The 57,671-nt window shown below is 71.4% G+C and carries 51 protein-coding genes and 1 pseudogene (2 of these 52 only partly in view); 22 read left to right on the forward strand and 30 right to left on the reverse strand.

Translation table 11 applies throughout. The features are described 5' to 3' along the window. Together OG417_RS32025 and OG417_RS32030 are read left to right on the forward strand one after the other, a co-directional pair. Window positions 1-99, forward strand: the end of a protein-coding gene (locus tag OG417_RS32025) for a four-carbon acid sugar kinase family protein (protein ID WP_329236448.1). It extends 1,140 nt beyond the left edge of the window; 99 of the gene's 1,239 nt are visible here — the last part of the coding sequence; its start codon lies off the left edge, out of view; its stop codon occupies window positions 97-99. Between the two features lie 13 nt (window positions 100-112). Beyond that, on the forward strand, window positions 113-880 hold the full coding sequence (locus OG417_RS32030) for a FadR/GntR family transcriptional regulator (RefSeq protein ID WP_329236450.1): 768 nt from the start codon (window positions 113-115) through the stop codon (window positions 878-880). A gap of 11 nt (window positions 881-891) precedes the next feature. Here OG417_RS32030 and OG417_RS32035 read toward each other — a convergent pair whose 3' ends face one another. The 4 genes from OG417_RS32035 to OG417_RS32050 are packed head-to-tail and all read right to left on the reverse strand — an operon-like array spanning window position 892 to window position 7,873. Continuing rightward, entirely contained in the window at window positions 892-2,574 is a 1,683-nt protein-coding gene (locus OG417_RS32035) for a glycoside hydrolase family 43 protein (RefSeq protein WP_329236452.1), read from the reverse strand. A 36-nt stretch (window positions 2,575-2,610) separates the two neighbouring features. Then, complete coding sequence (locus OG417_RS32040; RefSeq protein ID WP_329236454.1) at window positions 2,611-3,969, reverse strand: DUF1593 domain-containing protein; 1,359 nt, start codon at window positions 3,967-3,969, stop codon at window positions 2,611-2,613. Between the two features lie 13 nt (window positions 3,970-3,982). Beyond that, a complete protein-coding gene (locus tag OG417_RS32045) occupies window positions 3,983-5,458 on the reverse strand; it encodes a glycoside hydrolase family 28 protein (protein ID WP_329236456.1) in 1,476 nt (491 codons plus the stop codon). Between the two features lie 21 nt (window positions 5,459-5,479). Beyond that, entirely contained in the window at window positions 5,480-7,873 is a 2,394-nt protein-coding gene (locus OG417_RS32050; protein WP_329236458.1) for a hypothetical protein, read from the reverse strand. Window positions 7,874-8,198: 325 nt separating this feature from the next. Here OG417_RS32050 and OG417_RS32055 point away from each other — a divergent pair, with 325 nt between their 5' ends. Next, on the forward strand, window positions 8,199-9,701 hold the full coding sequence (locus OG417_RS32055) for an exo-alpha-sialidase (RefSeq protein ID WP_329236460.1): 1,503 nt from the start codon (window positions 8,199-8,201) through the stop codon (window positions 9,699-9,701). Between the two features lie 86 nt (window positions 9,702-9,787). On the opposite strand, the gene OG417_RS32060 is transcribed toward OG417_RS32055, so the two are convergent. After that, a complete protein-coding gene (locus tag OG417_RS32060) occupies window positions 9,788-11,080 on the reverse strand; it encodes a M18 family aminopeptidase (RefSeq protein WP_329236461.1) in 1,293 nt (430 codons plus the stop codon). 88 nt (window positions 11,081-11,168) lie between these two features. Beyond that, a complete protein-coding gene (locus tag OG417_RS32065) occupies window positions 11,169-12,164 on the reverse strand; it encodes an aldo/keto reductase (RefSeq protein WP_329236463.1) in 996 nt (331 codons plus the stop codon). 126 nt (window positions 12,165-12,290) lie between these two features. Between OG417_RS32065 and OG417_RS32070 the strand changes: the two genes are divergently transcribed. The 5 genes from OG417_RS32070 to OG417_RS32090 all read left to right on the forward strand — a co-directional run bounded on the left by OG417_RS32070 (window position 12,291) and on the right by OG417_RS32090 (window position 17,281). Beyond that, window positions 12,291-13,151, forward strand: a complete 861-nt coding sequence (locus OG417_RS32070; RefSeq protein ID WP_329236465.1) for a helix-turn-helix transcriptional regulator — start codon at window positions 12,291-12,293, stop codon at window positions 13,149-13,151. Window positions 13,152-13,198: 47 nt separating this feature from the next. Continuing rightward, window positions 13,199-14,278 carry a mechanosensitive ion channel family protein gene (locus OG417_RS32075; protein WP_329236467.1) on the forward strand — a complete coding sequence of 360 codons (1,080 nt, stop codon included), beginning with the start codon at window positions 13,199-13,201 and terminating at the stop codon, window positions 14,276-14,278. Between the two features lie 192 nt (window positions 14,279-14,470). Then, window positions 14,471-15,547, forward strand: coding sequence for a cobalt transporter CbiM (cbiM, locus tag OG417_RS32080; protein WP_329236469.1), 1,077 nt, complete (start codon window positions 14,471-14,473; stop codon window positions 15,545-15,547). Then, complete coding sequence (cbiQ, locus tag OG417_RS32085; protein ID WP_329236471.1) at window positions 15,544-16,482, forward strand: cobalt ECF transporter T component CbiQ; 939 nt, start codon at window positions 15,544-15,546, stop codon at window positions 16,480-16,482. Before cbiM ends, cbiQ begins: the two co-directional genes overlap by 4 nt. Further along, window positions 16,472-17,281, forward strand: a complete 810-nt coding sequence (locus OG417_RS32090) for an energy-coupling factor ABC transporter ATP-binding protein (protein WP_329236473.1) — start codon at window positions 16,472-16,474, stop codon at window positions 17,279-17,281. The genes cbiQ and OG417_RS32090 overlap by 11 nt, the downstream gene beginning before the upstream one ends. A gap of 78 nt (window positions 17,282-17,359) precedes the next feature. On the opposite strand, the gene OG417_RS32095 is transcribed toward OG417_RS32090, so the two are convergent. The 3 genes from OG417_RS32095 to OG417_RS32105 form a co-directional block, all read right to left on the reverse strand. After that, window positions 17,360-19,834 carry a glycoside hydrolase family 65 protein gene (locus OG417_RS32095; protein WP_329236475.1) on the reverse strand — a complete coding sequence of 825 codons (2,475 nt, stop codon included), beginning with the start codon at window positions 19,832-19,834 and terminating at the stop codon, window positions 17,360-17,362. Window positions 19,835-19,840: 6 nt separating this feature from the next. Then, a complete protein-coding gene (locus tag OG417_RS32100) occupies window positions 19,841-21,226 on the reverse strand; it encodes a WS/DGAT/MGAT family O-acyltransferase (RefSeq protein ID WP_329236478.1) in 1,386 nt (461 codons plus the stop codon). A 365-nt stretch (window positions 21,227-21,591) separates the two neighbouring features. Next, window positions 21,592-22,515: an RNA polymerase sigma-70 factor gene (locus OG417_RS32105; protein WP_329236480.1), complete on the reverse strand. Its 924-nt coding sequence runs from the start codon at window positions 22,513-22,515 to the stop codon at window positions 21,592-21,594. Window positions 22,516-22,696: 181 nt separating this feature from the next. Between OG417_RS32105 and OG417_RS32110 the strand changes: the two genes are divergently transcribed. From OG417_RS32110 to OG417_RS32120, 3 genes are all read left to right on the forward strand, one after another. Next, window positions 22,697-23,464, forward strand: a complete 768-nt coding sequence (locus OG417_RS32110) for an SDR family oxidoreductase (RefSeq protein ID WP_329236482.1) — start codon at window positions 22,697-22,699, stop codon at window positions 23,462-23,464. Window positions 23,465-23,759: 295 nt separating this feature from the next. Continuing rightward, window positions 23,760-27,929, forward strand: a complete 4,170-nt coding sequence (locus OG417_RS32115) for a beta-galactosidase (protein ID WP_329236484.1) — start codon at window positions 23,760-23,762, stop codon at window positions 27,927-27,929. 105 nt (window positions 27,930-28,034) lie between these two features. Next, entirely contained in the window at window positions 28,035-29,192 is a 1,158-nt protein-coding gene (locus tag OG417_RS32120) for an alpha-hydroxy-acid oxidizing protein (RefSeq protein ID WP_329236486.1), read from the forward strand. Between the two features lie 27 nt (window positions 29,193-29,219). Here the strand turns inward: OG417_RS32120 and OG417_RS32125 are convergent, their stop codons facing one another. Then, window positions 29,220-30,224: a pentapeptide repeat-containing protein gene (locus OG417_RS32125; RefSeq protein ID WP_329236488.1), complete on the reverse strand. Its 1,005-nt coding sequence runs from the start codon at window positions 30,222-30,224 to the stop codon at window positions 29,220-29,222. A gap of 237 nt (window positions 30,225-30,461) precedes the next feature. Between OG417_RS32125 and OG417_RS32130 the strand changes: the two genes are divergently transcribed. After that, the gene (locus OG417_RS32130; protein ID WP_329236490.1) at window positions 30,462-32,537 is read left to right on the forward strand and encodes a discoidin domain-containing protein; all 2,076 of its coding nucleotides are present in this window, start codon (window positions 30,462-30,464) and stop codon (window positions 32,535-32,537) included. 98 nt (window positions 32,538-32,635) lie between these two features. On the opposite strand, the gene OG417_RS32135 is transcribed toward OG417_RS32130, so the two are convergent. Continuing rightward, window positions 32,636-33,469, reverse strand: a complete 834-nt coding sequence (locus OG417_RS32135; RefSeq protein ID WP_329236492.1) for a helix-turn-helix transcriptional regulator — start codon at window positions 33,467-33,469, stop codon at window positions 32,636-32,638. Window positions 33,470-33,754: 285 nt separating this feature from the next. Between OG417_RS32135 and OG417_RS32140 the strand changes: the two genes are divergently transcribed. Continuing rightward, a complete protein-coding gene (locus OG417_RS32140; protein ID WP_329236494.1) occupies window positions 33,755-35,182 on the forward strand; it encodes an aldehyde dehydrogenase family protein in 1,428 nt (475 codons plus the stop codon). 82 nt (window positions 35,183-35,264) lie between these two features. On the opposite strand, the gene OG417_RS32145 is transcribed toward OG417_RS32140, so the two are convergent. From OG417_RS32145 to OG417_RS32195, 11 genes and pseudogenes are all read right to left on the reverse strand, one after another. Continuing rightward, window positions 35,265-35,498: a hypothetical protein gene (locus tag OG417_RS32145; RefSeq protein ID WP_329236496.1), complete on the reverse strand. Its 234-nt coding sequence runs from the start codon at window positions 35,496-35,498 to the stop codon at window positions 35,265-35,267. After that, window positions 35,495-35,926 (reverse strand): cupin domain-containing protein, encoded by a 432-nt coding sequence (locus tag OG417_RS32150; protein ID WP_329236498.1) that lies wholly within the window; start codon window positions 35,924-35,926, stop codon window positions 35,495-35,497. Before OG417_RS32150 ends, OG417_RS32145 begins: the two co-directional genes overlap by 4 nt. A gap of 18 nt (window positions 35,927-35,944) precedes the next feature. After that, window positions 35,945-36,700 carry an SDR family oxidoreductase gene (locus tag OG417_RS32155; protein WP_329236500.1) on the reverse strand — a complete coding sequence of 252 codons (756 nt, stop codon included), beginning with the start codon at window positions 36,698-36,700 and terminating at the stop codon, window positions 35,945-35,947. Window positions 36,701-36,794: 94 nt separating this feature from the next. Then, a complete protein-coding gene (locus tag OG417_RS32160) occupies window positions 36,795-37,340 on the reverse strand; it encodes an ABC transporter ATP-binding protein (protein WP_329236502.1) in 546 nt (181 codons plus the stop codon). Next, window positions 37,337-37,519, reverse strand: a complete 183-nt coding sequence (locus OG417_RS32165) for a hypothetical protein (RefSeq protein ID WP_329236504.1) — start codon at window positions 37,517-37,519, stop codon at window positions 37,337-37,339. Before OG417_RS32165 ends, OG417_RS32160 begins: the two co-directional genes overlap by 4 nt. Then, window positions 37,468-38,070, reverse strand: a complete 603-nt coding sequence (locus OG417_RS32170; protein WP_329236506.1) for an ABC transporter ATP-binding protein — start codon at window positions 38,068-38,070, stop codon at window positions 37,468-37,470. The genes OG417_RS32165 and OG417_RS32170 overlap by 52 nt, the downstream gene beginning before the upstream one ends. Continuing rightward, the gene (locus OG417_RS32175; RefSeq protein WP_329236509.1) at window positions 38,043-38,609 is read right to left on the reverse strand and encodes a branched-chain amino acid ABC transporter permease; all 567 of its coding nucleotides are present in this window, start codon (window positions 38,607-38,609) and stop codon (window positions 38,043-38,045) included. The genes OG417_RS32170 and OG417_RS32175 overlap by 28 nt, the downstream gene beginning before the upstream one ends. A gap of 216 nt (window positions 38,610-38,825) precedes the next feature. Beyond that, window positions 38,826-40,544 carry a DUF1593 domain-containing protein gene (locus tag OG417_RS32180; RefSeq protein WP_329236511.1) on the reverse strand — a complete coding sequence of 573 codons (1,719 nt, stop codon included), beginning with the start codon at window positions 40,542-40,544 and terminating at the stop codon, window positions 38,826-38,828. A 64-nt stretch (window positions 40,545-40,608) separates the two neighbouring features. Further along, window positions 40,609-42,144 (reverse strand): MFS transporter, encoded by a 1,536-nt coding sequence (locus OG417_RS32185; RefSeq protein ID WP_329236514.1) that lies wholly within the window; start codon window positions 42,142-42,144, stop codon window positions 40,609-40,611. A 106-nt stretch (window positions 42,145-42,250) separates the two neighbouring features. Further along, window positions 42,251-42,673 (reverse strand): STAS domain-containing protein, encoded by a 423-nt coding sequence (locus OG417_RS32190; protein ID WP_329236516.1) that lies wholly within the window; start codon window positions 42,671-42,673, stop codon window positions 42,251-42,253. A 330-nt stretch (window positions 42,674-43,003) separates the two neighbouring features. Continuing rightward, window positions 43,004-43,654: pseudogene (locus OG417_RS32195) on the reverse strand (alpha/beta fold hydrolase); the annotation flags it as partial. 157 nt (window positions 43,655-43,811) lie between these two features. Here OG417_RS32195 and OG417_RS32200 point away from each other — a divergent pair. Then, window positions 43,812-44,432 carry a helix-turn-helix transcriptional regulator gene (locus OG417_RS32200; protein ID WP_329236518.1) on the forward strand — a complete coding sequence of 207 codons (621 nt, stop codon included), beginning with the start codon at window positions 43,812-43,814 and terminating at the stop codon, window positions 44,430-44,432. Between the two features lie 91 nt (window positions 44,433-44,523). Here the strand turns inward: OG417_RS32200 and OG417_RS32205 are convergent, their stop codons facing one another. Both OG417_RS32205 and OG417_RS32210 read right to left on the reverse strand, forming a co-directional pair. Further along, the gene (locus tag OG417_RS32205) at window positions 44,524-45,342 is read right to left on the reverse strand and encodes an ABC transporter permease (protein WP_329236520.1); all 819 of its coding nucleotides are present in this window, start codon (window positions 45,340-45,342) and stop codon (window positions 44,524-44,526) included. After that, on the reverse strand, window positions 45,339-46,280 hold the full coding sequence (locus OG417_RS32210; RefSeq protein ID WP_329236522.1) for an ATP-binding cassette domain-containing protein: 942 nt from the start codon (window positions 46,278-46,280) through the stop codon (window positions 45,339-45,341). Before OG417_RS32210 ends, OG417_RS32205 begins: the two co-directional genes overlap by 4 nt. Window positions 46,281-46,380: 100 nt before the next feature. Here OG417_RS32210 and OG417_RS32215 point away from each other — a divergent pair, with 100 nt between their 5' ends. The 6 genes from OG417_RS32215 to OG417_RS32240 all read left to right on the forward strand — a co-directional run bounded on the left by OG417_RS32215 (window position 46,381) and on the right by OG417_RS32240 (window position 51,144). After that, window positions 46,381-47,160: a TetR/AcrR family transcriptional regulator gene (locus OG417_RS32215; RefSeq protein WP_329236524.1), complete on the forward strand. Its 780-nt coding sequence runs from the start codon at window positions 46,381-46,383 to the stop codon at window positions 47,158-47,160. Window positions 47,161-47,256: 96 nt separating this feature from the next. Beyond that, entirely contained in the window at window positions 47,257-48,300 is a 1,044-nt protein-coding gene (locus tag OG417_RS32220; RefSeq protein WP_329236526.1) for a helix-turn-helix transcriptional regulator, read from the forward strand. 199 nt (window positions 48,301-48,499) lie between these two features. Next, on the forward strand, window positions 48,500-48,799 hold the full coding sequence (locus OG417_RS32225) for a hypothetical protein (protein WP_329236528.1): 300 nt from the start codon (window positions 48,500-48,502) through the stop codon (window positions 48,797-48,799). Continuing rightward, window positions 48,796-49,083, forward strand: coding sequence for a hypothetical protein (locus tag OG417_RS32230; protein ID WP_329236529.1), 288 nt, complete (start codon window positions 48,796-48,798; stop codon window positions 49,081-49,083). The genes OG417_RS32225 and OG417_RS32230 overlap by 4 nt, the downstream gene beginning before the upstream one ends. Window positions 49,084-49,149: 66 nt before the next feature. Beyond that, the gene (locus tag OG417_RS32235; protein ID WP_329236530.1) at window positions 49,150-49,653 is read left to right on the forward strand and encodes a hypothetical protein; all 504 of its coding nucleotides are present in this window, start codon (window positions 49,150-49,152) and stop codon (window positions 49,651-49,653) included. Window positions 49,654-49,677: 24 nt separating this feature from the next. Next, window positions 49,678-51,144: an MFS transporter gene (locus OG417_RS32240; protein ID WP_329236531.1), complete on the forward strand. Its 1,467-nt coding sequence runs from the start codon at window positions 49,678-49,680 to the stop codon at window positions 51,142-51,144. Here the strand turns inward: OG417_RS32240 and OG417_RS32245 are convergent. The 4 genes from OG417_RS32245 to OG417_RS32260 all read right to left on the reverse strand — a co-directional run bounded on the left by OG417_RS32245 (window position 51,123) and on the right by OG417_RS32260 (window position 53,099). Beyond that, entirely contained in the window at window positions 51,123-51,686 is a 564-nt protein-coding gene (locus OG417_RS32245) for a DUF917 domain-containing protein (protein WP_329236532.1), read from the reverse strand. The genes OG417_RS32240 and OG417_RS32245 overlap by 22 nt on opposite strands. Before the next feature lie 212 nt (window positions 51,687-51,898). Continuing rightward, window positions 51,899-52,276, reverse strand: coding sequence for a fluoride efflux transporter CrcB (gene crcB / locus OG417_RS32250; protein WP_329236533.1), 378 nt, complete (start codon window positions 52,274-52,276; stop codon window positions 51,899-51,901). After that, a complete protein-coding gene (locus OG417_RS32255; protein ID WP_329236534.1) occupies window positions 52,273-52,620 on the reverse strand; it encodes a DUF190 domain-containing protein in 348 nt (115 codons plus the stop codon). Before OG417_RS32255 ends, crcB begins: the two co-directional genes overlap by 4 nt. Then, window positions 52,617-53,099, reverse strand: coding sequence for a fluoride efflux transporter FluC (locus tag OG417_RS32260; protein WP_329236536.1), 483 nt, complete (start codon window positions 53,097-53,099; stop codon window positions 52,617-52,619). Before OG417_RS32260 ends, OG417_RS32255 begins: the two co-directional genes overlap by 4 nt. Before the next feature lie 275 nt (window positions 53,100-53,374). Between OG417_RS32260 and OG417_RS32265 the strand changes: the two genes are divergently transcribed. Next, window positions 53,375-54,580 carry a cytochrome P450 gene (locus OG417_RS32265; RefSeq protein WP_329236538.1) on the forward strand — a complete coding sequence of 402 codons (1,206 nt, stop codon included), beginning with the start codon at window positions 53,375-53,377 and terminating at the stop codon, window positions 54,578-54,580. 3 nt (window positions 54,581-54,583) lie between these two features. Here the strand turns inward: OG417_RS32265 and OG417_RS32270 are convergent, their stop codons facing one another. Both OG417_RS32270 and OG417_RS32275 read right to left on the reverse strand, forming a co-directional pair. After that, window positions 54,584-55,537: an aldo/keto reductase gene (locus OG417_RS32270; RefSeq protein WP_329236540.1), complete on the reverse strand. Its 954-nt coding sequence runs from the start codon at window positions 55,535-55,537 to the stop codon at window positions 54,584-54,586. An 8-nt stretch (window positions 55,538-55,545) separates the two neighbouring features. Continuing rightward, complete coding sequence (locus tag OG417_RS32275; protein WP_329236542.1) at window positions 55,546-56,763, reverse strand: cytochrome P450; 1,218 nt, start codon at window positions 56,761-56,763, stop codon at window positions 55,546-55,548. A gap of 267 nt (window positions 56,764-57,030) precedes the next feature. On the opposite strand from OG417_RS32275, the gene OG417_RS32280 reads away from it, so the two are divergent. Further along, window positions 57,031-57,671: the beginning of an FAD-dependent monooxygenase gene (locus OG417_RS32280; RefSeq protein ID WP_329236544.1), read on the forward strand. Its footprint extends 889 nt past the window's final position; 641 of the gene's 1,530 nt are visible here — the first part of the coding sequence; its start codon is at window positions 57,031-57,033; its stop codon lies beyond the right edge, outside the window.

The raw sequence follows: 57,671 nt of genomic DNA on the forward strand, positions 1-57,671 counted from the left end.
GCCCCGGCGGGCGCCCCCATCCTGTACGCCGTCGTGCCCGGCAACGTCGGCGGCGACCGGACGCTGGTCGACATCGCACACGTCTTCGGGCTGATCTGAGAAGGGACCTGGTGTGGCGGAACCCTCCAACGCCTCGACGAGCGAGGCACGGCCCAAGACCCCCCGGGCGGAGGCGCCGCAGATCCTGCTGTCCGCTCCGCAGCGGGAGAGCGCGGTCGTCGACATCGCGCGGCAGCTGCTGTCGCAGCTGCTGTCGGGACAGCTCTCCCCCGGCACCCGGCTGCCCTCCGAACGCCAGCTCGCCGAGAGCCTCGACGTCGGGCGGTCCACGATCCGCGAGGCGCTCAAGGCGCTGGACGTCCTGGGCATCATCGAGGTGCGCCAGGGCGACGGCACCTACCTCAAGCAGAGCACGTCGAGCCTGCTGCCCAGCGCCATCGAGTGGGGCCTCATGCTCGGCCAGCCGCAGCTGCTCGACCTGATCGAGGCCCGGCGGCACATCGAGACGATCACCGCCGGGCTGGCCGCCGAGCGCGCCGACGACGCGGACGTCGCCGAGCTGGCCGAGCACCTGGAGGAGATGCGCGCCGCCCCGGACAGCGCCGCCTTCGTCGAGGCCGACGTCGCCTTCCACCTGACGCTGGCCAACGCGGCGGGCAACTCCGTGCTCAACGACATCCTGGGCAGCATCCGGTCGCTGCTGCGGGTGTGGATCCGCCGGGCCATCCAGGAGGTGGGCAGCGCCGACACCACGATCGCCGAGCACGCCGCCATCCTGACCGCCGTCCGCGAACGGACGCCCGAGGCCGCGGCCGAGGCCATGCGGGCCCACATGCGGGCCGCGGGCGCCCGTCTCGAACGCTCCCTCCGAGATCGTTAGGGCAGGAAACCTCACGCCGGGCCGACGCGGAACCAGTCGACCTCGGCGGTGTCGCCCTGGTCCGGGCCGGAGGGCGCGGTGCCGAACAGGCCGAGCGTGGCTCCGACCCAGGTGCTCGGGGTCGCGGTGAACGCTCCTCCGACCGGTCGCAGGCCGCGCCCGTCCGGGTCGGCGGCGAACCGGCACACGCCGCCCGGCCCGACCTCGACCCGCAGCCGTACCGAGGTGCGGCCCCGGGCCGGCGTGATGGGGGCGGCGGCGTCCACCTCGCCCTCGTCCTCGGCCGCGGTCCGGTGCGTGAGGACGAGCTGCGATCCGCTGCGCCGCAGTCCGATCCACGCGTAGGCGTCCCCGAGCACCACCAGCCCGGCCCGTACGTCCTCTCGCGTCGCGCGGAGGGAGAGCGACGTGGTCACGACGAACGACTCGGCCGGGAAACGCTGACCCAGCACGTTCGGCAGCAGCCGCAGGTCCGCGGTGTCGGCGCTGGGCGGGCAGGCCAGGCGGAGCCGGCCGCCGCGCACCGACGCCCAGGACGGATCGGCGTTCGCCTGCCAGAACCACTGCTCGCCGAGCCGGTGGCCGGTGAAGTCGTCGCTGCTCGCGGGGGCACAGATCTTCGACGGCCGTCCGACCGCCGGCTTGCGGTGGACCAGCACCGGCGTGCCACGGCCGCTGCCGTCGTCATCGCCCATCACCGGCCAGCCGTCGTCCCGCCACCGCATCGGCTGCAGGTGGACCACCCGGCCGTAGACCCCGCGGTCCTGGAAGTGCAGGAACCAGTCCTCGCCCTGTTGGGTGGTGACCCAGGCGCCCTGGTGCGGCCCGTTGATCGTGGTGTCGCCCTGGGCCAGCACGATGCGGTTCTCGTACGGGCCGAAGATGTCGCGCGACCGGAACGCCGACTGCCATCCGGGCTTCACCCCGCCCGCCGGCGCGAAGATCCAGTACCAGCCGTCGCGCTTGTACAGCTTGGGGCCCTCCAGCGTGGTGTAGCCCGGGATCTCGTCGCCGTCGACCACGACCTGGCCGTCGTCCAGCAGCTCTCTGCCGTCCGGGCTCATCCGGTGCAGCGTCAGCCGGTTGTTGATCCCCGAACGGCTCTTGGCCCAGGCGTGGATCAGGTACGCGCTGCCGTCCGTGTCCCACAGCGGGCACGGGTCGATCAGGCCCTTGCCCTCCTTCAGCGCGTACGGCGTGGTCCACGGGCCCGCCGGGTCGACGGCGGTGGTGACGAAGATGCCGTAGTCCGGATCCGGGTAGACGATCCAGAACTTCCCGGCGTGATACCGGATCGCCGGCGCCCACACGCCGTTCCCGTGCTGCGGCACGCTGAAGTGGTCGCGGGGCTCCAGCTCGGTCAGCGCGTGCCCGATGATCGTCCAGTTCACCAGGTCCCGCGACCGCAGGATCGGCAGCCCCGGGATCCGGTTGAACGTCGAGGCGGTGAGGTAGAAGTACGGCCCCACGCGTACGGCGTCGGGGTCGGACCAGTCGGCGTTGAGCACCGGGTTCTGGTACCGGCCGTCACCGAGGTCGGCGACCCACGGCAGGTCGGGCCGCCCATGATCCGCGGGAGTGGCCGGGCTCCGTACGGTCGCGTCGGCCGTGCCGCCGAGACGGCCGAGGACCACCGAACCGGCCACCGCCCCCAGGCCGGTCTGAATGACCCGCCTGCGACTCTGCTCACCCATGCGTGTCCCTTCCTCTGGTCATCCGGGTCTGCTCCGTCATGCTCCGGATCGCTTTCCGGGCGGCCGGGCCGGTGCGGCGCAGCGGAGCATCCGGTCGGCGAAGTCGCGCAGGTAGTCCACACGCCACTGGTTCACGCTCTTGGCGCCGGGATAGATCCCCTCGGCGGCCGCGGGGTCCTGGTCGTCGCACCACCAGTTCGGGTGGGTGGCGGACGGCCGGTTCGCGCGCTCGATCGGCGGCGGCACGGCGGTGAACTGGCCGGACAGGCCGTCCAGCCCGGCGAAGTCGCTCTGGATCGCGTACGACCAGACCTGCGGCGTCTTGGGGGCGAAACGGAAACGCAGGACCTTGCCGTCGTTCACGGCGAGGGACGGAACCCGGCCGTCGGTCAGCATCTGCGCGGTGTTGGCGGAGGTGAAGCCGTCGGGGACCGGCAGCGCGATCTCGGCGACGCCGTAGACCTCGACCGTGTCCGCCGCGGTGGTGATGCGGTCGTAGACGGTCTTACGGCCGTCCCAGAGGCGCACGTACCGTCCGCCCCAGCTGGGTTTCGCCGGGTTCTGGGCGCCGTGCAGGAACCAGCCGACGGCCGGGGAGTCGCCCATCTTCAGCTCGCCGCCGCGCTCGCCCGCGAAGAAGTCGCCGAGCGCCCCCTCGCCGGCGACGTGTGTCGTCACGAACGCGGTGTTCCCCCACTCGCCGGTCTGGTCGCCGCCGGTGAACCAGCCGCGGTACGTCGAGTTCGACTCGATCATCCAGAGCTCCGGATGGTGGGTCTCGATGTAGTCGTAGGCCTCGACGCTCCACATCTTGTTCGGCCCGCCGATCCAGTAGACGCGGATCTTCGGCAGGATGTCGGGAGCGTCGTGCAGCGCCTGCGCGAGGTCGTCGATCCCCCCTGCCATCAGGAGGTACAGCGGGCGCGGGTCACGGCGACGAGCGCACTCGACGATCCATTCGGAGCCTTCGGTCGGGCGGTCGAACCCCGCGGGCCGCTGCCAGCCGTACCCGTCCGCGCCCTGCTTGGTGATCGCGCGCAGCCGGTCGGGTTTCGGGTAGTGGGGGGAGTACGTCCGCAGGTACGGATGGTCGCGCTCGTAGACGTCGATGACGTCGAGGATCGGCTGGGCGCTGTTCGTTCCGGGCGGCGAGTGCACGAGCCCTTCGATGTCGAAGCGGTCCGCGTACACCAGGAGGTGGACCAGGGACTGCCAGTCGTCCGGATCGCTGCCGCCGATGTCGGTGTTCCAGATGACGCGCGGACGCGAGTGCGGGGACCTGCCGGCGCCGGAGGAGCCCAGGGCCGCCGCCGGGGAGTTCGCCATCGCGGCCGTGCCCAGCGCCGTTCCCGCCGCCAGCGCCGTGTAGCGCAGGAAGTCTCGTCTCTCGATCATGCGGGGGCCTTCCTCACGTGTTGCCGATGACCGGCGGCGTGGTCACCGGCTCACCGGCGACGGTCACCCGGTCGAAGGTCAGGCCGTCGATGTCGGAAATGGTGCTGTCGCGCGAGACGTTCGTGAACGTGCAGTTCACGAGACGGATGTCGTGCAGCGGGTCGTCCGGGTAGCCCCGGATGAACAAGGGGGCGCGGCTCGTGTCGCAGATGAGGTCGCGGATCTCGACGTTCCGTACGAGCGGCGGGTAGGAGCCGGTGTCCCCGTCGCCGTGGTACAGGTCGATCGAGATGGTCTCCTTCAGCAGCGAGCTGATGTGGATGTCGCGCAGGTAGACGTTCTCCACGAAGCCGCCGCGCACCGAGTTGGTCTTGATGTACAGCCCGAAGTACAGGTTGGGACTGCCCATGGTGCAGCGGCGCACGAACACGTTGCGGATGCCGCCGGTCGTGTCGCTGCCGATCGCCACCGCGCCGTACCGGATCCGCATGTCGCAGTCCTCGATGAGGACGTCCTCACAGGGCACGTTCACCCGCCGCCCGTCGGCGCCGCGGCCGGCCTTGATCGCGATGGAGTCGTCGCCCGCGTCGAACACGCAACGCCGGATCACCACCCCCGAGCAGGACTCCGGGTCGCAGCCGTCGTTGTTGGGCCCCCTGCTGTCGACGTGGACGTCGCGCACGGTGACGTTCGTCGAGAGCACCGGGTGGATCTGCCACATCGGCGACCGGTGCAGCGTGACGCCCTCGACCAGCACGGAGCTGCAGCGGTAGAACTGCACGAAGTTCGGCCGCAGGTAGTGCCCGGCGCCGAACACCCGCTGTTTCACCGGGACGCCCCGGTCGGCCATGTCCTGCAGCGCCGCCCAGTCGGCGCTCTCCTCGGGGTCGCCCGGCTTCCAGCCGAAGTCGCTGTTGCCCACCCACGGCCACCAGTGCTCCGTGCCGCCCTGCCCGTCGAGCGTCCCCGAGCCCGTGACCGCGATGTTCTCCTGGCCGTACGCGTAGATGAAGGGCGAGTAGTTGTAGCACTCGATGGAGGAGAAGCGGGTGTAGACGGCCGGCAGGTAGGCCGCCGGGTCGGTGCTGAACAGGACCGTCGCGCCCTCGCCGACGTGCAGGTCGACGCCGCTGCGCAGGTGGATCGCGCCGGTCAGGAACGTTCCCGCCGGGACGTCGACGTGGCCGCCGCCGGCGTCATGGCAGGCGGCGATCGCCCGGCGGAACGCCTCCGTGCAGTCGGTCGTGCCGTCGCCGACCGCGCCGAAGTCGGTGAGGGCGAACCGGCGGGCGGGGAACCGGGGTGGGCGGACGCGCCGGGAGATCTCGGCGGCGCGCCGCCACCCGGTCGCCCCGCCGGATCCCGGCCGCGCGCCGGCGTCCGTCGCCGCCCGGGCCGACACGGCGCCGGGGGCGATCCCGCCGAGCACCGCGCCGCCGGCGGTCGCCGCGGCGCCCGTGGTGAGGAAGTTACGTCGTGACCATGTCAATGTCGGCCTCCGTGAATGCGCCTACAGTGCGGGGCTGAGGTTCTCCCAGCGGACGGTCCAGGTGCCGTCGTCGGGGAACCCGGGGGCGTGCCGGTCGGGCGCACCGTCCCAGCCTGCGCACATGAACGCGATCGCGTAGAGCAGGCCGCCGTTGTCCGGGAGGTAGGGGTAGCCGTGCGTGTCGCCGTACCCCGCGTCGTCGATGTTGTTGGCGCCGCCCGGATAGAGCAGCCAGTGCAGCGCCTGCTCCGGCTCGCCGATGCGGGCGGCGGTCATCGCGATCATCGGGAAGTCCCAGCTCCACCGGTCGACCTGCCATTCGGCGAAGACCTTGTGGGCGGTGCGGAGGAAGGTGTCCTTGTCGACCCCGTCGCCGGGCAGCCAGCCGTACACGACCGCCGGCCCGGGATGGTCGAAGTTGTACTTCGTCCACATGTCGGGCACGCCCTCGTAGAGGACGTACACGCCGTCCTGCACGGGCAGTTCGGCGAGGCCGTGCAGCACCTTGTCCCAGCCGGGGTCGCGCGACAGGCCGAGGCGCTCGCGCCAGGTCTGGGCGATGCGCAGGCCCATCCGCCAGTACGACAGCTCGAACGTCGGGTTCATGGCGGTCTTGGCGTCGGCGTTCTCCGACATCACCTGCAGTGGGGGGCCGAGGACGTAGCGCTTCGTGGGTTCGTCCCAGAAGGCGTACGACGCGAGGAAGTCGGCGGTGGCGAAGAGCACCTCGCGCCACTTCTCCAGCGTCTCCCGGGTGGGGTGGGCGCGGTAGTCGAGCTCGGCGAAGAACATCGGGTGCGGCTGCTGCCAGATGAGCAGCACGTTGGTCTCGCCGGGCGACTGGCGGAGGTCGGGACCGATCATCTTCGGCCACTTGGCGCCCTTGTAGCCCTGCGCCGCGGCCCGGCGCCGCGACGAGGGGAGCAGCCGCCGATAGATGCCGACGGACCGGTCGAGGAGGTCCCAGCGGTTCCACAGCGCCCAGTGCGCCGCGTGCCACCAGTACATCTCCATCTGGGCCTTGCCCCACCAGGTGCGCAGCACGAGGCCGCTCTCCTGCGTCGGGAACGATCCGGCGTCGTTCACGGCTTCGAGGTACTGCGAGAGCACGATGCGGCGTTCGAGTTCGAACCAGCGGGGGTCGGTGCTGCCGGACAGGTCGACCGCGCCGCCGGACTTCCAGTGCCGCGGCCAGTGACGGGCGCCGGCCGCGAAGACCGCGTCCGGCTGCGGGACCGACCGCGCGCCGTCGGGCGAGAACAGCAGGACGAACTCGAGGCGGCCGTGATCGCCGCCGGTGAGCGTGTAGCGGTGCTTGTCCGCGAGCCGGCCGATGCGCAGCTCGGCGCCGGTGGCGACGCGCTCGCGGCGCACGTCGCCGCCGAGGCGGTAGACGACCTCGAGGATCTCACCGGCGCTCGTTCCGGTGCCGACGAGATCGGCGTCGACGGTGGCGAACAGGGAATCGTCGGCCACCTTGGCGCGCAGCCGGTCGGCCACGTCCACCCAGTCGCCGCCCGCGCCGTAGCGCGCGGAGGTGATGGTGAGCGACCCTCCGGCCGGGGCGTTCAGCTCGGCACCGGCCGACCAGCGCAACCCCGTGTGGTAGGTCATGTCGTGAAGGCCGCTGAGGGTGTGGGTGATGTCGGCCCGCCGCCCCGCGCGGCGGACCAGGCCGGTCTCGTGCGCGTCGGGGTGGTCCCAGTCGCCCACGTAGACCGCTCTCTTGTCGATCGTGTCGACGAAGGGGAAGTCCACGAAGACCGACAGCCGGCCCGCGTCGACGAGCGGCGACTCGACGGTCACCGCGACGGCGTCGACGTCGGGGTGGCAGCAGGTGCGCACCCGTACCGGTTCGCCGTCGACCTGGAAGCGGCTGTCGAGCGTGCCGGTCCACAGGTCCAGCTCCTGGTGGCAGTCGGTGAGATCCCCGATCACGGCGTCCCAGCCGTCGCGGGTGACCAGCCGCAGCCCGGGGCGCGCGAGGCTGATGAGCTGCGGATACATCCGCATCCAGTCCGACAGCGCGGTCTGGGTGTCATTGGGGATCCAGTACCGTACCGGCCGGCCGTGGGTGTCCCAGACCTCGCCCTGGAAGTCCGACGGTTTCTGTCCCGGGGGCAGCGGAGCGCTGTACCACGCCCAGTTCGCCAGCGTGTTGAACGGCGTGAACGTCTGCAGCCCGGTGATGTCGGCGTTGAAGGCGAACGACCCGTTGCCCACCTGGAGCGGCCACTCCTGGCTCGCCGACGTGCGCACCACGTTGTGCCGCGACACCAGGGCATGACGGTCGATGGGCGCGCCGGTGCCGCCGGGCCCCCGGGGGGCGGCCTGAGCCTGGCGGGGAAGCAGCGGTGCGCCCGCGGCCATCGTCGCGCCACCCGCGGCTGACAGGAACTGTCGGCGATCGAACACGAGAGTCTCCTCAGAATCGCTGGGCTCACGTGGCTGGCAGAAATCGGAGTTGACCTGGGCAAGGTGGTGATCGGGAAGCGCGGCACGGCCCGCGTGCCCTGACGGTCGGCGCGTGGGAAAAGGTTTTCCTCCGGTGCAGAGGCTCGCACTGTGGCCGACGCCGGTCAAGGTCTCGGCCGAGATCGGACATAGCACCGACAACTCGCCGCACAGATGTTGTCGACGGCCACGGGGTGGGAAAAGGTTTTCCCAACCGGGCCGCACACGGACGTGACCCGTGGGCGGGCGGGCGCGCCCGCCGTCGCGTCAGCGGAAGGGAACTCGCATGAAACTGGTACGCAAGACCGCGTGGATCACGGCGGCCATCATCGCCGTGCCGCTACCGGTGCTCGCGGCGACGGCCGCGCCCGGCGGCGCGCCACCGCAGGTCGTGGCGGCGGTCCCGACGGCCGCCCGCCCGCTCGTCGACTGGACCGCCCCGTACCCCCAGACCGACAGCCCCACCCGCGGATACCCCGTGCTCGGCGGCCTGTCGACGACCGAGCTGTATCACGCCGCCCCCTCCACGGGGACCTACAGCCACCACCCGATGGTGACCTATCAGGGCGGCACTCTCTTCGCCTCGTGGTCCAACGGCGTGGTCAACGAGGACAACCCCGGCCAGCGGGTGCTCGGCACCGTCTCGACCGACGGCGGCGGCGGCTGGGCCGGATGGGAGGTCTACTTCCCGCCCCAGGACCAGACCCCGCCCGACGAGCCGGGCTCCGACGGCCGCGTCCCCGGCCGCGTCCTGACCGCCGACGGATACGCGACGATCGGCGGTGACGTCTACGCGGTCGCCGAGGTCTGGGACTGGGTCCAGAAGGGTGACGACCGAACGCAGAAGGGGTGGGGCCGCATCGCGCGGCGGGTCGCGCCGGACGGCACCCTCGGGCCGATCTTCTGGCTGGAGCCGACCTCCCCCGAGCCCAAGCCCGGCTTCCCGAGCTACCCGAACGCCTCCGATCCGAGGTACGGCGCGATCGCGCGGCAGATCACCGCGTACCTCGCCGACCCGCGCAACACCCCGCCGTGGGACTACAAGAGCGGCTGGACCGAGGACCATCCCGCCGCCGACGGCCAGACCCTCGGCCATGTGACACACGCCTACGTGCAGGCCGACGGCACGTACGTACGGCTCTGGCGCGGCAACAACACCGGCAAGCTGTACGCGCAGGCGAGCCACGACCGCGGCAGGACCTGGGACCCGGCCATCCGCACCAGCATGCCCGACGCGCGCAGCAAGTCCTTCGCCGGCCAGCTGCCGGACGGCCAGGCGTACGTCGTCGGCAACGAACAGCCCCCCACGCAGCGCGATCCGATGTCGATCTCCCTCGCGAGCGACGGTGTGCACTTCGACCGGGTGGGCGTGATCCGCTACGCCGCCCCGCCGCTCCGCTACACCGGCGGCCACAAGAACCCCGGGTTCGAGTACCCGTCCGCGATCGCGACCGACACCGACCTGTGGGTCGTCTACTCGGTCAACAAGGAGGACGTCGCCATCACCAAGGTGCCGCTGTCGTCGCTTCCCGTGACCACGGACGACCTCCCCGGCATCATCCTCGAGGGCGCGCGGAGCCGCGCGATCTCGGACGGCGGGCTCGCGGTCCAGCTGGCCGGCCAGGCCAACAAGATCATGAAGGAGGTCGGAGGCGGCGCGAGCGTCCAGGCGGTCGCGGACGAGCTCGCCGCCCTGCGCCGACGGGTCGGCGAGCAGTCCGGCAAGGGCATCACGCCGGCGTACGCGAAGCTGCTCCAGCAGGACATCACGATCGCGAGCGGCGGCTGATCCCTCGACGGCCTCCGCGAGGGCGGGGCGGGCTCGGCCTCAGGCCGCCCATCCGGCCCGCCCGCGCCTCGGGCGCCCGGCTCGGCTCAGTCCTCCAGGAACGCCTTCAGCGCGTTCGCCAGCAGGTACGGGTCGTCCGCGCCGCACAGCTCCCGGGCCGAGTGCATGGACAGGATCGGCACGCCCACGTCCACCGTGGTGATGCCGTACCGGGCCGCGGTGATCGGGCCGATCGTCGTGCCGCACGGCATCGCGTTGTTGGAGACGAACTCCTGCAGCGGCACGCCCGCGCGGTCGCACGCCGCGGCGAAGAGCCCGCGCCCGACGCCGTCCGTGGCGTACCGCTGGTTGACGTTGACCTTGAGGATCGGGCCGCCGCTCGGCATCGGCCGGTGTGTCGGGTCGTGCCGCTCCGCGTAGTTCGGGTGCACGGCGTGGCCGGTGTCGGCGGACACGCAGACGCTTCCCGCGAAGGCCCGGGCCCGGTCCTCGTGCGAGCCGCCGCGTACGAAGACCGACCGCTCCAGCACCCGGCCGAGGAGCGGCCCGCCGGCGCCGGTGTCGGACTCGCTGCCGTTCTCCTCGTGGTCGAAGGCGGCCAGCACCGGCACGTGGGTGAGACCGGAGGAACCGGCGACCGCGGCGAGCGCGGCGGTCGCGGCGTGCACGGACAGCTGGTCGTCCAGCCGCGCCGCGGCGAGGAACTCCCGGTCGCGTCCCAGGTACGCGGGAGGCTGGACGTCGTGGGTCATGAGGTCCCAGCCGACGACGTCGGACGCCTCGACGCCCGCCTCCTCGGCGGCGAACCGGATCAGCCCGCCCTCGTCGATCGCACCGAGACCCCACACCGGCTGCATGTGCCGCTGCCGGTCGAGCACGAGCCCCTTGTCGCCCACGTTCCGGTCGAGGTGGATCGCGAGCTGTGGCACTCGCAGCAGCGGCCGGTCGACGGCGAGCAGGCGCGTACCGCCGTCCCGCAGCACGAGCCGGCCGGACAGGCCGAGGTCGCGGTCGAGCCAGCTGTTGAGCAGCGGCCCGCCGTAGATCTCGACGGCGACCTGCCGCCAGCCGTACGCACCCGAGTCCGGCCGCGGCTTGACGCGCAGGTTCGGCGAGTCGGTGTGCGCCCCGACGATCCGGAACGGCGTCTCCGGGGGCGCGCCCTCCGGGACGTACCAGGCGATGATCGCCCCGCCGCGTACGACGTAGCGTCCGCCGGGCTCACCGTCCCAGGCGTCGGTCTCCTCGAGTCGCGTGAATCCGGCCCGCTCCAGGCGTTCGGCGACGTTCGCGACCACGTGGTACGGCGACGGGCCGGCCGCGACGAAGGCCGCCAGGTCGTCGGTGTGTTCCCGGTCGAAGTGAAGCTGCGCACTCATAGGGCAAGGCTAGGGAGCCGCAGGCACTCTCCGCCCACGGCCTCCCGGTGAGACCCGGGCCGGCGCGGGTCCCATCGGGAGGCCGCACTCAGTTCCCCACGCCGAGACCGGACATGAACGCGGACGGGTATCGGTCGCCGCGCGCCGCGCCCGGCGGCACCGCCTTCTCGATCTCGGCGAGGTCGTCCGCCGTGAGGTCCAGCTCCGTGGCGGGCAGCGCTTCGGCCAGCCGCTCGCGCGTGCGAGCGCCGACCAGCGGCACGATGTCCTCGCCCTGCGCGGCCACCCAGGCGATGGCCAGCTGCGCGACGGTGCACCCCTTCGCCTCGGCGACCCGGCGCAGCGCCTCCACGAGCGCGAGGTTGTGTTCCACGTTCCCGCTCGAGAACCGCGGGCCGGCGCCACGGCTGTCGCCGGGGCCGGCTGCGTGGCCCGCGGTCCAGTGCCCGGAGATGAGGCCGCGGCCGAGGACTCCGTAGGCGGTCAGGCCGATGCCGAGCTCCCGCAGCGTGGGCAGGACGTCCGCCTCCACCGCACGGGAGATCAGCGAGTACTCGATCTGCAGGTCGGATACCGGGTGCACGGCGTGCGCCCGGCGGATCGTCGCCGCGTCGACCTCCGAGAGCCCGAGGTGCCGCACGTACCCGGCATCGATCATCTCCTTGATCGCGCCCACCGTCTCCTCGATCGGCACCGCCGGGTCCAGCCGCGCAGGACGGTAGATGTCGATGTGGTCGGTGCCCAGCCGGGTCAGCGAGTACGCCAGGAAGTTCCGCACCGCCTCGGGACGGCCGTCGTGCCCGCCGAACGCGGAGCCCGGCCCCCGCAGCATGCCGAACTTCACGCTCAGCACGTAGTCGTCCCGATCGCGGCCGCGCAGCGCCTCGGCGAGCAGCAACTCGTTGTGGCCCATGGCGTAGAAGTCGGCGGTGTCGATGAGCGTGACGTCGTGCTCCAGCGCGGCGTGCACGGTGGCGATGCTCTCCCCGCGGTCGGCCGCGCCGTAGGCGCCCGACATGCCCATCGCTCCCAGGCCCAGCGCGGAGACGGCCGGTCCGGTGCGGCCCAGGTTTCGTGTCTGCATCACGTTCTCCCTCTTGTCGATGCCGCCCCCGACTCTGCGCCAGGATCGCCACGGGCGGGAGCGGAGCGTTCATCGTGGGAGAGCCGCTCCCTGGATGGGTCGCCCGAAGCGAGGGACCATGGGGTCATGCGACGTGACCAGCTCGCCGACTTCCTGCGCCGCCGCCGCGAGGCGATCCGCCCGGCCGAGGTGGGTTTCCCCGACGGCCCGCGCCGTCGTACCACCGGCCTGCGCCGGGAAGAGGTGGCGATGCTCGCGGGCATGTCCGTGGACTATGTCGTACGCCTGGAGCAGGGCCGCAGCAGTCAGCCCTCGCCCCAGCTGCTCGGCGCGCTGGCACGGGCGCTGCGGCTCTCCGACGACGAGCGCGACCACCTGTTCCACCTGGCCGGCCACCGGCCCCCGCCCGCCGACGGCGTGGCCCGCGTGGCCCGTGCCGGTCTGATCCGCATGCTGGACCTGCTGGGCGACACGCCGGCCCTGGTGTCGTCCGATCTGGGCGAGGTCCTCGCCCAGAACCGGGCGGCCGTCCTGCTGACCGGTGACCACACCGGTTTCACCGGCGACCGCCGCTATGTCGTGTACCGCTGGTTCACCGAGCCCGCCGCCCGGGCGGTCAGCCCGCCCGAGGACCGGGAGCATCACTCCCGTCAGCTCGTCGCCGACCTGCGTGCGGCCGCCGGCCGCCGGTCCGGTGACCCGGCGGTCGACGGACTCGTCGACCGTTTGCAGGCCGCGAGCGCGGACTTCCGCCGGCTCTGGGCCGAGCACGAGGTGGCGGTCCGGCGCGCCGCCCGCAAGACACTGCTGCACCCGCGGGTGGGCCCCCTGCTGATGGATTGCGAGACGCTGGTCACTCCCGACCAGCGTCAGCAGTTGCTGGTGCTCACCCCGGCGGACGCCGAGACCCGCGAGCGGCTGGAGCTGCTGCGGGTGCTCGGCATCGAGGAGTTCCCCACGGGGGCCACGGACACGCCCGCACGGTGAAGCCCTCGGACCGGCGGCCGCTCCCGTTTTCTGGGATCATGAGGTAAATGATCAGTTTGACCCGATCGATGACGTGGAATGCGGCTACGGGCGGTCTGCCGGACTGGGGACGGGTCGCCGTGGCGGCGGCGATCGCGGTGGCCGCGGTCGCCCTGGGATTCGGGCTTCGGGCCGCGCCCGGCTGGCTGACCCGCCACGCCGGACGCACCCGCTGGGCATGGGACGACCTGCTGTTCACCCTGATGCGCGACCTGGCGCTCGTCTCCAGCTCGGCCCTCGGCCTGTGGGTGGCGGTGCTGGTTCTGAAGCTGCGGCCGGACTCACGGAACGTCGCGGACCACCTGTTGCTGGCGGTTCTCATCGTGACCGTCTCGGTGGCGGTCGCCCGGTTCGCCGCCGGTGCCGTCTCCTCCGTCGTCCGGTCCCGGGCCGGTGTCGCGCAGTCGGCGACGATCTTCGTGAACATCGTCCGGGTGATGGTGGTCGGGATCGGCGTCCTGGTTCTCCTGCAGAGCCTGGGCGTGTCCGTGACCCCGCTGCTGACGGCGTTGGGCGTCGGCGGGCTCGCCGTGGCGCTGGCCCTCCAGGACACGCTGGCCAACCTCTTCGCCGGCGTGCACATCCTGGCCTCCCGGAAGGTGCAGCCGGGTGACTACGTACGGCTCGACAGCGGCCAGGACGGCTACATCGTCGACATCAACTGGCGGAACACCACCATCCGCCAGCTCGCCGGGAACCTCGTGATCGTGCCGAACTCCAAGTTCGCCGACGCGATCCTGACGAACTACCACCGGCCGGAGCAGGATCTGTCCGTCTTGGTCCAGGCGAGTGTCGCGTACGAGAGCGACCTCGACCAGGTGGAGAAGGTCACGATCGATGTCGCCCAGGAGGTCATGGCCGAGGTGGACGGCGGCGTCGGCGACCACGAGCCGTCGGTCCGCTTCCACACGTTCGGCGAGAGCAGCATCGACTTCTCGGTGACGCTGCGGACCCGTGAGTTCACCGACCAGTACGTGATCGTGCACGAGTTCATCAAGCGGCTGCACCGGCGCTACCGGATCGAGGGCATCGAGATCCCGTACCCGAAACGCACGATCGTCATGGCCGACGGCTCCACCGGGATCTGACCGCGACCGGCGGCTTCTCGGCTTCTCCGACTCCCGCCCGCGCGGGCGGGAGTCGGCATCGACGGCGTCGTGTCGCAGGGCACGGGCGATCGGCGCACCCGGGTCTGGTCCCGTCGGCCACGGTGATCTACCTTATTGCCAATGGGTCGCAACTGCGATCACGGCGCGATACAACTGGCAGGGAGCAACGCCATGCACATCCCCGACGGATACCTCAGCCCCCAAACGTGTGCGGTGGGCTTCGTCGCGGCCGTCCCGGTGTGGACGATCGCGGTCCGCAGGGTGCAGCGCGTGGTGAAGAACCGGCATGTGCCCACGCTGGCGGTGCTGTCGGCGGTCAGCTTCCTGGCGATGATGTTCAACGTGCCGATCCCGGACGGCACGACCGCCCACGCGGTCGGCGCGACGATCATCGCGATACTCCTGGGGCCGTGGGCGGCGGTGCTGGCGGTCAGTGTGGCACTGGCCTTCCAGGCCCTGTTGTTCGGTGACGGCGGAGTTCTGGCGTACGGGTTCAACTGCGTGAACATGGCGATCATCGCGCCGTTCGCGGGCCTTCTCATCTACCGGCTGCTGTCCGGCGGCTCGGAGCTGACCAGCCCCCGCCGGCCGATCGCCGCGGCCATCGGCGGCTACGTCGGCATCAACCTCGCCGCACTCGCCGCGGCGATCGAGTTCGGACTCCAGCCCACGTTGTTCCACAACTCCGCCGGCGCCCCGCTGTACGCGCCGTACCACCTGTCCCAGACCATCCCCGCGATGGCGCTCGCCCACCTGACCGTGGCCGGAGCCGCCGAGGCCATCCTGACCGCCGGAGTCGTGGCGTATCTCCAGCGCGCCAACATCGGCCTGCTGCGCGTCAACCACCCGAACGTGGCGGTGCCCGGCGAGGCCACGGAAAGGAAGCCGCGCCGCGTCCGCCCCATCACGATCGCGCTCGGCGCCGTGGCGGTCATGGCGCTGCTCACCCCGCTCGGCCTCCTCGCCCCCGGCGGAGCCTTCGGCGAGGACGCGCCCGAAGACCTCGACCTGCACAAGTACCACCTGAACGCGGTGCCCAGCGGGCTGAACAAGTACAACGGGTTCTGGCACCACGCGATCTTCAACGGGTACGACTTCAGCTCCGACTCCCACCCCACCGTCGGCTACATCATCTCGGCCGTCGTCGGCATCGCGGTGATCGGCGCGGTGATCTTCCTCATCGGCGCCGCCGTCCGCCGGTTCACCGGCCGGCGCGCCTCCCACCAAGAGCCGGCGCAGCAGTCATGACGCAGGCTGCCGAGGAGTCCCTGCGCGTCCCCGAATGGCTGCTCCAGGGCGAGCCGGCGATGTGCCCCTGCGGGTGCGTCGGCAAGCGCAAGAAGGGCGGCTACGTCGAAAAGACCCTGAACGGCGGGGCCGGGCTGCTGCGCCAGGTCATGTTCAGCGACGACGTCGCGGCCCAGGGCGGCCTGCTGCAACGCCTGGACCCGCGGGTGAAGTTCGTCTCGGTCATCGTGCTGCTGGTCGCCGCCGGGCTGGCGCGCAACATCCCGACACTGCTGGCCGTGTACGCCGTCACGCTCGTCCTCGCGGCGGCGTCCCGGCTGCCGATCGGGTTCTTCGTCAAGCGCGTGTGGCTCTTCGTGCCTATCTTCACCGGCATCGTCGTCCTGCCCGCCACCCTGTCGTTCGTCACCCACGGGCACGTCGTACTGACCCTGTGGCACTGGCACGGCCACCCCGAGGGCTTCACCAGCCAGGGCCTGACCTCGGCCGGGCTGGTCGTCAGCCGCGTCGCGGTCTCCATCTCCCTGGTGGTGCTGCTCACCCTCACCACGCCCTGGGTACGGCTGCTGGCCGCGCTGCGCGCCGTCGGCGTCCCGCGGATCTTCATCCTGATCATCGGGATGGCCTACCGGTACATCTTCCTGCTGCTGGGCGCGGTCACCGACATGTACGAGGCGCGCAAGTCCCGTACGATCGGGGCCACTCGCCATGACCGGGGCGCCCGTGCGTTCGTGGGCGCGACCGGCGGAGCGCTGTTCGGCAAGGCCCACCAGCTGTCCGAAGAGGTGCATCAGGCGATGACCGCCCGCGGCTACCGCGGCGACGCCAAGACCCTCGAACGCTTCGCCCTCACCCGCTTCGACGTCCTGGCCGCGGTGTGCTGCCTCGCACTCGCCGCGGCCATCCTGACCGGAGACCACTTCCTTGGCCACTGAAACCACCACCGGCACCGCGCCGGACCCGTCCACCGAACGCGAGGTCCAGCTCGCCTGCCACGAGGTGTCCTACTCCTACCTCGACCGGTTCCCGGCCCTGGACCGCGTCTCGCTGACCGTACGGGCCGGGGAGCGGGTCGCGCTGCTCGGCGCGAACGGCTGCGGCAAGTCCACGCTGCTCAAGCTCCTCGACGGCCTGATCTTCCCCACCTCCGGGGAGTTCACCGCCTTCGGTCACACCGTCACCGAGGACACCCTCGAGGACGAGCAGTTCTCCCAGGCGTTCCGCTCCCGCGTCGGGTTCGTCTTCCAGAACTCCGACGCCCAGGTGTTCTCCCCCACCGTCCGCGAGGAGGTCGCCTTCGGCCCCCTCCAGCTCGGCCACACCCCCGAACAGGCCGAGACGCGGGTCACCGAGACCCTGACGATGCTGGGCATCGCCGACCTCGCCGACCGCGCGCCCTTCCAGCTGTCCGGCGGGCAGAAGAAACGCGTCGCCATCGCCGGCGTGCTGGCCACCAACCCCGAGGTGCTGCTGTTCGACGAGCCCACCGCCGCCCTCGACCCGCGCTCGCAGTACTGGCTCACCGACCTCATCGAACAGCTCGGCGCCGCCGGCAAGACCATCGTCCACGCCACCCACGACCTCGACGTGCTCCCCCGCATCGCCGACCGCTGCGTCGTCTTCTCCGAAGAGCACCGCGTCATCGCCGAGGGCACCCCGGCCGAGGTCCTCGCCGACCGCGACCTCCTGCTGTCCGTCAACCTCATCCACGCCCGCTCGCCCCTGCCCGGCTGACCGGGAAGGTGTGAGCCCTGCACCGTGGACGCCGCGGTCGACCGCTGCTCGGCGAACGCGTCGAAGGACCCGAAGTGCTCATCGATTGCCGCGGCCGGTTCGTCCTCGTTCGTCCCTGCGGGCGGGTTCGAGCCGGATGGACCGCCCCGCCGCGAGATCGGTGACGGGCCCGTCGTCCAGCGCGACCCGGATCGGCGGCCGCGGGGAGAGCGGCAGGCGGAGGCTGACACCCGTGTCGTCGGCGGACAGGCGCAGACCCGCGTGGCCCCGGTACTCCAGCTCCATCGCCAGCCCGGGCAGGCCCGGCGGCAGCGTCGGGGCGACGCGGAGGACGCCGTCGCGCGGTTCGAGGCCCGTGTAGCAGCGTTGGGCGAGGTCGAGCGTTCCCGCCATGGCGCCCAGGTGGATGCCCTCAGCGGTCGTACCGCCCTGGACGTCGTGCAGGTCGCTGTCCAGGGCCTCCAGAAAGAACCGCCAGGAGGCGAGACGGTCGGAGCGGGCGAGCACCCAGGCGTGCACGACGGCGCTCAGCGTGGAGCCGTGCGAGGTGCGGGCGAGGTAGTACCGCACCGTCCTGGGGATCGTCTCGGGGTCGAGGCGGTAGCCGAGCCGACCGAACAGCGCCCGCAGCTCGTCGGCGGTCAGGAGGTAGAACAGCATCAGCACGTCGGCCTGTTTGGAGGCCTTGTAGCGGTTCGCGGTGTCGCCCTCGGCCTCGAGGATGCGGTCGAGACGCCGGATGTCGCCGTACCTGCTCCGGTAGCCCTCCCAGTCGAGCTCGGCCAGCCGCTCGTAGCCCTCGAACTGGCTGATGACCCCGTCCCGGTGAAAGACCACCCGCAGCCGCCGGCCGACGTCCTCGAACCGGGCCAGCTCGTCGTCCGTCAGGGCCAGCCGCTCCCGGAGCCCGTCCCGCCGCCCCGGCGGGAGCAGGTCCAGCACGTCCAGCGCCCGCCCCAGGGTCCATGCCGCCATCACGTTGGTGTAGGCGTTGTTGTCCAGGCCGGGACGGTCGGCGTCCGGGTAGGCGTCGTGGTACTCATCCGGTCCCATGACGCCGCGGATGTCGTACCGGCCGCTCGACCGGTCATGGGTCGCGACGCTCGCCCAGAACCGGGCGATCTCCAGCAGCGTCTCCGCGCCCTGCTCGCAGAGGAACTCCAGGTCGCCGGACGTCTGGTGGTACTGCCAGATGTTGTAGGCGATCGCCAGGCCGACGTGCCGCTGCAGCCGCGAGTTGTCCGGCAGCCAGCGGCCGGAGCGAGGGTTGAGATGAAGGACCTGCGTCTCCTCACGCCCGTCGCTGCCGCTCTGCCAGGGATACATCGCGCCGGTGTGACCGGCCTCCCGGGCCGCGCGCCGGGCCGCGGGCAGCCGCCGCACGCGGTACCGCAGCAGGGCCCGGACCACCTCGGGAAACCGCAGGCAGAGAAACGGAAGCACGAACAGCTCGTCCCAGAAGACGTGCCCGCGGTAGGCCTCCCCGTGCAGGCCGCGTGCGGGTACGCCGGCGTCCACGCCGGCCGTGTGCGGTGACACCGTCTGCAGCACGTGGAACAGGTGCAGGTTGATCGTCCGCTGCGCCGGACCTCCGCCGACGTCGAGACGCCCACGACGCCACAGGCGCTCCCACGCCCGGCCGTGGCGGGTACGCAGCTCGGCGAAGCAGGGCGCGCGCTCCGCGGAGCGCCGGGCCGCGGCGGCGGGCGGCACCGCCGGGAGGTCGAGCGACGTGTGCAGGCCGACGACCTTCTCGACCGTCACGGTCTCGCCCGGGCTCATCGCCACGGTCAGATGCCGCGCGATCCAGCCGGGCTCATCGCGTGTCTCGCGGCGTGTGACCTCGCGCGCGTCGACGGCGTTGCGGCACGCCAGCGCGATGCGAACCGCCGAGGTGACCGTGTCGGCGGTCAACCAGAGGAGCTCGCCGTCCGCGCCGGTCGCCTCGGTGACCAGATGCCGGTTCGCCAGCCCGCGATAGCGCGCGACGCCGCGGTTGCGCACCCGGGCGTCCAGGCCGGAACGGACCTCCAGCGATCCCGACCAGTTCTCGGCGCGGATCGTGGTCCGCAGGGCCGCGACGTGCGGGTCGTCCATCGACACGAGCCGCTGCTGGTCGACGGCGGTCACCCGCCCCGCGTCATCGCGGTAGCGCAGCCACCGGCACAGCAGGCCACGGCGCAGGTCCAGCTCCTGGCGGTAGTCCAGCAGGGGGAAACGTCCGGGCGCGAACCAGGGGCCGTCCTGCACGCGGAACGTCAGCGGCAGCCAGTTCGGGGCGTTGACCAGGTCCTCGTTGACCACCGTGCGCCCGGAGACCCGCGAGGGCAGGCGGTCATAACAGCCCGCGATGTAGGTGCCGGGATAGTGCACCCTTCCGGCGCGGGCCTCGGGCGCCGCTCCCCGGGTGGCGAAGTAGCCGTTCCCCAGCGTGCACAGCGCCTCGCGCAGTCGCTCTTCGGCCGGCGCGAACTCCCCGTAGACGAGACGCCAGGCGGCTTCGGTCCCGGCACGGTCGCCCGAAGGACCCGGGTCGGCCCGGCCGGTCGGCACGAAGGGTCACACCACGCCGGCCGGCGCGGCCGCCTCGGCGAGTTCGTCGAACCCGCGGCGGATGCCGCGGCTCAGCAGCTCGATGTCGGGCATGGCGTCGAAGTCACCGGTGACGCCGAAGAAGAGCGTGTCGAGGTAGGAGACGACCCCGGTCGACACGCGTATGCCGGCGGCCAACGGCACGTACGGGTAGATCGCCACCAGCCGCCGTCCCATCGCGTACAGGGGGACGGGCGGGCCGGGCACGTTGGTGGTGATGGTCTGGACGAACGGCTGCCGCATGCGCAGCGCGGTGCGGGCCGCGACCGCCAGGACGTTGGGCGCCAGGCCGAGCACGCGCGTGAAGACGGTGGGGCCGACCGCCTGGTGACTGGCCTTGAGCGCCGTGGTCTGCTCGCGGATCAGCTCGAGGCGGCGCACCGGGTCCGGCTGCCCGCACGGCAGGCTCACGAGCACGGCCGACACGCGGTTCGTCAGGGTTCCCTCCTCGTCGGGCAGGCGGACCGAGACCGGCACCATGGTCCGTACGACGGTGTCCGGGCCCAGCTCGTCCCGTTCGGCGAGCAGGTCACGGAAACCGCGGGCGGCCGCCGCCAGCACCACGTCGTTGACGGTGCCGTCGAGGGCCTCGCTGACGCGACGCGCCTCGCCGAGGTCCGCCTCGGTCCAGGACCAGCGGCGGTGGGGGCTGGTCGGGCCGTTGAGGGAGGAGGCGCCGCGCCCCGCCCGCAGCCGCCGGGCGTACGCCGGCAGGCCGCGGACGAACCGCGCCGTCGCGGCGCTGTGGCGCGTCACCTCCGGCAGGCGGGCCACCTGCCGGATCTGCTCCATCGTCGTGCCGGTCACGCCCGCGAGCACGAGTGACGGGCGCGAGGGCTCCGGCTCGGCCTCGGGCAGCGGGATCACGGTGTGCTCGTCCCGTACGGGCGCGGTCCCGGGGCTCAGGTCGAACAGGCTGGTCATCAGGTCACTGCCGCCGACGCCGTCGACCATGCAGTGGTGGACCTTGCTGATGATCGCCCACCGGCGCTCCTCCAGCCCCTCGACCAGCCACATCTCCCACAGCGGGCGGCTCAGGTCCAGCCGCTGCCCGAGGACCCGCCCGGCGAGGTTGCGCAGCTCCTCGGCTCCCCCGGGCGCCGGGACGGCGGTGTGGCGCACGTGGTAGAGAAGCTGGAAGTGCGGGTCGTCGACCCAGACCGGACGGCCGAGGTCCAGCGGCACCCGGCGCACCCGCTGGCGGAATCGTGGCAGCTCCATCAGCCTGGCGACCACCGCCCGGACGAACTCGCCGTACGTGGGCGCCGGAGGGTCGAAGATGCTCACCGAGGCGATCTGCAACGGCCTCGTGTCGTTCTCGGCGAAGAACATCCCGGCGTCGATGCCGCTCATCCGCTGCATCTATCCGGCCTCGCGCGCGCACCGCGGCGCGACGCGCGACGGATCCGCACCGTCGGCGCCGTCGACCACCGGCGAGAGTTCCACCCTGAAGGCGTGCCACCCGCGCCTTCATGACATGCCCCGGATTCGGACATCGTTGTCCAAGCCCCACTGCCGCCGAAGTCCGGCGCCGCCTTCCCACGCCGGAACACGGTGAATCGAGCCTCCGGCGGCCGAAGCCGATCACCGGCGAACCTGCTCTTACGGGAGAGTAGTGTTACCTCCCGGTGAAGCGGGCCTGCTACTTCGCTGCGTGCGGCCCGCTTCGCCCGGGCCGTGCCGTACACCTCATCGAACGGCGCGGGCTCGCTCTCGGGTCAGCCGGCGGACCGGCGGGCCCGGGTCGCCTGGCGGAGGACCGCCCAGGCGTCCGCCACGGGGCCCAGGTGGCCGAGCTTGTCGGGGTTGATCACCGTACGGATCGTCTGGACCTGCCCGTCGAGGATGTCCAGCGCCAAGGTGCTGATGACCCTGCCGTCCCGGTCGCGGAAGATCGCGCCCGGCTGGCCGTTCACCTCGTGCGGCACCACGACACCGCCGATCCGGGCGAACGGCGGGCAGAGGGCGGCGAGCACCCGGGACACGGTCTCGGCGCCGAAGATGACGGGCTTCCACTGCGGGGCCTTGCCGCCGCCGTCACCGATCAGGTGGACGTCGGCGGCCAGCAGTTCCCGCAGCCCGTCGACGTCGCCTTCCCGGAAGGCGTCGAAGAATCGCCTGGCGAGTTCGTCGCGCTCTCCGCGGTCGGCGTCGAACCGGGGCCGGCCCTCGTTCATGTGGCGGCGGGCCTGCATCGCGAGCTGGCGGCACGCCGCCTCCGAGCGTTCGACCGCCGACGCGATCTCCCGGAAGGCGAAACCGAACACCTCCCGCAGCACGAAGACCGCCCGCTCGAGCGGGCTGAGCCGCTCCAGCAGGAGCAGGGCCGCCATGGAGACCGAGTCGGCCAGCTCCGCCGACCGCTCAGGGTCCTGGTAGGGATCGGTCAGCAGCGGCTCGGGGAACCACGGCCCCACGTACTCCTCCCGACGGACGCGGGCCGACCGCAGCACGTCGATCGAGATCCGGGTCACCACGGCCGACAGGAACGCCTTGGCCGACCTGGGCTCGGCCGGGCAGGCCGCGTAGCGCAGCCAGGTCTCCTGCACGGCGTCCTCGGCCTCACTCACGCTGCCGAGCAGCCGGTAGGCGATCGAGAACAGCAGCGGCCGCAGCTCTTCGAAATTCTCAGCCCGGGTCACGCCGGCTCCTCCTCCACTCCCTGGTCCCCCGATTCCAGGACCCCTCTCCACCCTTGAGACGAGACAGCCCGGCCGGCTGTGAGATCGGCCTGAGACGCGGGTCACACCCGACACGGCTCACATCTCCGCGGAGCCGTCTCGTCCCAGGGGAGACGGAATTCCCGCGGACAGGAGCCGGCTCATGAGCGAGCAGACCACACATCAGAAGATCGCGCTGATCACCGGGGCGAACAAGGGGATCGGCCGGGGGGCCGCCGAGCGACTCGCCACACTGGGCATGACGGTCCTGGTCGGGGCCAGAGACCCGCGGCGTGGCGAGGACGCCGCCGCGGCGCTGCGTGCGGCGGGCGGCGACGTGCACGCGGTCACCCTGGACGTCACCGACCCGGTCACCGTCCGCGAGGCCGCGAACGGGATCGAGGAACGCTTCGGCCGCCTCGACGTGCTGATCAACAACGCCGGCATCACCGGCTCAGGGCAGGTCTCACCCGAAGACGCCCGCGACCAGATCCCCAGCTCCGTCGACCTGGACATGGTCCGGGCGGTGTTCGAGACCAACGTCTTCGGAGTGATCACGGTGACCAACGCCATGCTGCCGCTGCTGCGGCGGTCGGCGGCGCCGCGCGTCGTCAACGTCAGCAGCGCCGCCGGATCACTGACCATCGCCAGCGACCCGAACGGCCCCTTCACGGCCCTGCTGCCGTCGGCCGCGTACACGCCCTCCAAGGCCGCGCTGAACGCGCTGACCGTGCAGTACGCCAATGAGCTGCGCAAGGACGGCATCCTCGTCAACGCCGCCGACCCCGGCTACGTCGACACGGAGATCAACAACCACAGCGGGTTCCTGACTCCCGCCCAGGGCGCCGCGATCGTGGTGCGCCTGGCCACGCTGGGCGCGGACGGACCGACCGCCGGGTTCTTCGGCGAGAACGGCCCCGTGCCCTGGTAGAAGGGTGCGATCGGTCGAACACGAACGCACAGGAACGGTCGTTGCGCCGCCCGTCAGGCCCGTCCCGGCCGGATGCGGTCGTGCCGCCTCGGCGGTACGACGCGGGTTCGCCGAGGCCAGCAGCCATTTCGGCACGATCGGCCCGCCATAGGGCCGGGTCGGCGGGCGGTTGTACGCGGATGCGATATGCGGTAATTGTGGCGAAACAATCGAACCGATCCAATCGACAATCAACACGTTTTATGTGTGGATCTGTTTGGTTTGCTGGGTCAAAGGCTCTTGAGAGGAGCGCCCGGTGTCGCACTCCCCCGTGTCGCACTCCCGCGCATCGCACCGGCGCTCCGGCCGGCGCGGACGGTCGGCCCTTCGGCGCCTCGGCGTGCTCGGCGCCGCGATCATGCTGGTGGCCGGGCTCGGCACGACGGCGAACGCGGCGCCACGCGCCGCCTCGTCCGGATCGGCCGGGTCAGCCGGGTCAGCCGGATCGGCCGGCGCACACTCCGTGACGTACGACGGCTACTCGTTCATGATCGACGGGAAGCGCACGTACCTCTGGTCCGGCGAGTTCCACTACTTCCGCCTGCCCAGCCAGAGCCTGTGGCGGGACGTGTTCCAGAAGATGAAGGCGGCCGGTTTCAACGCCGTCTCGCTCTATTTCGACTGGGGTTACCACTCGCCGGCGCCGGGCGTCTACGACTTCACCGGGGTACGGAACGTCGACACGCTGCTGGACATGGCCGCGCAGACCGGCCTCTACGTCATCGCCCGGCCCGGCCCGTACATCAACGCCGAGGTCGACGGCGGCGGCTTCCCCGGCTGGCTGTCCGCCAAGGCCGGGAGGACGCGGAGCGACGACCCCGACTACCTCAGGTACTCCGACGAGTGGCAGACCCGGATCGACGAGATCCTGGCCAGGCACCAGCTCACCGAGGGCACCGGCCCGGTGATCGAGTACCAGGTCGAGAACGAGTACTACCACGGCGACGCCGCCGGGCGTTCGTACATGAAGCACCTGGAGGACAAGGCCCGCGCCGACGGCATCACGGTGCCGCTGGTCGGCAACAACAACGGCACGTTCAGCACGGGCGCCGCCGCACTCGACGTGGACGGCATGGACTCCTACCCGCAGGGCTTCGACTGCGGCAACCCGTCCCACTGGAACGGCGTGCCGGACATCAGCGGCGGCAAGGCCGCCGGCAAGCCGCTGGAGACGGCGGAGTTCCAGGGCGGCGCGTTCGACCCGTGGGGCGGTCCCGGTTACGACAAGTGCGCGCAACTCATCAACGACCGGTTCGCCGACGTGTTCTACAAGCAGAACATCGCGGTCGGCGCGACGTCGCAGAGCTTCTACATGACCTACGGCGGCACCAACTGGGGCCGGCTCGGCATGCCGGAGAACTACACGTCCTATGACTACGGCGCGGCGATCCGCGAGACCCGCGAGCTCGACCCCAAGTACGACGAGGACAAGCTCATCGGGTACTTCACCCAGGCGGCGGCGCCGCTGACCAAGACCGACGCGATCCCGGTGGCCAGGCCGGACAACGCGCGGATCGTCGACACCGCGCGCAAGAACCCCGACACAGGCACGCAGTTCCACGTACTGCGGCACTCCGACTCCACGTCGACGTCGACGGACACCACGCACATCGCGATCGACCTGGACGCCGGGCCGCCCGCCTACGCCTACGACGACAACGACGCGGCCCTGAAGTACTCCGGGTCCTGGTCGCACGTTGCCGACCAGAGCTACACCGGCGGCGACTACAAGCACACGGAGTCGTTCTCCAAGGCGGCCGGCGACTCGCTGACCGTGCCGTTCACCGGCACGGCCGTCCGCTGGATCGGGTCGCGGACCGACAATCACGGGTACGCCGACGTCTACCTGGACGGCGTCCTGCAGACCACGGTCGACGACTCCGGCAGCGCGAACCAGGCGGTGCTGTTCCAAAAGAGCGGCCTGACCGACGGCCCGCACACTCTCAAGATCGTGGTGGACGGCCGACACGGCTCCGGCTCGACCGACGACTACGTCTCGATCGACGCCATCGACCTGTCCGTGCCCGCGCCCGCGACGTACCCGGTCGTGCCGCAACAGCCCGGCACCGGCATCGCGCTGGACGGCCGCGACTCGAAGATCATCACGGCGAACTACGACCTCGGCGGCAACCGCCTGCGGTACTCCACGTCCGAGCTGATGACCAACGCGACGATCGGCGGCGACGACGTCGCCGTGCTCTACGGCGACGCGGGCACCGCGGGCGAGACGGTGCTGCGGTACTCCTCCAAGCCGACCGTCACGTCCACCGGCGGGGCCGTCACCCAGACGTGGGATCCCGCCACCGGTGACCTGCGGCTGAACTACACGCACCAGGGCCTGATCCGGGTTCGGATCACCGGCGGCGGCCACCCGCTGCGCCTGCTGCTGGCGGACACGGCCACGGCCAAGACGTTCTGGCGGCAGGACACCGCCTCCGGCCCGGTCCTCGTGCGCGGCACGCACCTGGTCCGCACCGCCACGGCCGGCCGCTCGACGGTCGACCTGACCGGTGACGCCGGCACCGACGGCTCGATCGAGGTGTGGAGCGGCGCGTCGAGGATCACCTGGAACGGCTCCGCCGTGGCGACCAGGGCGTCCGGCGACGGCAGCCTGGCCGGCAGGGTACCGGCCGCCGCCCCGGTCCGGCTGCCGGCGCTCACCCACTGGGTGCACACCGAGGAGTCGCCCGAGGCGCGGCCCGGGTTCGACGACTCGACCTGGACGGTGGCCGACAAGATGACGACGAACAGCATCACCACGCCCGGCACGCTGCCGGTGCTGTTCGCCGACGACTACGGCTTCCACACCGGGAACACCTGGTACCGCGGTCGCTTCACGGGCACGGGCGCCGAGACCGGGATCACGCTGTCCACGCAGAGCGGCGGCGGCGCGGCCGCCTCGTCGGTCTGGCTGAACGGCGTCTTCCTCGGCAGCTCCACCGCGGACGGCACCAGGACGTACACCTTCCCCGCCGGATCGGTGCACGACGGCCCCGACAACGTGCTCTCCGTGCTCACCGTGAACATGGGCCACGAGGAGGACTACAACGAGGCGAGCGGCAACAAGGCGGCCCGCGGGCTGATCGGCGCCCGGCTGGCCGGGTCACCGCTGAACGCGATCACCTGGAGGCTGCAGGGCGACCGGGGCGGCGAGGCGCCGCCGGACACCGTCCGCGGGCCGTTGAACGTCGGCGGCCTCTACGGCGAGCGCGCCGGCTGGTACCTGCCCGGCTACCCGACCGCCGGCTGGAAGCCGGTGAGCCTGCCGGCCGCCGACGAGACGCCGGGCGTCTCCTGGTACGCCACCAGCGTGACGCTGAAGCTGCCGCGGGGCCAGGACACCTCGCTGGGCCTGACCGTCGGCGACGACCCGTCCCGCCGGTACCGGGCGGAGATCTTCGTCAACGGCTGGGAAATGGGCGAGTACGTGAACTACCTCGGGCCACAGCACGGCTTCCCGGTCCCGAACGGCGTGCTGAACCCGCACGGCCGGAACGACATCAAGATCGCCGTGTGGAACCTGGACGGCTCCACCGGCGGCCTGGGGACGGTGACACTGACGAACTACGGCAGCTACGCGTCCCCGCTGACGGTCGCCCAGAACAACGGCCCGTCGTACGACGGTGCCGAGTACGCGATGCCGAGGCCGCCCGTCTCCTCCGTCGACCTGCGGGTTCCCGGGTCGGTGCGCGCCGGGGTTTCGTTCACCGCGACGGAGACGGTGCGCGTCAACCGCGGCACGGCCAAGAACGTGACTCCGGCGTTGAGGCTCCCCGACGGCTGGACGGCCGGCCCTCCGACGCCTCCGTCCGCCGCGAGGCTGACCGGTGGGCGGTCGGCCACCTTCACCTTCACCGTCACCCCGCCCGCGACCGTCGACGGGCCGGTCCCGATCACGGCCACCGCGACCATGACCCAGAACGGCAGGCGGCGGACCTTCGCCGACGAGCGGATCGTCGGCCGGACACCTCCGGTCCCGCCGGCCGGCAAGGACCAGGTCAGCGACCTGTCCTGGCTCGGGTCGACCAACGGCTGGGGCCCGGTCGAGCGGGACACCAGCGTCGGTGAGCAGCCCGCCGGCGACGGTCACCGGATCACCATCGACGGCACGGAGTACGCCAAGGGACTCGGCACCAACGCGGTCAGCGACGTCGCGGTCTACCTCGGCGGCACGTGCAGCAGGTTCACCGCGACCGTCGGCATGGACGACGAGAAGGGCGACGGCGGAAGCGTCACGTTCAGCGTCGTACTCGACGGCAAGACGCTGATCACCACGCCCACCGTCACCGGCTCCACACCGGCCGTCTCGATCGATGTTCCGGTCACCGGCGGCCAGGTGGTCGACCTGATCGTCGGCGACGCCGGGGACGGCAACGGCAACGACCACGGCGACTGGGCCGACCCCGTGCTCACCTGCTCGGGCTGACCCGTCCGACGTGGGCCGGACCGCCGCCGGGCGGGTGGCGGCTCCGGGCCGGAGCCTGCCGCGCGAGCGGATTGGCGCATCGATCGCGGGGGTAGCACGCAGGTTGTGGCGGCATTTGCCGAGTACCAAGAGGAGCTGTACGCCCAGGGGCAGGCCGGGCATCAGCCGCAGCACCCCATCGGGTTCGCGGATCTGGAGGAGCGTGCGGCGGCGGCGATGCCGCCCAAGGTCTGGGAGTACGTGGCCGGCGGCGCCGGTGACGAGCACACCCAGCGGGCCAACTGCGAGGCGTTCAAGCGCTGGGGCCTGTACCCGCGCATGCTGGTCGCACCCACCGACCGCGACCTGTCGATCGAGTTGTTCGGGACGACGTTCCCCTCGCCCGTGTTCATGGCGCCGATCGGGGTGATCGGGGTGTGCGCCCAGGACGGCCACGGCGACCTCGCCTGCGCGCGGGCATCCGTCCGCACCGGTGTGCCGTTCTTCGCCGGGACGCTGTCGGCGGATCCGATGGAGGACGTGGCCGCGGTCCTCGGCGACACACCCGGCTTCTTCCAGCTCTACACACCGCCGGACCGGGACATGGCCGCGAGCCTGGTTCGCCGCGCCGAGGCGGCGGGCTTCAAGGGCATCGCCGTCACCCTGGACACCTGGGTCACCGGCTGGCGGCCCCGTGACCTACGCGGCTCGAACTACCCGCAGGTGCCCAGCGGGTGCCTGAGCAACTACACCAGCGACCCGGTGTTCCGGCAGAGGCTGCGGCCCGGCGAGGACGCCACCGAGGCGGCGGTGCGCACGTTGCCGATCTTCGGTGGACCGTTCAGGTGGGACGACCTGGACTGGCTCCGGGCGCGGACCGACCTGCCGCTGATGGTCAAGGGCATCTGCCACCCCGACGACGTCCGCCGCGCCAAGGACCACGGCGTGGACGCCGTCTACTGCTCCAACCACGGCGGGCGGCAGGCCAACGGAGGGCTGACCTCCTTGGAGTGCCTGCCCGACGTGCTCGACGCCGCCGATGGGCTACCGGTCCTGTTCGACTCCGGCGTGCGCGGCGGCGCCGACATCATCAAGGCGCTGGCGTTGGGCGCCACCGCGGTGGGGATCGGCCGCCCGTACGCCTACGCGCTGGCCGTCGGGGGCGTCGACGGCGTCGTCCACGTGCTGCGCTCGCTGCTGGCCGAGGCGGACCTGATCATGGCGGTCGACGGCTATCCCACCCGCAAGGACCTCACGCCCGGGGCGCTGCGCCTCGTGGGATGACCGGCCGCCGCGCGTGACCTCGAAGGGCTATGCGGGAGGCAGCAGTAGCCCCGCGGGCGGGTCGATGGCGATGTCCTTGCCGAGGCCGCCCCGGCGGCCGGAGAACGTCGCGTCGCTGAAGTCGACCGTGCCGCCGGAGAACGTCGCACCGGTGAAGACGACGCCGGTGCCGGAGAACTCCGCGTCGGTGAAGTGAAGGGTGCCGCCGGACAGTGTCGCGTCGGTGAAGTCGAGAGTGCCGCCGGAGAACTCCGCGTCGTTGAAGTGGGCGGTGGCGCCGGAGAACTCCGCGCCGACGAAGCCGATGATGCCGCCGGAAAGCGCCGCGCCGGTGAAGTGAACGGTGCCGCCGGAGAACTCCGCGCCGGCGAAGTCGAGGACGCCGCCGGAACACGTCGCGCCGGCGAAGTCGAGGGAGGCGCCGGAGAACACCGCCGTAACGAAGTAGTGGGTGGCTCCGGAGAACGTCGCGCCGCCGAAGTGGACGGCGCCGCCGGAGAACTCCGCGGCGACGAAGTGGAGGGTGCCGCCGGAGAACGTCGCGCCCGTGAAGTCGAGGGAGGCCCCGGAGAACGTCGCGCCGGTGAAGTCGACGGTGGCGCCCGAGAACACGGCGCCCGTGAAGTCGAGGGTGCCGCCGGAGAACACGGCGTCACGGAAGTCGACGGTGCCGCCGGAGAACTCCGCGCGGCTGAAGTCGCCTCCGTCGAAGCGGACACCGGTGAAGTCGAAGTCATGGCCCCGCCAGGAGACCCGGGCGTTCTCGCGAAGGTGCGCGGTGATGATCGAGATGACGGCGTGGTGGACCTCCTGTCTGCCGCCGAACGCCAGTTGTTCGGCGGCCGGAGGGTCGGCCTCCGGGGGAGGCTCGTAGGGAGTCCGCAGGTAGGCGCACAGCTCGTCGATGCAGCTCTGCCGGCCGTCCTGCCAGTCGTCGGCCAGAGCGGCCAGCGCGTACACCCCGGCCAGCCGCACCGCGGTCTCGGCGTGTCCGAGCCGCCTTGTCGCCGTGGCGAACCGTCTGTTGAACACCCGCACCGGTCACCCTCTCCGCGCCGCCGCTCCGACATCTTCCCGTCTTCGGCGAGCCACCGCGACCCGGGTGGACCGGGCACTTAGTTTTAACCTTGACAAAAGGCTTGAATGAGTCGAATGTACGGCCGATAGAGCGCTCTCTGACATGCCTCCGCCTCGCCACTCGGGAGACCCCAGATGTCATCGGCCTCAACATCACCACCTCGACGGCCCCGGATCGGCAGAGCAGGGGAGATGACGCGGATCATCATCCGCTCCCTGTTCACCGCCCGGGAACATCCTCTGCCCCGCATCGCCCAGGGCGCTCCGCGGCGCCGTCCCGGCTCCGGGCCGCTCCGCCGCCGGGCGGTCCTGGCGGTGACGGCGCTGCTCGGCGCCTGCCTCAGCGCCATCCTGGCCACGGCCGTCGCCGGCGCCCCCGCCGCGTACGCCGACACCGTGCCGCCGCCCCCGGCCGGGTGGACGACCGTGTTCGGCGACGACTTCGCCGGGCCCGCCGGGTCGCCGCCTTCGTCGGCGAACTGGTTCTACGACATCGGCACCGGCTATGGCACGGGCGAGATCGAGCAGACCACCGCCTCGACCGCCAACTCCTTCCTCGACGGGAACGGCCATCTGGTGCTCAAGGCCCTCAAGAACGGCAGCACCTGGACCTCGGCACGGCTGGAGAGCACCCGCGAGGACTTCCAGGCCCCGCCCGGCGGCAAGCTGGAGATGACGGCGTCGATCCAGCAGCCGAACCCGGCAGGCGGGCTGGGGTACTGGCCCGCGTTCTGGGCGCTGGGCTCGCCGATGCGCGCCGGCGGCGGCTGGCCCACCTCGGGTGAGATCGACATGATGGAGGACGTCAACGGCCTCAACCAGGCCTCGCAGACGCTCCACACCTCGGCCACCAGCCCCGGCCACCCGCTGATCGCCTGCCCGAACGCCGGCTCGACCTGCCAGACGGGCTACCACACCTACACGGTGATCATCGACCGCACCAACACGAGCGCCGAGTCCCTGCAGTTCCTGATGGACGGCACGGTGGAGAGCACCGTCACCGAGGCGTCGGTGGGCACGACGGCCTGGCAGCAGGCCATCGACCACGGGTTCTTCATCATCTGGGACCTCGCGATGGGCGGCAACTACCCCGACGGGATCTGCGGCTGCACGACGCCGACCTCCGCCACCACGTCCGGCGCCTCGATGAGCGTCGCGTACGTGGCCGTGTACGAGCAGGGCGGCAACTCCACGCCCACCGCGACCGCCACCGGGACGGGCACGGTGAAGGGCCTGGGCGGCCTGTGCCTGACGAACCAGAACTCGCTGAACACCGAGGGCAACCCCATCGGCGTCAGCCCCTGCAACGGCGCCGCGGGCCAGACCTGGTCGCCGTACAGCGACGACACGGTACGCGTGCAGGGCGGCTGTCTCGACGTCGTCAGCGCCGGGACGGCCAGCGGAACCAACGTCGACTGGTATCCGTGCAACGGCACGAACGCCCAGGTCTGGAGGCATCAGAACGGCGGCGAGCTGGTCAACCCCAACTCCGGCCTGTGCCTGACCGATCCCGGCGGCAACACCGGCGCGCGGCTCGACATCGAGACCTGCACCGGATCGGCGCAGCAGCAGTGGACACTGCCGACCGGCGGCGGCACCGGCAACACCGTGACGGTGACCGACCCCGGCGACCAGACGTCCACGGTCGGCACGGCGGCCGGCCTGCAGATCCACGCGAGCGACTCGGCGTCCGGCCAGACCCTCACCTACAGCGCCGGCGGCCTGCCCGCCGGCCTGTCGATCAACTCCTCCACGGGACTGATCTCCGGCACGCCGACCACGGCCGGCACCTCGAACGTCACGGTGACCGCCAGGGACACCACCGGCGCCACCGGTTCGGCCTCCTTCACCTGGACCGTGAACTCCGCCGGGGGCTGCTCGACGACGAACCTCGCGCAGGGGAAGACCGCCACGGCGTCGTCCACCGAGTCGGTGGCCTTCCCCGCGCAGGACGCCGTCGACGGGAACCCGGGCACCCGATGGTCGTCGGCCTTCAGCGACCCGCAGTGGCTCCAGGTCGACCTCGGGAGCACCCGCTCCCTCTGCAAGGTGACGCTGAACTGGGAGACCGCGTACGCGAAGGCGTACCAGCTCCAGGTCTCCAGCGACGCGAAGAGCTGGACCCCCGTCTACTCCACCACCACCGGAACCGGAGGAACCCAGAGCGTGGACATCACCGCCTCCGCCCGCTACATCCGCGTGTACGGAACCGTGCGGTCGACCCAGTACGGCTACTCGCTCTGGGAGTTCCAGGTCTTCGGCTCCTGACCCGCCGACCGCCGTGCCCGGAGTCCCCGGCGACCGCCGGGGACTCCCGGCGCGGGACCGTCCACCGGCGTCGCGCCGCGTCAGAGCGCCGCGCCCCGTCAGATGCCCTGACCGGCGATGACGGAAAGAAGCTCGAGTTTCTCGTGGCTCTCGCTGCCGGGCGTGGCGGTGAAGACCTGGAGCGACTGGGACTGGTCGGGGTCCACCAGGATCTGGCAGTGCAGTTCGAGCAGCCCGAGTCGCGGATGCTGGATGCGTTTGGCGGCGCAGTACGGTGCGCTCACCGGATGTTCGCGCCAGAGGGCGGCGAATTCGGGACTGCCGGCGAGGAGCGCGTCGACGATGGCGCCGGCGCGGGAGTCCCTGCCGTCGCGGGTGTACGCGCGCTGCAGGTCGGACGCGAGGAGGCGGCTGTGCGTGGGATGGTCGTCCTCGGGATGGATCCGCCGGGACTCCGGGTCGGTGAACCACCGGTAGTGCAGGCTGCGCGCGAGCCCGGTGTAGGCGGTCTCGTCCCCCAGCAGGGCGCCGGCGAGCCGCGTCTGCCTCAGCGTCTCGCCGAGGCTGCTCACCACCTGGGCGGCCGTCTCCTCAAGACCGTCGAAGATACGCATCATGCCCGGGTTGATGTGGTCGGCCCGCGCCACCCGCCGGGGCGTGGGATACCCACCGAGACGGAACAGATGGTCCCGCTCCTCAAGGGACAGCCGCAGGCCGCGGGCGATCGCGGCGAGCATCTGCTCGGACGGGCGCGGGCCGCGCTGCTGTTCGATCCGGCTGTAGTAGTCGGTCGACATGTCGCTGATCGCGGCGACCTCCTCGCGGCGCAGTCCCCTGGTACGCCGCCGCCGTCCCCGGGGCAGCCCGACGTCCTCGGGTTGCAGGGCCTCCCGGCGGGTACGCAGGAAGTCCGCGAGTCGAGCCCGGTCCATGGCAGCAGTCTCCTTCTCGTTCCTGCCGACGGCCGATCCGGCCAGGCGCCGGACGGCTCTGTGGGCGGCCGAGGATCGCCCGTACGGTGTGAACAACGCGCTGGTCAGCGCTGCTTCCCCATCCCCGGCGATTCCGCCCGGTGTCATCGCACCACGGTGCGGCACGGGTGCGCCGGTCGTCCAGGGATCGATCGTCCCTGGACGAGCGGGCACCGCCGATCGCCGGGCGTATCCGCGGATCGTGTGTACCTGGTTCCGCCGACCCGGAGTTCGAAGACTCGAAGCATGACCGAACGAACAGACACACCGACCGGCCACTGGATCGACGGCGCGGTCACGCCCGCCGCATCCGCCGAGACCCTCGAAGTCGTGAACCCGGCGAACGGGGAGGTCATCGCCGAGACACCGGCGGGCACGCCGGCGGACGTGGACCGTGCCGTCGCCGCCGCGCGGACGGCCTTTCCCGGCTGGGCCGCGACGGCCCCGGCCGACCGCGCCGCCGTCGTGCGGCGCATCGCCGACGGCCTGCAGGCCCGGGTTGAGGAGATCGCCCGTGTGATCACCGCCGAGATGGGCGCCCCGCTCAGCCTGTCCCGGGCCGCCCAGGCAGGCTTCCCGATCCTCGTCGCGCGGTCCTTCGCCGACCTCGCCGCGGACTTCGACTGGACCGAGGAGGCGGGCAACTCACTGGTCGTCCGTGAGCCGATCGGAGTGGTCGGCGCGATCACCCCGTGGAACTTCCCGCTCCAGCAGACCATGTCCAAGGTGGCGCCCGCCCTGATCGCGGGTGACACCGTGGTACTCAAGCCGTCGGAGGCGGCGCCGCTGACGGCGCGGATCCTCGCCGAGATCACCGCCGAGGCGGGCCTGCCGCCGGGAGTCTTCAACGTCGTGTACGGCACCGGTCCGATCGTCGGCGAGGCGATGTCCGCACACCCGGACATCGACATGATCTCCTTCACCGGTTCCACCCGCGCCGGCCGGCGGATCTCCGCGGTCGCCGCCGAGACGGTGAAGCGGGTGGCGCTCGAACTCGGCGGCAAGGGCGCCCTCGTGATCCTGGACGACGCCGACCTGCCCGAGGCGGTCGAGGCGGGACTGAAGCATGTGTTCGTCAACGGCGGCCAGGTCTGCGGCGCGTGGCCGCGGATGCTCGTTCCGCGGGCGCGCCACGACGAGATCGTGGCGCTGACGGTCGCGGCCGCCGCGCAGTACACCGTGGGCGATCCGAACGACGAGACCACCTGGGTCGGCCCGATGGCCTCCGAGGCACACCGGCAGAAGGTCGAGGGCCACATCGAACGCGGCATCGCCGACGGCGCGAAACCCGTGTTCGGCGGCCTGGGACGGCCGGAGGGCCTGGAGAAGGGCGCCTACGTACGACCGACGATCTTCACCGACGTCGACCCGGACTCCGCGATCGCGCAGGAGGAGATCTTCGGCCCGGTGCTGACGATCATCCCGTACCGGGACGAGGACGAGGCCGTCGAGATCGCCAACAACACGATGTACGGACTCACCGGTGGCGTCTTCGGCGAGCCCGGGCACGCGCTGGCGGTCGCCCGGCGGCTACGGGCGGGCCAGGTCGACGTCAACGGTGGCGAGTGGAACCCGCTGGCCCCGTTCGGCGGCTACAGGCAGTCCGGCAACGGCCGGGAGTTCGGCCGGCTCGGCCTCGAGGAGTTCCTGGAGACCAAGGCGATCCAGCGCTGACCGGGCCGCGCCCCGGAACCCCGCCCGGGCGGGCGATGGTTCCGGGGCGCGGCCCGCCGGTGCGGGTGGAGGCCCGGCCGCGTCAGTCACCCGTGTTCCCCTGCCGCCGCGCGTCGTTCTCCAGGTCCTCGACCGCGCCGAGCAGGCCCCGAAGGATGGTCCTCTCGCGCTCGGCGTCCGCCGGGTCGTACAGCCATGCGGTGACCGGCAGGTCGGCCTCCTGTTCCGGACCGTTGGACTCGGTCAGGACCAGCTCCTCCCGGACCTCGATCTCCAGCTCGTGCAGCGAGCCGTCGTCGCCGCCGGGGGTGCTCATGAACGTCCTTCCGGTCGGGGGGCGCGGCGGTCCGCGCGCTGCGCGAGCTCCTCGTCGTCCACCACGGTGAGCATCGGCTTGCCTGGCTCGCAGAGCATCGTGACGGTGAACCGGACCGGGCCGTCGTCGCGATTGTTGCCGTCCTGGTAGTGGATGACGTCGCCGCCCGGCTCCCAGAACACCTCACCCGCGCGCACGACCCGCTCCGGCTCGCCCTCGAGCTCGAACCGCATCTCCCCCTCCAGGACGTACCCGAACGCCGGGCCGGAGTGGCGGTGGGGCGGCGCGCCGGGGTCGCCGGGCGGGTACTCGACGACCACGGTCATCGCGTGCGCTCCGGCGGGGATGAAGGGCGGTGAGACCTCCTGCAGCGTGGTGAGCGCCGTCTGCCACGCGGTCGATCCGTGCTGCCGTGTACTGTCCGACATCAGCGTGCCTCCAATACGTCATTCGGCGGCGGGAACACGGCCGGGCCAGTCGCGGTACCGGATCTCGCCCAGGGGCGCGTCATCGCCGGGCACCAGGGAACGCTCCTTCAGCTCGGTGCCGAAGTAGCGGGCGTGCGGGTCGGTGACCACCTGCCGCGGGTCGTTCCAGGCCGCAAGGGCGTCCCGGAAGAACTCATCCATCCGGAACCGCTCCGGCCCGCCGACCTCCACCCGGCCCTTCACCGGCTCGCCCAGCGCGGCCTTACCGACCGCCCGGGCCACGTCCTCACCCGCGATGGGCTGGAAGGACACCGGCGCCATCCGCACCGTGTCACCCTCGGTGGCCGAGTCCGCGATGCCTCGTACGAACTCGAAGAACTGCGTCGCCTGCACGATCGTGTACGGGATCGACGAGTCCTCGATCAGCCGGTGCTGGGCGACCTTGGCCCGCAGGTATCCGCTGTCGGGAAGGTCCTCGGCCCCCACCACCGACAGCGCCACATGGTGCCCCACGCCCGCCGCCGTCTCGGCCGCCAGCAGGTTCCGGGTCGAGGTCTGGAAGAACTCCAGCACCGGGCCGTCCTCGAACGACGGGGAGTTGGACAGATCGACCACGACCGACGCACCGGTCATGACCTCGGCGAGCCCCTCGCCGGTGAGCGTGTTGACGCCGGTACTCGGCGCCGCCGCCACCGCCTCATGCCCACGCTCACGCAGGCCCGCCACGACCTTGGACCCGATGAGACCGGTGCCGCCGATGACCACGAACTTCATGAAACGCCTCCCTGTACACCGGGAAGCACCACTTGCCCCCGGTCACCAGCTAAGACCACACAGCACCCGGATCTGTGACAGCCCCCGGCGACATTCACGTCCCCATCGACGGCTCGTCGAGGAGCAGCAGCCTCGGCTCGGTCATGAGCGCGCGGCCCACCGCCAGCATCTGCTGCTGGCCGCCCGACAGCGCGCCCGCGAGCCGGCCGCGCATCTCCCGCAGCACCGGGAACAGCTCGTACACCTCGCCGAGGGCTCGCCGGGTCCGTTCGGATCGCCACGGGCGGGTGTACGCCCCCAGCAGTAGGTTCCTCTCGACCGTCAGGCCGGCAAAGACGTGCCGGCCCTCGGGGACGTACCCGATGCCGTGGCGGACCACGTCCCGCGACCGCACCGCGGGCAGGTCGGTGTCGCCGAACCGGATCCGCCCGCTGCGCGGCACCAGGCCCATCAGCGCCTTCAGCGTCGAGATCTTCCCCGCTCCGTTGGCGCCGATGATGCCGACCGCCTGGCCGGGGGCCACGGTGAAGTCGATCGACCGGACCGCGCGGACGCCGCCGTAGTGCACCGACAGCCCCTCCACGGCGAGCGTGCCGCCCGCCGTCGTGGCCTGGGCCGGTGCGGTCCCGGGCTCGTTCACTGCGTCACCTCCGGCAGGGGCAGGTCGGCCATTGCCGAGTCTCCGAGATAGGCCTCGATCACCTTGGGGTCGCCGACCACCTCGGCCGGGGTGCCCTCGGCGATGACCGAGCCGCCGGCCAGCACCGTCACGCGTTCGCACAGCGACATGACCAGGCCCATGTTGTGCTCGATGAGCACGACGGTGACACCGCTGTCGCGGATGGAGCGGACGATCTCGACGAGCTGCCGCACCTCCTCACCGTTGAGTCCAGCAGCAGGAGCCGCGGCGACCCCGCCATGGCGCGGGCGATCTCGATCCGGCGCTGGATCCCGTACGGCAGGGAGCTCGGCCGCATCGCGGCGAACTCGGTCAGCCCGAAGCGGGCCAGCAGCCCGTCGGCCGCGTGATCGAGCCGGCGTTCCCGCCGCCAGATGGCGACCGGCCACAGCACGTACCGCCAGATCGCCCGCGTCCGTGTCCGGTCCAGCGCGACCAGCACGTTGTCCTTGACCGTCAGGTCGGTGAACAGCCGCAGGTTCTGGAAGGTGCGGGCCGGGCCGAGCAGGGACAGCCGGTACGGGCGGGCGCCGGACACGGGCCGCCCGGCCAGGGCGACCTGCCCGGCCGAGGCACGGTAGAACCCGCTGACCACGTTGAACAGCGTCGTCTTGCCCGAACCGTTGGGCCCGACGATGCCCCGGATCTCGCCGCGGCGCGCGGTCAGCGACACCCCGTCCAGGGCCCGCAACCCCGGAACCGCTTCCCGACCTCGCGGATGAGCGACAGGCCGACGGCGCCGATGACGCAGCCGACCAGGCTCTGCCGGCCGCCGATGACGACCATCGCCAGCAGCAGGAACGTGTTGGCGATGCTGAAGGTGTCGGGCGCGACGAAGCGGACCAGACCCGCGTACAGCACGCCCGCCACTCCCCCGTACACGCTGGCGAGCAGGAACGCGGTCATCCGCAGCAGCGGGATCTGCGCGCCGACCGCTCCGGCGGCCAGCGGGTCGTCGCGCATCGCCCGCATCCGGCGGCCGAGCGAGGTGCGGACGCCGATGCCGCCGGCCCTGTTCCACTCGTCGACGGCGAGCTTGGCTCCCTTGTACTCCCACTTGCCGAGCGAGCTCAGCTGCCCGCTCTGGGCGTCGATGACTGCGATCTTGTGGGACCGGATCCGCTGGAGCCCGAGTCCTTGGACTCGCCGGGGGCCGCGCAGCCTCCGGCGAGGACGGCGCCATGGCCACGGCGGCGAACGCGCGAGGACCGATCCTGGTCGGGCCGACACGATGGGACATGGGGGTCACCTCTGTGGTGGGGTTGGAGGGTCAGGACGCATCGTCGTCGGGAAAGACGCCTTGGTAGATGAACACCCGTAGGTGCCGCCGAAGCCCGCCGCCGGCACGCGCGCGGCGTCATCGGAGGGGCGGCCCATGGCCGACCGGGTCTCCACGGTCATGAATCCTCCGTGCGGGGCAGGCTGATCCAGGATTTGCCGGGCACATCAGACGCCTGTGCGAAGGCGGCCAGGGCGTCGGCGAACTCGAACCGGGCACGCAGCACGCGTCCCGGGCGCAGGTCGTGGTCGCGCAGCAGTGCGAGCGTGCGGGCGAAGTCGCCGGGGTGGTCGTAGATGAGGCGGCCCCGCAGGGTGAGCCGCCGCTGCACCAGCGTGAACGTGGACAGCCGGGCGGGCCGGCTGCTCTGCTCGACCACGATGAGACCGCCGCCGTCGGCGACGCGGTCCACCGTGGCCTCGAACGCGTCGGGGACGCCGGAGGTCTCGATCGCGACCGGGAACCTCGCGCCATCGGCCGCGATCTCGGCACCGACCTCGATCGCGAGCGCACGGTCGTTTCCCGGGTCGGCGGACGGTGAGGACGACGCGCCCGTAGTGCGTCAGCGGTGTTCGCGCGCTGCCGGTCGCGGTGAGGATGAGGTGGATGGTCCGGCCGCTTCGCGCTCCGGCCGGGACGGCCACCTGCGCGCACCGGCGGTCGGCGCCCGTGATCGTGACCGCTCCGGGGAACGTGCCCGCGTCCTGGTACTGCGACCACCGTACGGCGACGGGCCCGCCGTCCGGGTCGTACACGAGCCCGCACACGGTGACGGTCGTCCCCGCGCGGACCTGACCGTCCCGGGTGAGCGGCCGGACCACCGGCTGGTGATCGACCGGCCGTCCCGGCGGTGTGACGCTCCACTTCAGACGGGCGGCGAAGTCGTTCTGCGCGGCGGGGATCCACCGGGTCCAGCCGTACGAGCCGATCGCCTTTCCGCCGGGGCCGAGGTCGGAGGGCGCGGAGGTCCACAGGTTCGGCGCGGTGGTCTGCCGGACCAGGCGTCCGCCCCAGCCGCCCCAGGTCGGGTCGGGTTCGCTGCGCAGACCGGTGTCGATCAGGTTCATGAAGGCGACGGTGTCGCCCTCCGACAGGAAGTCGTGCTTCTTGCGGGCCGGCAGCCACTTCGGCGGGTTGCTCAGGTCGCCGAACGTGTCGAGCGGATCGCCGGGCGTCGACCGGCCGTCGCCCCACACGAAGTACTGCGCGCCCAGCGGCCCGACGTCCAGGATGTTCTTCCTGGTCCAGTCGGCGCCGAAGTAGTACTGCCACTGCTGCGGCACGGGACTCTGGCCCTCGAAGTAGTAGCCCCAGGCGCCATAACCACCGCTCACGTCGCGCACCTGAAGCTTCGGCCAGTTGGGCGCGATGTAGCCGGTGTAGGTCAGGTCCTGGAAGCCGCCGGCCACGATGACCGCCTTGGCCGAGACCTTGTCGTAGACCCGTTGCCACTGCGGGGTCCCGGCGTACCGGTCCTGGATCGAGCGCAGCGCACGCGCGATCGTGTTGGTACCGCCCCAGGCCTGCAGGTAGAGCGGGCGCGGGTCGTCGTCGAGCAGCAGCCTCTCGATCAGATCCGAGCCGGCCGTGTCGTGCGACATCTCGCCCTCGAAGTCGACGTTGCCGAGCTTGGTCCTGCTCAGCAGCTCCCGGGGAGAGGGATATCCCGGGGCGTGTGCGCGGAGGTTGGGGTAGACCCGTGCGTACTGTTCGAGCAACCCCTGAATGATCGTGTCGCCGGTCCACCGCCACGAGGTCTGCGGCGTGTCGTACTCACGGCGAGGGTTGGGCGAGAGGAACAGCGTCCCCTCGCCGTCGCCCGCCCAGTGGTAAACCGACGATGAGTAGACGATGCCCTCGGTGTCGGTCGCCACCGCGGACTTCAAGCTCTTGAAAGCACGCGGGAGCCGTGCCAGCCCGGCGGGACGCCGTCCGCTTCCGATCGAGCGGTCAGCCTCTGCCCGTGGAAGAGGCTTCGGGGACCGCCGCTCCGGCGTGCCCGGCGGCCTTGGCTCCGGAGACGAACACCAGAGTCAGGACGAGTCCGCCGAGCGCGATACCGGCCGTGACCACCAGCGAGACGTCCAGGCCGTAGGCGAAAGCGTCGCGGATCTCGCGTACGAGCGAGAGCGAACCGAGCCGGTCGGCGATGGCCAGTCCGCTGAAAACGCTGTGGCGGATCTCCGCGGCGGCGTCGGCCGGAAGCCCGGTATGGCCGAGATGCGCCTTGTAGAACGCGGCGAGCACACTTCCCATGACCGCGCTGCCCAAGGGAGCGCAGGTCTTCTGGAACGTCTGGACCACCGCGGAGCCGATCCCACTGCGCTCGACGGACAGCTCGGACAGCGCGACCGACGTCGTCGCGGTCAGGGCCAGCCCGACGCCCGCGCACAGGATCGCCATCCAGACCGCGACGAACGCGGTGTCCGAGACGGAGCCGGTGAAGGAACCGATCCCGGCGCCCGCGCCGGCCAGTACGAAGCCCAGTGCGATGGTGAGCCTGGCACCGACCGCCTTCGCGAGCGCGCCGGCGGGCAGCGCGCCGGCGATCAGGCCGATGACGAACGGAAGCATCTTCAGGCCCGACTCCATGGCGTCGGCTCCCTGCACCGCCTGGAAGTACTGCGGCATGCTGAACAGCAGTCCCGCGATGCACAGTCCCGCCGTGCCGCTCAGGATGGCCCCCCAGGAGAAGGCCCTGGCCTTGAACAGAGCGGCGTCGACCATCGGCCGGCCACCGCGGTTGCCGAGGCGACGCTCCCAGGAGAAGAAGCCGGCCAGTATCGCGAGGCCGCCCACGGTCGCCGTCAGCGTGATGGGCGCGCTCCAGCCACGGTCGCCCGCTTCGATCAGGCCGTAGGTCAGTACCACGAGCCCGACGACCGACGAGATCGTCCCGACCAGGTCGAGGTCGGGACGCCTGGAGGCGCGCGATTCCGGCACCAGGACGATGCCGACGGCCAGTCCGACGACGACGACCGGAACGTTGATCAGGAATACCCAGCCCCACCACAGATGCGACAGCATCCAGCCGCCGAGAATCGGCCCGACCGGCAGTGCCAGGAAGTTCGCGATCTCATAGACGCCCACCGCCGCGGCCCGCTCACGATCGTTGAACAGAACGGTGAGAGCCGACATCGCCATGACCGTGATACCGGAGCCCGCGAAGCCCAGGAGCAACCGCGCGGCCAGGAAGGTGCCCGGTGAGGGCGCGTAGGCGCACAGCACGGATCCGGCCCCGAAGGCCGCCAGCGACACCAGCATGACCTTCTTCCGGCCCCACCTGTCTCCGGCCAGGCCGGCCGGCAGCACGCCGGCCGCGAGGGTCAGCAGGTAGCCGGACAGGAACCACTGCAGGTCCGACTCCGTCGCCGAAAGCGCCTTCGCCAGCTCCGGCAGGGCCACCGACAGGATCGTGCCGTCCAGGGTCACGGCGAGGACGCACAGGTTGACGGCGCCCAGAGCCCACCATTTTCGCGAATCCACAAAGGGAGGTTACCACCTAGTGTGGGTAACCCCCACTTTTTGCGGCCGACGGTACAACGCTCGGTAAGGAGCGGAACCGATCAGGGACGGCCAGGCGCCGGGATGCTCATCCGGCGCCGGTACGCAGGGCCGGCGACCGGCTGTACGACGCCGTGCCGCACGGCGCGTACTCGTCGGCGAGGGCGTCTTCCATGGTCGGATGGACCGACAGCAGCCGGGTCAGTGTGGTGATGCGCAGGATGCGCAGCAGCCGGCCTTCGGGGCAGATCACGCGGAGCCGTCCCCCGCGCCGCTGGATCCATCGCTGGGCGCGCACCAGGACACGCAGGCCGCTGGCGTCACAGAACTCCACCTTCGTCATGTCCACGATGAGATCGGCCGACTGGTGGGCGTTGATGGCCTCGATCAGGTGGTCCTGCAGCCGGGGCGCGGTGGCCAGGTCGATCTCGCCGGTCACCTCCAGCACCGGCCATGGGCCGGTGTGACGCGATGACGCCGAGAACAGCAGTGGAGTGTAGTCCGCGACCATGAGGTTCCCCCTTCCTCGTCGATGCCGGTGGCTGCCTGCCCGGGACCGGGACATCGCGGTGGGGGAAAGGGTTACCGTCGATGCGATCACGCACGGCGTTCCACGTGGGAGGCGCCGGCCGATCATTGGCCCAGAGTGACTGTTGGTGATGTACGGACCGCGGAGCCTCCGTGATCAGACCCGCGGCGGGTTTCGCTCGATGACGTGGTGTCGATACCACCGGCTCACCACTGTCTATCGCTCCCGAGGGTCTGTTGACAAGTCACGGAAGACGGCCCGTGCGAGCAGTGAAATGCCCTGTGACCTGTGCTAACGCAAGAGGCATCGTATCTACGAGGCGGCGGCGAAGTGGCGGCGCAGGTGGCCGGCGACGGCGCCGAGGTCCTCCAGCGCGACGGAGTGCCCGGCACCGGCGACGGTGACGTGGCGTCCGGTCGGCGCGGCCGCGGCGAGGCGTACGGACGACAGCGGGGGCGGGTAGGCGTGGTCCTGGGCGCCGGCGATCGCCAGGACCGGCACGGTGGTCTCGGTGAGTTCCTTGGCGATGCTCTGACGGTGGATGACCTGGTAGGCGGCGTCGCCGATGCTCGTGGGCAGGGTGAGCATGTAGCCGCGCCATTCGTCGCGGATCGCGGCACGAGAGGGAGCGCTCAGCGTGAGGTCGCCGAACATGATGTGCATGAGGATGGCGGTGACCTGCTCGGGCCCGTGGTCGCCCAGGTGCTTCACCAGCGGGGAGAACTCCGCCAGCTTGTGCTCTTCCTCGGCCGAAGAGCCCATGGCGGCCACGGTGCGGACCAGCTCGGGACGGCGGGCGGCCAGGCGAAGCGCGACGAAACCGCCCATCGAGTTCCCCGCGAAGTGACACCGCCCCAGTTCCAGGTGCTCGATGAGCGCGGCGGCGTCCTCGGCGAGGGTGTCCATGTCGAGCGAGTCCCGGTCCGCGGGCGCGCTCTCACCCTGACCGCGGTGGTCGTAGGTCGTCGTCTTGCGCGTGGTGTCGGGTTTCGTGCGGGCGGGCGGCGGTGCCGGGAGGGCCGGGCGTCCTAGCCTACGAAACCGTCACTGTGGCCCCGATCCTAGTGCACCGTCACAATCACCCCACTTCCTTTGCTGGAGGCGCCTCATCACCCCGCAGATGCCGCTCGACCTCCGGCAGAGCACCGGCGCGCGGGCGCTGATCCTGTCCATCCCCGCGCATACCGGCGACCGGGCACTGTGGCGGTACTCCCGGCCCGCCGCACGCCTGAACCTCGCCTCCGGCTTGGGCCGCGTCGTGGCCGGCATGGTCACCGAACTCGCGCACGAACGCGCCACCCTCACCGACACCGAGTTCGACGCGGTGTGCGACCGGGTGGTGGACCTGCTGACCCTGCTCTCCACCGACGACGACGGCCCGGTCCGCGCACCGGGCCGCCTGGAGGAGGTGGAGGCGCTGGCCCGCCGGCACATCCGCGAACACGCCGCGGATCCCGGCCTCGACACGGCACAGATCTCCCGCGCACTGGGCTGGTCCACCCGCCAGATCCAGCTCGCCCTGCAACACTCGGGCACGACGCCCCGCGAGCTGATCCGGCAGGAGCGCCTGCGGATGGCGCGGGAACTCCTGCTCGACCCGGTTCAGCGCCACCTGACGATCGACGAGCTGGCCCACCGCACCGGATTTCCCTCGGCCGGCGCCCTGAGCGCCGCGTTCCGCAGATACTGCGGGCTCAGCCCCCGCGAACTCAGGCAGAGCGGCGCCGCCCCGGCGTCCTGACCTCGAGGGCCACTCACCCGGATCCGTACGCGCCGAGGGCGCCGTCCGACGGATGACCGGGCGGGCCACCGCGCGGGAGCCCATCGGGCCGTCACCGGCCCCAGCGCATGTAGGTACGGACCGACAGCGGCACGAACACCATCAGCAGCGCGGCCGACCAGAGCAGGACGGCGGCCACCGGATGCGCGAGCGGCCAGGCCCCATGCCCGGACGTCACCTCCGGGTTGCCGAACAGCTTCCGGGAGGCGGCGGTGATCGCGCTCACCGGGTTCCAGTCGGCCAGGAACCGCAGCCAGCCCGGCATGCCGCCAGTCGGGACGAACGCGTTGGACACCATCGTGAAGGGCAGGAGCAGCGGCACCAGCTGGTCCACGAGCCGCTCGTCCTTCGCCACCAGGCCGATGTAGACGCCCGCCCAGCTCAGCGCGTACCGCAGCAGCACCATCAGCAGGAACGCCTCGACCGTGTGGGCCACGCCGCGGTGCGGCTCCCAGCCCACCAGCAGGCCCGCCGCCGCCATGATGGCCACGACCAGCAGGCCGCCCAGCAGGTCGGCACCGGTCTGCCCGAACGGCACCGCCAGCCGCGCCGCCGGCATGGACCGGAACCGGTCCATCACACCGCGGGAGGCGTCGGCGGCCATCCTCCCCATGACTCCCTGCACCGCCGTGAAGGTCACCATCGCGAACAGGCCCGGCATGAGGTACTCGCGGTAGTCGCCGCCGCCCGGCACCTTGATGGCGCTGCCGAACACGTATCCGAACAGCACCACCATGAAGACGGGGAAGAACAGAATGGCGACGATCTGCCCGGGCTCTTGCCGCAGGCGTCCCAGCTCGCGGCCGACCAGGGTCAGTCCATCGGTGAACGTCCAGCGCAGGCGTCCCAACGGCGAGGTGATGGCGGTCATCGGATGGGCTCCTTGCGGTCGGTGAGGCGCAGGAACACCTCGTCGAGGGTGGGGCGGCGCAGCCGTACGTCGGCCGCGGCCACCCCGGCGCGGTCGAGCTCGCGCACGACGTCGGCGAGCCGCAGGTCACCCCGCAGGGCGACGCTCAGCCGGCCGGCGTCCATCGTCGTGGGGCCGGTCCCGGTCAGGGCGCTCAGCACGGCCGCCGCGGGATCCAGCGCGGCGGGGTCCTCGACGGTGACGTCGAGGCGGTCCCCGATGGTGGCCTTCAGCTCGTCGGAGGTGCCCGTGGCGATGACCCGTCCATGGTCGATGACGGCGATGTGGTCGGCCAGCCGGTCGGCCTCGTCCAGGTACTGCGTGGTGAGCAGCACCGTGGTGCCGTCGGCGACCAGCTCGCGGACGCTGTCCCAGATCTCGCCGCGGCTGCGCGGGTCCAGGCCGGCGGTCGGCTCGTCCAGGAAGAGCACTTCGGGGCGTTGGATGAGGCAGGTGATCAGGTCGAGGCGGCGTCGCATACCGCCGGAGTACCCGGCCACCGGACGATCGGCGGCTTCGGCCAGGCCGAAGCGTTCGAGCAGCTCGTCGGCCCGCCGGCGCGCCTCGCTCCGCGACAGGTGATAGAGACGTCCGAACATGCGCAGGTTGCCGCGGCCGGTGAGCTTCTCGTCCACCGCGGCGTACTGGCCCGCCAGGCCGATCTTGGTCCGCACCTTGCCGGCCTCGCGGACGACGTCGTACCCGGCGACGCGGGCGTGCCCGGCATCGAGGTCGGAGAGGGTGGCCAGGATGCGCACCGTGGTCGTCTTTCCCGCGCCGTTCGGCCCCAGCACGCCACAGACCGTGCCTCTCGGAACCCTCAGGTCCAGGCCCTGGAGCGCGTGCGTCTCACCGAAGGACTTGTGCAGCCCCTCGGCGACTATGACCGGATCCGCCATGATCTCCCCACTGGGTATGGTGTACGCATATCGCCAGACTAGATTCCGGGTACGCTGTACGCAAGTAGTTGCGGCAGATTACTGGGTATGGCGTACGCAAGTGGGGGAAACGGTGACCGACGCCGAGCAGGTGAACATCTGGATGCGGCCCGAGCGCCCGGCCCGCGGCCCCAAGCCGGCCTACAGTCGCGCGCAGATCACCGAGGCCGCCGTCCGGATCGCCGACGCCGAGGGCCTGGAGGCCGCCACCATGCGGCGGATCGCCGCCGAGATCGGCGCCGGCGCGATGTCCCTCTACCGGTACGTCCCGAGCCGCGACGACCTCATCATGCTCATGGCCGACCGGCTGATGGGCGAGATCGATGTCGAGGGCATGCCCTCCGGCGACTGGCGCGCGGACCTGACGCGCTACGCCGGCGAGTTGCGGGCCATGTGGTTGCGGCACCCGTGGATCGCCACCGCGCAGCGGGCGCTCGTCGTCTTCGGCCCCAACCAACTGCGCCTGATCGAACGCGTGATGGGCTCCCTCGACGCACACGTCTCGATCGACGAGAACCTCGCCCTCATGGCCATCCTGAACGGCTACGTCGAGAGCGCCGCCCGCGACGAGGTCAGTTGGACGCAGGAGATCCGCCGCAGCGGGCTCACCGAGGCCGAATGGATGGCCCGGAGTTACCCGTACATCCAACGGCTGATCGAGAGCGGGGAATACCCGATCTTCACCAAGATCGTGACGGGGTCACGCCAGCCGCACCTGAGCCGCGACGACCAGTTCCGGTACGGCCTGGAACGCATCCTCGACTGCATCGCCGCGGCGCTCCCCGCCGACGGCGGAATCTCCGATGGTGACGCAGCCGCAGAGGCGCCCCGACCGCGATGAACCAGTGCCAAACCGCCGGACGTTGTTGACACCGGGCACTATGGCATAGGCATCTTTGTGCCCTGACATTACAGTCACTAAACTGTCACCCATCGGGTGGCCGACGACCAGGGGGCAATGGTGAGCCTCGACCGTTTACCGCACGCCAGGCGATTGACTCCCTCATCGAGCCAGGTGTACAAGCACGCTGCGGGCATTGGCGTTTGCCCGCGTCCCGCGGAGGCCGCCGCACAACTCGGCATTGCGACGGACGAAGCCGAACGCGCCATTGAGCACCTCATCGATCTGAAACTTCTTCGGCCTGATCCGTGCGACGCGGACCGTCTCGTTCCCATCAGTCCGGACACCGCCGCGACGGTGCTGGTCGCCGAGGAACAGGCGGCCCTGATCCGCCAGCACCAGGCCCTGGAGGCGGTTCGCGCGGACTTTCAGGCACTTATGCCGACATATATAGAAAACGCGCGCAACAACCAGCAAGAACAGAATCTGGAGATTCTGCCGACGGCCGAAGAGGCGCGAAGCGCCCTTACGGGTCTCATCGCCGGGGACGCCCGCGAGGTGCTGTCCATTCAACGCGGCGGGGCCCGCGACGCCCGGCTTCTCGAGACGAAACTCCCCCACGACCTCGCCGCACTGAGATCCGGCACCGGAATCCGGCTTCTCTACCAGCACACCGTCCGGGCACATCTGCCGACCTATTCCTACATCGGGAAGATAACCAAGGCCGGCGCCCTCGTCCGCACCACCGATCAGCTCCAGATCTGCACGGTCATCCTCGACCGCCGCACCGCGTTCCTCCCCATCGGGGGGCACGAGGACTGGTCGTCCGGAGCCGTGCTCATCCGCGAACCCACGATCGTCCACTTCCTGATCCAGACGTTCGAGCAGGCGTGGAGCGCGGCGACGCCGGTCCGCGCGGAGATCCTCGGCTATCGCGACATCGACGACGACATCAAGCTCTCGATCGCGAAGCTTCTCGCCGAGGGCCACACCGACGAAGTGGTCGCCCGCCGGATGGGGATGGGCGTCCGCACGTGCCGCCGGCACATCGCCGAACTCATGGACGAGCTCGGCGTGAAAAGCCGCTTTCAGGCAGGCGTCGCCGCCGCACACCGCGGACTGATCTCCAACCACTCCTGAGCGCCGTCCCGGCCGCCGCGCGGGCCTCGGGTCACGCGCGTCCGGGCGGGGGTGACCAGATCCTGCGCGCAACATCCTGCCACCGGCGAGGACATCGACGGCCGTAGCGGCCCGTTGCACACTGGCCACGTTTCGACCCTCCGCCGGGCCGCGCACCCGGCGTGTCCGATCACGACCCACACGTGTTCGACAGAACGGAGTGAAGAACGTGACCGTCTCCGCCTCCACCGGAAACGCCACGAAGAACGGCGCACTACCGTTCGACGCGGCGACGTCCGCCGCCGCCTCCGCCGCGCTGCTCGAGATCGGCGACCGTCTGGGCGTCCTGCCCCATATCGACGCCGGCCAGAGCGTGAGCGTCGAGCAGCTCGCCGATGCCGCCGGGCTTCCCGAAGAAGGCATCGCCAATTACCCCGCGCCGGGCACCATTCTCGGGCAGCGCCCGCAGCACGTCGTCGACCTCGGCGCCGGCACCGCCCGTTCGTCTTCCACGACATGATGCCGGACGAGGAGGACGTCGCGGACGGCGTGCTGAGGCAGTGCCGCGACGCGCTGAACCCGGGCGGCCGGCTGGCCATCACGGACGCCGCGCCGTACGTGACCAACGAGCGGGAGCGTCGCTTCAGCGCGGCCGTCACGTACTTCCACAAGGAGTTCATGGGCCGGCGGCTCCTCACGGACGAGGAGTGGAAGGCGAAGCTGACCGCCGCGGGGTTCGACAGCGTGGAGACCGTTCCTCTGAGGTTTCCCACCGGCCGGCTGCACATCGCGCGGAAGATCTGACCCGCGTCTCCCCCTGCGCGGCGCTCGGCTCGAGGCGGCGCTCGGCTCAAGAACGCGGAGGTGCGCGTGGAACACGGCGATCTGCACGGTGCGCTCGCCGACCCGATCCTCGACGTTGGCGAGCGTCCGGGCCACGAGCTCCCGGATCCGCCCGCCCGCGTCGCCGTACGACGACGAGGGGATCCGGGTCGCCCCGGAGGCCGTGGTCGTCAGGACTTCGCCAACCCTACGGGGACGAGCTTCACCCGGCAGGTCAGGGACGGCCTGCTCGAGGTCGCCGCCGCCGAAGACCTGCTGATCCTGGAGGACAACCCCTACGGGTTCTTCGGCGCGGAGCCTCGGCCGACGCTCAAGTCGCTCGACCGCGATCACCGGGTGATCTACTTCGGCTCGTTCTCGAGGTCGTGCCTTCCCGGGGTGCGCACCCGGTACGTGGTGGCGACCGAGATCGCCAAGATCAAGAGCATCCTGACCGTGAACACGTCCCCGATCGACCAGGCGATCGTGGGCGGCATGCTCATCGAGTGCGGCCTCCGCCTGCGCGAATTCGTCGGGAACCACATCGCCTGAGCAGAAAGAGCAAGAAGAAACCCCGTGAGCACCGCAGCAGAGAGAACAGCCGAAGACCGGCAGCGCGACGAACAGCCGGACCCGCGTCAAAGGATCGCGTTGTGGAGCCTGCTCCTCGCGACCTTCATGGGCATGCTCGACCTGTTCATCGTGAACGTCGCGGCGCCGGCCGTGCAAGGCGACCTGCACGCGTCCTTCGGCGACATCCAGTTCGTCATCGCCGGCTACACCCTGGCGTACGCGATGGGCCTGGTCACCAGCGGCCGCCTCGGCGACGCGTGCGGCCGCAGGCGCGTCTTCGTGATCGGGGTCGTCGTCTTCGGCGCCGCGTCGGTCGCCTGCGCGGCCGCACCCGGGGCCGGCGCTCTCGTCGCAGCCCGGGTGGTGCAGGGCCTGGGCGCCGCGCTCATGCTGCCGCAGGTGCTCGCGCTCATCCAGGTGATGTTCACCGGAACCGAGCGGGCCCGCGCGATCGGCCTGTACGGCGCCGTCCTGCCCGTCGGCGCGATCGCCGGCCAGATCGCCGGTGGGAGCCTCGTCCGCCTGGACCTGTTCGGCCTCGGATGGCGAATGATCTTCGTGGTCAACGTGCCGCTCTGCGTCCTCGCCGCCATCGGCGCGCTGCTGACGGTGACGAAGGTCGACGGCTCGGGCCGCTCCACGTTCGACGTTCCGGCGGTGGGCATGCTGAGCCTCGCGCTCCTGCTGCTGCTCTATCCGCTGATCGTCGGGCCGGAACGCGGCTGGTCGTCGACGGCCACGGTCGAACTCGTGGCGTCCGCGGTGCTCTTCGCGGCCTTCGGACTGTGGGAGCGCCGGATGGACGCGCGGGGCGCCGCCGCCCTGCTACCGCTCCGCCTGTTCGGCGAGCGGGGTTTCGCCCGCGGGCTGCCCACCGCGCTGTTCTTCTACAGCGGCAACTCCGGGCTGGTCCTCATCCTGTCCTACTTCCTGCAGAAGGGCGTGCACCTGGCTCCGCTGAGCTCGGGCCTGGTGTTCGTCCCGATGGGGATCGCCTCCGCGGTCGCGGCGCTGGCCGCCCGCCGGCTCGTGGAGCGTTACGGGCACCGGGTCACCGTCTCCGGCACCGGCTTCCTGCTGGTCGGCCTGCTGCTGACCTGGGCGGCGATCGGCGCGGGGCACGGCGGCGCACAGGCGCTGGCGCTCCTGCCCGGCCTGGTGGTCGCCTCGTTCGGCCAGGGGCTCATCGCGCCCGCGCTCATCGGACTGGTGCTCGCCGAGGTCGTGCGCGAGGACAGCGGCGCGGCCTCCGGCGGGCTGCTCACCGCGACCCAGGTCGCCAACGCCCTCGGCGTCGCCGTGATCGGCGCCGCGTTCACCGTGCTCGTCGGCGATCACGGCTACCGCACGGCGTTCGCCACCTGCCTGTTCGTGCTCGGCGCGCTCGCCCTGGCGACGTTCGTCTTTCTGATGCTGCTGCGTCCACGGCCGGCCGGCGCCGTGACCGGTCAGGCGCCGACCCGTACGTAGTCGTGGTCGTCACCGAAGTAGCGGGGACCGACCAGCTCCAGGCCGCCCGGCGCGTGCCACCGCGGGTCGCACGGCGCGCCGACGACATCGACGCGGAAGCCGTACCGCAGGGCCTCGGTGGTGACCGGCTCGCCCGTCTCGCTCTCCAGCACGCAGATCAGGTCCGGCACGCTGGCGACCACCGCGCCCTCCCGGTACGCGACGAGGTTCTCGGTGACGACCGTACGGGCCAGGCGCTCGGCCCGGTGGTCGTCGGTCGCCCGCAGCACGACCTGGTCGCCCTGCTCGCCGGCGATGCACATCGGGCAGGCCGGCACGCCGGCCAGGTGCGGCATCGTCATCTGGAGCTCGGGAAAGGCACGGCCCATGCCGTCGGCGTCCACGACCGGCAGGCCGGTCTCGGCGGCGGCCACGAACGGGATCGTGGAGTTGATCTCCCCGGCCTCGATGCAGGCGAGATGCGTGACCCGCTCGCCGATCATCTCCTCGATCGCGCGGAGGGCACCGCCGAACACCCCGCCCGCGGGCGGTTTCTCCACCATGACGGTTTGCGACAGATGCTCGGCCGCGGTCCACCGGTCGCTGGCCGCAGTATGCTGCGAGCCGGAATCGGCCGGCAGACCGACCTCGGGCCTTCGGCGGCCGAACTGCTCAGCGGGCGGAAACGAGATCGCCGGGCGAGGAATCGGACCCGTTCAGTACCGGGCGGCATTTCCTGGACGGGGCGCCGGGCGGCCCCGTCCGGTGGCCGGGGTCAGTGGGCCCAGAGCGCCCCGGCGATGGCGGTGCCGACGAAGGCGGCTCCCAGGCCGGCGACCACACTGGCGACGACGTTGACGGCGGCGAAGAACCTCGCTCCGGTCTCGGCCAGCCGCAGGGTCTCGTAGGAGAAGGTGGAGTAGGTGGTCAGGGCCCCGCACAGGCCGGTGCCGAGGAGCAGCTGCACACCGGCCGAAGCCGCGTGGTACGTCACCGCGCCGGTCAGCAGCCCCAGGATCAGGCAGCCGGTGATGTTGATGGTGAAGGTCCCCCAGGGGAAGACGGAGTCGTGCCGGGCCTGGACCGCCCGGTCGGTGAGGTAGCGCAGAGGCGCCCCGACCATGGCGCCGGCGATGACGAGCAGCCAGTTCACGGCGCCTCCTGGCGCCCCGTATAGCGCAGGACCTCGACCTCGTCCAGGACCACCAGGCCCTCCGTCACCAGTTCGTCCAGCTCGGGGAGGAACGCCCGGATGCGCGGCTCGGCGTCGATGATGATGACGACGATGGGCAGGTCCTCACTCAGCGACAGCAGCCGGCTGGTGTGGATCAGGGACGAGGCCCCGAAACCCTCGTACCCCCGGATGACGGTCGCGCCGGCCAGACCGGCCTTGTGCGCACGGTGCACGATCTCGGTGAACAGGGGCTTGTGATGCCACTGGTCGCTCTCCCCGATGAAGATCGTCAACCGGAGTGCCGTGCCGTGAAGGCGTGTCATGACCGTCTCCCTGCGATCAGACGACGTGTGGTGGCCGCCGCCGCCCACACCGCGCCGAGCGCCACGAGCAGCGTCAACGCGAGGTAGCCCAGCGCGGTGCGGGCGCGGCCGGCGTCGATGAGGCGGACGATGTCGACGGCGTAGGTGGAGAAGGTGGTGAAGCCGCCGAGTATCCCGGTGCCGACGAACGGGCGCACCAGCCGGTGCACCGCCCACCCGTCGGTGATGACCACCATGAACACACCGATGATCGCGCAACCGATCGCGTTGATCGCCAGTGTCGTCCACGGAAAGGTCCCCGGCGCGGTCGGCCAGATGAGGCCGGCGCCGTAGCGGGCCGCCGCCCCGAGCGCGCCGCCGGCGGCGACGACCGCCACCACCGGTGCCTGCCCGCGGGTCGCCTCACGTCGTCGCGTGCGCATCGTCGAATCGAGGTCGGGGTCGATGGGTTCGTGAACCCGGTTGCCGGGCGCCGTCATGTGTCTCGGTCTCCCTACTCGTGAGACGCCCACCTGGGTGCGCGGGCGTACGCCGTCACAAGCAGGGACCGTTGGCGACACCAGTGCCGCGGTTCGGGTACGGCAGGCCCCACCGCCGCGCGAGGGCCGTCCGGCCCCGCAGTGACTCCAGGATACCGGCACCCGCCTCTGACGGCATGAGAGGACCCCCGCGATCGCCCCGGCGGCCCCAGGGGCCTCTGGACACGCCCCACGCCGCGGCGGCATCCTGGAGCGCGCGCCGAGGGAGAACCGCGATGAGCACACCCGAGCAGGACATGGTCACCGCACCGGCCTTCCCGATGGAGCGGACCTGCCCGTTCGCTCCGCCGGCCGAATATCGCCGGATGCGCGCCGAGGGGCCGCTCGTCCGGGCCACGCTTCCCAACGGCGCGCCGGTCTGGGCGGTCACGCGTCACGCCGAGGCGCGGCAGATCCTCAGCGACCCGCGGATCAGCTCGAACACCGGGCGGCCCGAACGCCCGCGGGGGCCCGACGACGATCGGCCCGACGAGGGCTTCTTCATCGACCTGGACCCGCCCGAGCACAGCCGGTACCGGCGATTGCTGATCTCGGAGCTGGGGGCCCGCCGCGTGGCCGCCATGCGGCCGTGCATCCAGCGCATCGTCGACACGGCGATCGAGACGATGCTGGAGACCGGGCCGCCCGCCGACCTCGTCGCGTCGTTCGCGCGCCCGGTCGCGGCGCGCGTCGTCTGCGAGCTGCTCGGCGTCCCGGCCGGCGACCGCGAGTTCTTCGAGTCCCGGCTCCGCATGCTGACCGTGATGAGCCTCGACACTCGGGCGCCCCAGGGGTCCCGGGAGCTGCGCGGCCGTCTCCGCGACCTGATCCGCCGCGCCGAGCGAGAGCCGTGCGACGGCCTCATCGGACGGCTGGCCGCCCGGCACCTGCCCACCGGCGAGCTGACCGCCGACGCCCTGATCAACATGGGGTTCCTGCTGCTGCTCGCGGGCTACGAGTCGCCGGCGAACATGATCTCGCTGGGGGTGGTGACGCTCCTGGAGCATCCGGCGCAGCTCGCCGCGCTGCGCGCCGATCCGGGCCTGCTGCCGGGGGCGGCCGATGAACTGCTGCGGTTCCACTCGGTGCAGGACTGGGTCAGCTTCGACCGGGCGGCAGCGGACGACCTCGACATCGGCGGTGTGCGGGTCCGCGCCGGTGACCGCCTGACGGTGCTGGCCGCGTCCGCCAACCGCGACGAGCGGGCGTTCGAGAACCCCGACGAGTTCGACATCCGCCGGCCCGCGCACCACCACCTGGCCTTCGGCCACGGGGTCCACCAGTGCATCGGCCACAACCTCGCCCGCGCCGAGCTGGAGATCGCCTACGGCACGCTGCTGTCCCGGATACCGACGCTGCGCCTGGCGACCGGGCTCGACACGCTGCCCTTCGCCTACGACGCCGGGCTGTTCGGGCTGCACGCGCTGCCCCTCACCTGGTGAACGTCACGCGAGCGGCACCAGCGCGGTGATCTCGGCCAGCTCCTCGGCCGTCGGTTCCCAGTCGCCGGCGGCCACGTTGGCCCGGACCTGCTCCGGGCGGGTCGCGCCGGCGATCACCGAACCGCAGCCGGGCAGCGCGGCCAGCGCGCCGATGGCCACGTCCAGCACCGACCGGCCGTGCTCCCCGGCCCAGGACGTCAGCGCCTCGACGCGGTCCAGCCTCTCCGGCGTGATGAGGTGGGAGCGCTCCGCCAGCCGGCTTCCGGCCGGGGGTTCCTGCCCGCGCCGCACCTTTCCCGTCAGCAGCCCGTGGGCCAGCGGGAAGTACGGCAGCACGCCGACCCCGTAGTGCAGGGCCGCCGGCACCACCTCCCGCTCGGCGCTCCGGTCCAGCAGCGACCAGTGGTTCTGCGCCGACACGAACGACGCGCACCCTCGCTCGCGGGCCACGTGCGCGGCCTCGGCGATCTGCCAGCCGGCAAAGTTCGAACTGCCGATATAACCCACCTTGCCCTCGCGCACCAGCTCGGTCAGCGCGTCGAGGGTCTCCTCGATCGGGGTGACGCCGTCGGGAAAGTGGTACTGGTACAGGTCGATGTGGTCGGTACGCAGCCGGCGCAGCGACCCCTCCACCGCCCGCCGGATGTACGACCGGCCGCCGAGCGCTCCGCGCGCCTCGCCCCTCCCGTCGTCGGGGCGGTTGCCGCGGCTGCCGAACTTCGTGGCCAGCACCACCTTGTCGCGCCGCCCGGCCAGCGCCTCGCCGAGCAGTTCCTCGGAGGTTCCCGGCGGTGCGCCGTACGACTCGGCGGTGTCGAAGAGCGTGACCCCCTCGTCGATCGCCGCGTCCACCACCTCCCTCGTACGGGCCGCGTCGATACGCCCGCCGATGTTGTTGCAGCCCAGCCCGACCACCGACACCCGAAGGCCCGAGTCGCCCAAGGTCCTGTAACGCATGATCCTCCCTATCCCTCGGCCGGAACGGCGCCCCAGGCGACCGGCAGCCGGTCCACTCCGTACACCGCCATGCGCTCGCGGGTCGGCACCTCGGCCGCCGGAACGGCCAGGCGCAGGTCCGGAAAGCGCTCCAGGAGCGCGGTCAGCGCGATGCGGAGCTCGGCACGTGCGAGGTGCTGCCCGAGACACTGATGGACACCATGCCCGAACGCCAGGTGCCCGACCGCGGAACGCTCCAGGTTCAGCGTGTCCGGGTCGGGGAAGCGTGCGGGATCCCGGTTCGCCACCGGCAGCGCCAGCACCACCGTCTCGCCCTCCGCGATGACCTGGCCGTCGATCTCGACGTCGGCCAGCGCGGTGCGGCGTACGTCGAACTGGAGGATCGACAGGTACCGCAGCAGCTCCTCGACCGCCCGCTCGGCGAGTTCGGGGCCCGCGGCCAGGCGGGCGCGCTCGCCCGGGTCGGTCAGCAGCACGAACGTCCCGAGCGCGAGCATGCTCGACGTGGGCAGGTGCCCGGTGGCGAGCAGCACCATCCCGAGGTTGGTGAGCTCCTCGTCGCTCAGGTCGCCGGCCGCCACGGCGTGCGCCAGCAGCCCGTCCTGCGGCGCAGGGGAACCCGCGCGCAGGCGCGCGAGAAGGCCGCGCACCGTCCCTGTGATCGACATCACGGCCTCGACCGCCCGCTCCGGCGTCGATTCCAGGTCGTTCATCACCGCGGTCGCGGCCTGGATCGCGTGCCGGTCCTCCGCGGGTACGCCCAGCAGCTCGCAGATCACCAGCGCCGGCACCGGCACGGCGAAGGAGGTCACGAGGTCGGCGGGCGACCCGCCGGCCGCCATCCGGTCGAGCGCCTCCGCGGTGTACCGCCGGATCGCGGGCGTCAGCCCGGCGACGCGGCGGGGCCCGAAGTGGCTGCTCAGCAGGCGGCGGTACCGGGTGTGCTCCGGCGGGTCCATGTGCGGGAAGATGCCCGGCTCCGCGGGTGTCGGCCGCTCGTGCGCGCGCTCGTGGCCGACCGGCTGGTGCAGCAGCTCACGGCGGGTGCTGAAGCGCGGATCGGCCAGGATGGCCCGGGTGACGGCGTAGCCGGTGGCCACCCAGCCGACGTGCCCGTCGGGGTAGGCGAGCCGGCTGAGCGGAGCTCGCCTCCGCAGCTCGACGGGTGGGTCGAAGGGGGTGGGCCGATCGGTCTCCAACGGCTGGGCCATCCGACCGTCGCTCATCCGCAACCTCCCCGCCCGGGCGCCGGGCAGCACCCGGCACGGCGATGATCATCAGCGCCGAAGATTATGCATGACGCATGAGAAAAATGACACCACTAGTCATTTCTGCACCATCCGATTAGCATCGGCGCTGACCGAACGGACACCCGGGTCAACGCGCAGGGTGCGCAAATGCTGCCGGTCTGTGATTGGCAAGCCGACGACTCTTCCAGCAGTCTCCGACGACTCTTCCAGCAGTCTCATTGTTCATTCCCAGCAGAGGTGTTAATGGCTTTTCGGGATGCGCAGGTCGCCGTTGTCGGTGGTGGGCCGGTGGGCCTCATGCTCGCGTGCGAGGTGGCGCTCCACGACGTTCCGGTGGTGGTGCTCGAACGGCTGCCCGAGATCGAATGGCGTCCGAAGGCCGAGGGCATCACCGGGCGGGCCGTCGACATCATGGATCGCCGCGGTCTCATGATGGGGGTCGCCGAGACTCCCATCGTGCCGCCGACGGCCGAGCAGCGGGCCCGCATCGCCGCAGGTGAGCGGAGGCCCGACAGCCTGCACCCCAAGGCGTTCCCCGGCGCGCGGCACTTCGCGAGCATGTTCCTGCTCCGTCCGGAGTCCCCCGACCTGCTGGTCCCCCAGCAACTGCTGGAGGAGGACCTGGCGCGGCGCGCGGCGGAGCTCGGCGTCCAGGTCCGGCGCGGCCACACCGTCACCGGGTACACGCAGGACGACGACCGGGTGTGTCTCGATGTCGACGGCCCGGACGGGCCGTACCGGCTGGAGGCGGAATGGCTCGCCGGCTGCGACGGCGGCCGGAGCATGGTCCGTAAGCTGTCCGGCATCGCCTTTCCGGGAACGGACGGCATCACCACCGGCTACCGCGCCTTCGCCGAGATCGACGACCCCGACTTTCACCTGCC

This window comes from Actinoallomurus sp. NBC_01490, from assembly GCF_036227085.1.
Lineage (GTDB): Bacteria > Actinomycetota > Actinomycetes > Streptosporangiales > Streptosporangiaceae > Actinoallomurus > Actinoallomurus oryzae.

What these genes read in the sequence shown, in the direction of transcription:
- OG417_RS32035 (WP_329236452.1), bottom strand. Translation starts at nt 2,574, where the DNA reads ATGGGTGAGCAGAGTCGCAGGCGGGTCATTCAGACCGGCCTGGGGGCG.
- OG417_RS32040 (WP_329236454.1), bottom strand. Translation starts at nt 3,969, where the DNA reads ATGATCGAGAGACGAGACTTCCTGCGCTACACGGCGCTGGCGGCGGGA.
- OG417_RS32055 (WP_329236460.1), top strand. Translation starts at nt 8,199, where the DNA reads ATGAAACTGGTACGCAAGACCGCGTGGATCACGGCGGCCATCATCGCC.
- OG417_RS32060 (WP_329236461.1), bottom strand. Translation starts at nt 11,080, where the DNA reads ATGAGTGCGCAGCTTCACTTCGACCGGGAACACACCGACGACCTGGCG.
- OG417_RS32065 (WP_329236463.1), bottom strand. Translation starts at nt 12,164, where the DNA reads ATGCAGACACGAAACCTGGGCCGCACCGGACCGGCCGTCTCCGCGCTG.
- OG417_RS32070 (WP_329236465.1), top strand. Translation starts at nt 12,291, where the DNA reads ATGCGACGTGACCAGCTCGCCGACTTCCTGCGCCGCCGCCGCGAGGCG.
- OG417_RS32075 (WP_329236467.1), top strand. Translation starts at nt 13,199, where the DNA reads ATGATCAGTTTGACCCGATCGATGACGTGGAATGCGGCTACGGGCGGT.
- cbiM (WP_329236469.1), top strand. Translation starts at nt 14,471, where the DNA reads ATGCACATCCCCGACGGATACCTCAGCCCCCAAACGTGTGCGGTGGGC.
- cbiQ (WP_329236471.1), top strand. Translation starts at nt 15,544, where the DNA reads ATGACGCAGGCTGCCGAGGAGTCCCTGCGCGTCCCCGAATGGCTGCTC.
- OG417_RS32100 (WP_329236478.1), bottom strand. Translation starts at nt 21,226, where the DNA reads ATGAGCGGCATCGACGCCGGGATGTTCTTCGCCGAGAACGACACGAGG.
- OG417_RS32110 (WP_329236482.1), top strand. Translation starts at nt 22,697, where the DNA reads ATGAGCGAGCAGACCACACATCAGAAGATCGCGCTGATCACCGGGGCG.
- OG417_RS32130 (WP_329236490.1), top strand. Translation starts at nt 30,462, where the DNA reads ATGACGCGGATCATCATCCGCTCCCTGTTCACCGCCCGGGAACATCCT.
- OG417_RS32135 (WP_329236492.1), bottom strand. Translation starts at nt 33,469, where the DNA reads ATGGACCGGGCTCGACTCGCGGACTTCCTGCGTACCCGCCGGGAGGCC.
- OG417_RS32140 (WP_329236494.1), top strand. Translation starts at nt 33,755, where the DNA reads ATGACCGAACGAACAGACACACCGACCGGCCACTGGATCGACGGCGCG.
- OG417_RS32145 (WP_329236496.1), bottom strand. Translation starts at nt 35,498, where the DNA reads ATGAGCACCCCCGGCGGCGACGACGGCTCGCTGCACGAGCTGGAGATC.
- OG417_RS32150 (WP_329236498.1), bottom strand. Translation starts at nt 35,926, where the DNA reads ATGTCGGACAGTACACGGCAGCACGGATCGACCGCGTGGCAGACGGCG.
- OG417_RS32155 (WP_329236500.1), bottom strand. Translation starts at nt 36,700, where the DNA reads ATGAAGTTCGTGGTCATCGGCGGCACCGGTCTCATCGGGTCCAAGGTC.
- OG417_RS32190 (WP_329236516.1), bottom strand. Translation starts at nt 42,673, where the DNA reads ATGGTCGCGGACTACACTCCACTGCTGTTCTCGGCGTCATCGCGTCAC.
- OG417_RS32200 (WP_329236518.1), top strand. Translation starts at nt 43,812, where the DNA reads ATGCCGCTCGACCTCCGGCAGAGCACCGGCGCGCGGGCGCTGATCCTG.
- OG417_RS32205 (WP_329236520.1), bottom strand. Translation starts at nt 45,342, where the DNA reads ATGACCGCCATCACCTCGCCGTTGGGACGCCTGCGCTGGACGTTCACC.
- OG417_RS32210 (WP_329236522.1), bottom strand. Translation starts at nt 46,280, where the DNA reads ATGGCGGATCCGGTCATAGTCGCCGAGGGGCTGCACAAGTCCTTCGGT.
- OG417_RS32230 (WP_329236529.1), top strand. Translation starts at nt 48,796, where the DNA reads ATGATGCCGGACGAGGAGGACGTCGCGGACGGCGTGCTGAGGCAGTGC.
- OG417_RS32245 (WP_329236532.1), bottom strand. Translation starts at nt 51,686, where the DNA reads ATGGTGGAGAAACCGCCCGCGGGCGGGGTGTTCGGCGGTGCCCTCCGC.
- OG417_RS32255 (WP_329236534.1), bottom strand. Translation starts at nt 52,620, where the DNA reads ATGACACGCCTTCACGGCACGGCACTCCGGTTGACGATCTTCATCGGG.
- OG417_RS32260 (WP_329236536.1), bottom strand. Translation starts at nt 53,099, where the DNA reads ATGACGGCGCCCGGCAACCGGGTTCACGAACCCATCGACCCCGACCTC.
- OG417_RS32265 (WP_329236538.1), top strand. Translation starts at nt 53,375, where the DNA reads ATGAGCACACCCGAGCAGGACATGGTCACCGCACCGGCCTTCCCGATG.
- OG417_RS32270 (WP_329236540.1), bottom strand. Translation starts at nt 55,537, where the DNA reads ATGCGTTACAGGACCTTGGGCGACTCGGGCCTTCGGGTGTCGGTGGTC.
- OG417_RS32275 (WP_329236542.1), bottom strand. Translation starts at nt 56,763, where the DNA reads ATGAGCGACGGTCGGATGGCCCAGCCGTTGGAGACCGATCGGCCCACC.